Annotated in this window: 70 protein-coding genes and 1 other annotated feature (2 of these 71 cut by a window edge); of the genes, 69 read left to right on the top strand and 1 reads right to left on the bottom strand. The window is 30.9% G+C overall.

What is annotated here, in order from left to right; all coding sequences use genetic code 11:
- Positions 1-574, top strand: the 3' portion of a protein-coding gene (locus tag BN1865_RS02830; protein WP_050635750.1) for a 6-phosphofructokinase. It extends 545 nt beyond the left edge of the window; the window shows 574 of its 1,119 coding nt (coding positions 546-1,119); its start codon lies beyond the left edge, outside the window; the stop codon is at positions 572-574.
- A 70-nt stretch (positions 575-644) separates the two neighbouring features.
- On the opposite strand, the gene ald is transcribed toward BN1865_RS02830, so the two are convergent.
- Entirely contained in the window at positions 645-1,754 is a 1,110-nt protein-coding gene (ald, locus tag BN1865_RS02825) for an alanine dehydrogenase (protein ID WP_050635749.1), read from the bottom strand.
- A gap of 201 nt (positions 1,755-1,955) precedes the next feature.
- Here ald and BN1865_RS02820 point away from each other — a divergent pair, with 201 nt between their 5' ends.
- The 68 genes from BN1865_RS02820 to BN1865_RS02505 all read left to right on the top strand — a co-directional run.
- Complete coding sequence (locus BN1865_RS02820) at positions 1,956-2,936, top strand: hypothetical protein (protein WP_232780301.1); 981 nt, start codon at positions 1,956-1,958, stop codon at positions 2,934-2,936.
- A 64-nt stretch (positions 2,937-3,000) separates the two neighbouring features.
- Positions 3,001-4,281: a trigger factor gene (gene tig / locus BN1865_RS02815; protein WP_050635747.1), complete on the top strand. Its 1,281-nt coding sequence runs from the start codon at positions 3,001-3,003 to the stop codon at positions 4,279-4,281.
- A gap of 119 nt (positions 4,282-4,400) precedes the next feature.
- On the top strand, positions 4,401-6,725 hold the full coding sequence (lon, locus tag BN1865_RS02810; protein ID WP_050635746.1) for an endopeptidase La: 2,325 nt from the start codon (positions 4,401-4,403) through the stop codon (positions 6,723-6,725).
- 160 nt (positions 6,726-6,885) lie between these two features.
- On the top strand, positions 6,886-7,476 hold the full coding sequence (yihA, locus tag BN1865_RS02805) for a ribosome biogenesis GTP-binding protein YihA/YsxC (RefSeq protein WP_050635745.1): 591 nt from the start codon (positions 6,886-6,888) through the stop codon (positions 7,474-7,476).
- Between the two features lie 55 nt (positions 7,477-7,531).
- The gene (locus BN1865_RS02800; protein WP_050635744.1) at positions 7,532-7,837 is read left to right on the top strand and encodes a PTS sugar transporter subunit IIB; all 306 of its coding nucleotides are present in this window, start codon (positions 7,532-7,534) and stop codon (positions 7,835-7,837) included.
- 59 nt (positions 7,838-7,896) lie between these two features.
- Positions 7,897-8,613 carry a LysM peptidoglycan-binding domain-containing protein gene (locus BN1865_RS02795; protein WP_050635743.1) on the top strand — a complete coding sequence of 239 codons (717 nt, stop codon included), beginning with the start codon at positions 7,897-7,899 and terminating at the stop codon, positions 8,611-8,613.
- Positions 8,610-9,518, top strand: coding sequence for a hypothetical protein (locus BN1865_RS02790; RefSeq protein WP_050635742.1), 909 nt, complete (start codon positions 8,610-8,612; stop codon positions 9,516-9,518). Before BN1865_RS02795 ends, BN1865_RS02790 begins: the two co-directional genes overlap by 4 nt.
- Before the next feature lie 156 nt (positions 9,519-9,674).
- Positions 9,675-9,878: a binding site (T-box leader), on the top strand.
- Positions 9,879-9,913: 35 nt separating this feature from the next.
- Complete coding sequence (locus BN1865_RS02785; protein WP_050635741.1) at positions 9,914-10,597, top strand: DMP19 family protein; 684 nt, start codon at positions 9,914-9,916, stop codon at positions 10,595-10,597.
- Positions 10,578-13,196 (top strand): valine--tRNA ligase, encoded by a 2,619-nt coding sequence (locus tag BN1865_RS02780; RefSeq protein ID WP_050635740.1) that lies wholly within the window; start codon positions 10,578-10,580, stop codon positions 13,194-13,196. The genes BN1865_RS02785 and BN1865_RS02780 overlap by 20 nt, the downstream gene beginning before the upstream one ends.
- A 103-nt stretch (positions 13,197-13,299) precedes the next feature.
- Positions 13,300-13,464, top strand: coding sequence for a hypothetical protein (locus BN1865_RS18555; RefSeq protein WP_198527228.1), 165 nt, complete (start codon positions 13,300-13,302; stop codon positions 13,462-13,464).
- Between the two features lie 66 nt (positions 13,465-13,530).
- On the top strand, positions 13,531-13,890 hold the full coding sequence (locus tag BN1865_RS02775; protein ID WP_050635739.1) for an SPOR domain-containing protein: 360 nt from the start codon (positions 13,531-13,533) through the stop codon (positions 13,888-13,890).
- On the top strand, positions 13,883-14,557 hold the full coding sequence (radC, locus tag BN1865_RS02770; protein WP_050635738.1) for a RadC family protein: 675 nt from the start codon (positions 13,883-13,885) through the stop codon (positions 14,555-14,557). Before BN1865_RS02775 ends, radC begins: the two co-directional genes overlap by 8 nt.
- 205 nt (positions 14,558-14,762) lie before the next feature.
- The gene (gene mreC / locus BN1865_RS02765) at positions 14,763-15,620 is read left to right on the top strand and encodes a rod shape-determining protein MreC (protein WP_050635737.1); all 858 of its coding nucleotides are present in this window, start codon (positions 14,763-14,765) and stop codon (positions 15,618-15,620) included.
- Positions 15,617-16,138, top strand: coding sequence for a hypothetical protein (locus BN1865_RS02760; protein WP_050635736.1), 522 nt, complete (start codon positions 15,617-15,619; stop codon positions 16,136-16,138). The genes mreC and BN1865_RS02760 overlap by 4 nt, the downstream gene beginning before the upstream one ends.
- Positions 16,138-16,728, top strand: a complete 591-nt coding sequence (locus BN1865_RS02755; RefSeq protein WP_050635735.1) for a hypothetical protein — start codon at positions 16,138-16,140, stop codon at positions 16,726-16,728. Before BN1865_RS02760 ends, BN1865_RS02755 begins: the two co-directional genes overlap by 1 nt.
- A complete protein-coding gene (gene minD / locus BN1865_RS02750) occupies positions 16,697-17,473 on the top strand; it encodes a septum site-determining protein MinD (RefSeq protein WP_050635734.1) in 777 nt (258 codons plus the stop codon). The genes BN1865_RS02755 and minD overlap by 32 nt, the downstream gene beginning before the upstream one ends.
- A 33-nt stretch (positions 17,474-17,506) precedes the next feature.
- Positions 17,507-18,094 carry a M23 family metallopeptidase gene (locus tag BN1865_RS02745; RefSeq protein WP_050635733.1) on the top strand — a complete coding sequence of 196 codons (588 nt, stop codon included), beginning with the start codon at positions 17,507-17,509 and terminating at the stop codon, positions 18,092-18,094.
- The gene (locus tag BN1865_RS02740; protein ID WP_232780299.1) at positions 18,075-18,818 is read left to right on the top strand and encodes a site-2 protease family protein; all 744 of its coding nucleotides are present in this window, start codon (positions 18,075-18,077) and stop codon (positions 18,816-18,818) included. The genes BN1865_RS02745 and BN1865_RS02740 overlap by 20 nt, the downstream gene beginning before the upstream one ends.
- A gap of 158 nt (positions 18,819-18,976) precedes the next feature.
- On the top strand, positions 18,977-19,843 hold the full coding sequence (gene rpsB, locus BN1865_RS02735; protein WP_050635731.1) for a 30S ribosomal protein S2: 867 nt from the start codon (positions 18,977-18,979) through the stop codon (positions 19,841-19,843).
- A gap of 63 nt (positions 19,844-19,906) precedes the next feature.
- Positions 19,907-20,794 (top strand): translation elongation factor Ts, encoded by an 888-nt coding sequence (gene tsf, locus BN1865_RS02730; RefSeq protein WP_050635730.1) that lies wholly within the window; start codon positions 19,907-19,909, stop codon positions 20,792-20,794.
- Positions 20,795-20,853: 59 nt separating this feature from the next.
- A complete protein-coding gene (gene pyrH, locus BN1865_RS02725; protein WP_050635729.1) occupies positions 20,854-21,573 on the top strand; it encodes a UMP kinase in 720 nt (239 codons plus the stop codon).
- 2 nt (positions 21,574-21,575) lie between these two features.
- A complete protein-coding gene (frr, locus tag BN1865_RS02720) occupies positions 21,576-22,121 on the top strand; it encodes a ribosome recycling factor (protein WP_050635728.1) in 546 nt (181 codons plus the stop codon).
- A gap of 86 nt (positions 22,122-22,207) precedes the next feature.
- The gene (locus BN1865_RS02715; RefSeq protein WP_050635727.1) at positions 22,208-22,957 is read left to right on the top strand and encodes an isoprenyl transferase; all 750 of its coding nucleotides are present in this window, start codon (positions 22,208-22,210) and stop codon (positions 22,955-22,957) included.
- Positions 22,954-23,742 (top strand): phosphatidate cytidylyltransferase, encoded by a 789-nt coding sequence (locus BN1865_RS02710; protein WP_050635726.1) that lies wholly within the window; start codon positions 22,954-22,956, stop codon positions 23,740-23,742. The genes BN1865_RS02715 and BN1865_RS02710 overlap by 4 nt, the downstream gene beginning before the upstream one ends.
- A 1-nt stretch (position 23,743) precedes the next feature.
- The gene (locus BN1865_RS02705) at positions 23,744-24,895 is read left to right on the top strand and encodes a 1-deoxy-D-xylulose-5-phosphate reductoisomerase (RefSeq protein WP_050635725.1); all 1,152 of its coding nucleotides are present in this window, start codon (positions 23,744-23,746) and stop codon (positions 24,893-24,895) included.
- Positions 24,896-25,981: a M50 family metallopeptidase gene (locus tag BN1865_RS02700; RefSeq protein ID WP_050635724.1), complete on the top strand. Its 1,086-nt coding sequence runs from the start codon at positions 24,896-24,898 to the stop codon at positions 25,979-25,981.
- A 40-nt stretch (positions 25,982-26,021) separates the two neighbouring features.
- On the top strand, positions 26,022-30,338 hold the full coding sequence (locus BN1865_RS02695; protein WP_050635723.1) for a PolC-type DNA polymerase III: 4,317 nt from the start codon (positions 26,022-26,024) through the stop codon (positions 30,336-30,338).
- 192 nt (positions 30,339-30,530) lie between these two features.
- Complete coding sequence (locus BN1865_RS02690; protein WP_050635722.1) at positions 30,531-30,812, top strand: hypothetical protein; 282 nt, start codon at positions 30,531-30,533, stop codon at positions 30,810-30,812.
- A gap of 30 nt (positions 30,813-30,842) precedes the next feature.
- Entirely contained in the window at positions 30,843-31,055 is a 213-nt protein-coding gene (locus tag BN1865_RS02685) for a zinc metalloprotease (RefSeq protein WP_050635721.1), read from the top strand.
- Positions 31,056-31,063: 8 nt separating this feature from the next.
- A complete protein-coding gene (locus tag BN1865_RS02680) occupies positions 31,064-31,744 on the top strand; it encodes a hypothetical protein (protein ID WP_050635720.1) in 681 nt (226 codons plus the stop codon).
- A 283-nt stretch (positions 31,745-32,027) separates the two neighbouring features.
- On the top strand, positions 32,028-32,489 hold the full coding sequence (gene rimP, locus BN1865_RS02675) for a ribosome maturation factor RimP (RefSeq protein WP_050635719.1): 462 nt from the start codon (positions 32,028-32,030) through the stop codon (positions 32,487-32,489).
- Between the two features lie 15 nt (positions 32,490-32,504).
- On the top strand, positions 32,505-33,965 hold the full coding sequence (nusA, locus tag BN1865_RS02670; protein ID WP_050635718.1) for a transcription termination factor NusA: 1,461 nt from the start codon (positions 32,505-32,507) through the stop codon (positions 33,963-33,965).
- A gap of 11 nt (positions 33,966-33,976) precedes the next feature.
- Complete coding sequence (rnpM, locus tag BN1865_RS02665) at positions 33,977-34,231, top strand: RNase P modulator RnpM (protein WP_050635717.1); 255 nt, start codon at positions 33,977-33,979, stop codon at positions 34,229-34,231.
- Complete coding sequence (locus BN1865_RS02660) at positions 34,221-34,523, top strand: L7Ae/L30e/S12e/Gadd45 family ribosomal protein (protein ID WP_050635716.1); 303 nt, start codon at positions 34,221-34,223, stop codon at positions 34,521-34,523. The genes rnpM and BN1865_RS02660 overlap by 11 nt, the downstream gene beginning before the upstream one ends.
- A gap of 4 nt (positions 34,524-34,527) precedes the next feature.
- Positions 34,528-36,387, top strand: coding sequence for a translation initiation factor IF-2 (infB, locus tag BN1865_RS02655; RefSeq protein ID WP_050635715.1), 1,860 nt, complete (start codon positions 34,528-34,530; stop codon positions 36,385-36,387).
- Between the two features lie 13 nt (positions 36,388-36,400).
- On the top strand, positions 36,401-36,742 hold the full coding sequence (rbfA, locus tag BN1865_RS02650; protein ID WP_050635714.1) for a 30S ribosome-binding factor RbfA: 342 nt from the start codon (positions 36,401-36,403) through the stop codon (positions 36,740-36,742).
- Between the two features lie 92 nt (positions 36,743-36,834).
- A complete protein-coding gene (locus tag BN1865_RS02645; protein WP_050635713.1) occupies positions 36,835-37,584 on the top strand; it encodes an SDR family NAD(P)-dependent oxidoreductase in 750 nt (249 codons plus the stop codon).
- Positions 37,585-37,674: 90 nt separating this feature from the next.
- Entirely contained in the window at positions 37,675-38,805 is a 1,131-nt protein-coding gene (nagA, locus tag BN1865_RS02640) for an N-acetylglucosamine-6-phosphate deacetylase (protein WP_050635712.1), read from the top strand.
- A gap of 11 nt (positions 38,806-38,816) precedes the next feature.
- Entirely contained in the window at positions 38,817-39,695 is an 879-nt protein-coding gene (locus tag BN1865_RS02635) for an aldose 1-epimerase family protein (RefSeq protein ID WP_050635711.1), read from the top strand.
- A gap of 38 nt (positions 39,696-39,733) precedes the next feature.
- Complete coding sequence (locus BN1865_RS17870) at positions 39,734-39,907, top strand: sporulation protein Cse60 (protein WP_082189881.1); 174 nt, start codon at positions 39,734-39,736, stop codon at positions 39,905-39,907.
- A gap of 33 nt (positions 39,908-39,940) precedes the next feature.
- Positions 39,941-40,096, top strand: a complete 156-nt coding sequence (locus BN1865_RS17865) for a DUF1540 domain-containing protein (protein WP_082189880.1) — start codon at positions 39,941-39,943, stop codon at positions 40,094-40,096.
- Positions 40,097-40,158: 62 nt separating this feature from the next.
- Complete coding sequence (locus BN1865_RS02630; protein WP_050635710.1) at positions 40,159-40,629, top strand: hypothetical protein; 471 nt, start codon at positions 40,159-40,161, stop codon at positions 40,627-40,629.
- Positions 40,626-41,348, top strand: coding sequence for a pseudouridine synthase (locus BN1865_RS02625; protein ID WP_050635709.1), 723 nt, complete (start codon positions 40,626-40,628; stop codon positions 41,346-41,348). Before BN1865_RS02630 ends, BN1865_RS02625 begins: the two co-directional genes overlap by 4 nt.
- Positions 41,349-41,369: 21 nt before the next feature.
- Entirely contained in the window at positions 41,370-42,023 is a 654-nt protein-coding gene (gene trmB, locus BN1865_RS02620; protein WP_050635708.1) for a tRNA (guanosine(46)-N7)-methyltransferase TrmB, read from the top strand.
- A gap of 2 nt (positions 42,024-42,025) precedes the next feature.
- On the top strand, positions 42,026-42,346 hold the full coding sequence (locus tag BN1865_RS02615) for a thioredoxin family protein (protein WP_050635707.1): 321 nt from the start codon (positions 42,026-42,028) through the stop codon (positions 42,344-42,346).
- Positions 42,347-42,356: 10 nt separating this feature from the next.
- Entirely contained in the window at positions 42,357-42,959 is a 603-nt protein-coding gene (gene ytpR / locus BN1865_RS02610) for a YtpR family tRNA-binding protein (protein WP_050635706.1), read from the top strand.
- Between the two features lie 11 nt (positions 42,960-42,970).
- Positions 42,971-43,579: a hypothetical protein gene (locus BN1865_RS02605; RefSeq protein ID WP_050635705.1), complete on the top strand. Its 609-nt coding sequence runs from the start codon at positions 42,971-42,973 to the stop codon at positions 43,577-43,579.
- Positions 43,579-43,908: a holo-ACP synthase gene (acpS, locus tag BN1865_RS02600; protein ID WP_050635704.1), complete on the top strand. Its 330-nt coding sequence runs from the start codon at positions 43,579-43,581 to the stop codon at positions 43,906-43,908. The genes BN1865_RS02605 and acpS overlap by 1 nt, the downstream gene beginning before the upstream one ends.
- A 214-nt stretch (positions 43,909-44,122) precedes the next feature.
- Positions 44,123-44,455, top strand: coding sequence for a single-stranded DNA-binding protein (locus BN1865_RS02595; RefSeq protein ID WP_050635703.1), 333 nt, complete (start codon positions 44,123-44,125; stop codon positions 44,453-44,455).
- 199 nt (positions 44,456-44,654) lie between these two features.
- Entirely contained in the window at positions 44,655-46,463 is a 1,809-nt protein-coding gene (gene lepA / locus BN1865_RS02590) for a translation elongation factor 4 (protein WP_050635702.1), read from the top strand.
- A gap of 163 nt (positions 46,464-46,626) precedes the next feature.
- Positions 46,627-48,672, top strand: a complete 2,046-nt coding sequence (locus BN1865_RS02585) for a peptidoglycan D,D-transpeptidase FtsI family protein (RefSeq protein WP_050635701.1) — start codon at positions 46,627-46,629, stop codon at positions 48,670-48,672.
- A gap of 64 nt (positions 48,673-48,736) precedes the next feature.
- Positions 48,737-48,886, top strand: a complete 150-nt coding sequence (rpmG, locus tag BN1865_RS02580; RefSeq protein ID WP_050635700.1) for a 50S ribosomal protein L33 — start codon at positions 48,737-48,739, stop codon at positions 48,884-48,886.
- Positions 48,887-48,927: 41 nt separating this feature from the next.
- Positions 48,928-49,539 carry an MBL fold metallo-hydrolase gene (locus BN1865_RS02575; RefSeq protein ID WP_050635699.1) on the top strand — a complete coding sequence of 204 codons (612 nt, stop codon included), beginning with the start codon at positions 48,928-48,930 and terminating at the stop codon, positions 49,537-49,539.
- Between the two features lie 173 nt (positions 49,540-49,712).
- Entirely contained in the window at positions 49,713-50,699 is a 987-nt protein-coding gene (locus tag BN1865_RS02570; RefSeq protein ID WP_050635698.1) for an ATPase, T2SS/T4P/T4SS family, read from the top strand.
- Positions 50,692-51,690: a type II secretion system F family protein gene (locus BN1865_RS02565; protein WP_050635697.1), complete on the top strand. Its 999-nt coding sequence runs from the start codon at positions 50,692-50,694 to the stop codon at positions 51,688-51,690. The genes BN1865_RS02570 and BN1865_RS02565 overlap by 8 nt, the downstream gene beginning before the upstream one ends.
- A 16-nt stretch (positions 51,691-51,706) precedes the next feature.
- A complete protein-coding gene (gene comGC / locus BN1865_RS02560; protein WP_050635696.1) occupies positions 51,707-52,012 on the top strand; it encodes a competence type IV pilus major pilin ComGC in 306 nt (101 codons plus the stop codon).
- Positions 51,999-52,394 (top strand): competence type IV pilus minor pilin ComGD, encoded by a 396-nt coding sequence (gene comGD, locus BN1865_RS02555; protein ID WP_050635695.1) that lies wholly within the window; start codon positions 51,999-52,001, stop codon positions 52,392-52,394. Before comGC ends, comGD begins: the two co-directional genes overlap by 14 nt.
- Positions 52,384-52,593, top strand: a complete 210-nt coding sequence (locus BN1865_RS02550) for a hypothetical protein (protein WP_050635694.1) — start codon at positions 52,384-52,386, stop codon at positions 52,591-52,593. The genes comGD and BN1865_RS02550 overlap by 11 nt, the downstream gene beginning before the upstream one ends.
- A complete protein-coding gene (locus BN1865_RS02545; protein WP_198527225.1) occupies positions 52,590-53,003 on the top strand; it encodes a hypothetical protein in 414 nt (137 codons plus the stop codon). Before BN1865_RS02550 ends, BN1865_RS02545 begins: the two co-directional genes overlap by 4 nt.
- Positions 52,981-53,361 (top strand): hypothetical protein, encoded by a 381-nt coding sequence (locus BN1865_RS02540; RefSeq protein WP_050635693.1) that lies wholly within the window; start codon positions 52,981-52,983, stop codon positions 53,359-53,361. Before BN1865_RS02545 ends, BN1865_RS02540 begins: the two co-directional genes overlap by 23 nt.
- Before the next feature lie 2 nt (positions 53,362-53,363).
- On the top strand, positions 53,364-53,516 hold the full coding sequence (locus BN1865_RS18275) for a hypothetical protein (protein WP_157844073.1): 153 nt from the start codon (positions 53,364-53,366) through the stop codon (positions 53,514-53,516).
- A gap of 83 nt (positions 53,517-53,599) precedes the next feature.
- A complete protein-coding gene (gene efp / locus BN1865_RS02535; RefSeq protein ID WP_050635692.1) occupies positions 53,600-54,157 on the top strand; it encodes an elongation factor P in 558 nt (185 codons plus the stop codon).
- Positions 54,158-54,220: 63 nt separating this feature from the next.
- On the top strand, positions 54,221-54,679 hold the full coding sequence (locus BN1865_RS02530) for a SpoIIIAH-like family protein (RefSeq protein ID WP_050635691.1): 459 nt from the start codon (positions 54,221-54,223) through the stop codon (positions 54,677-54,679).
- A gap of 56 nt (positions 54,680-54,735) precedes the next feature.
- Complete coding sequence (locus tag BN1865_RS02525; RefSeq protein ID WP_050635690.1) at positions 54,736-55,083, top strand: Asp23/Gls24 family envelope stress response protein; 348 nt, start codon at positions 54,736-54,738, stop codon at positions 55,081-55,083.
- Between the two features lie 101 nt (positions 55,084-55,184).
- Entirely contained in the window at positions 55,185-55,589 is a 405-nt protein-coding gene (gene nusB / locus BN1865_RS02520) for a transcription antitermination factor NusB (RefSeq protein ID WP_050635689.1), read from the top strand.
- Positions 55,589-56,842 (top strand): exodeoxyribonuclease VII large subunit, encoded by a 1,254-nt coding sequence (gene xseA / locus BN1865_RS02515; protein WP_050635688.1) that lies wholly within the window; start codon positions 55,589-55,591, stop codon positions 56,840-56,842. The genes nusB and xseA overlap by 1 nt, the downstream gene beginning before the upstream one ends.
- An 8-nt stretch (positions 56,843-56,850) precedes the next feature.
- Entirely contained in the window at positions 56,851-57,066 is a 216-nt protein-coding gene (gene xseB / locus BN1865_RS02510) for an exodeoxyribonuclease VII small subunit (protein WP_050635687.1), read from the top strand.
- A gap of 2 nt (positions 57,067-57,068) precedes the next feature.
- Positions 57,069-57,671: the 5' portion of a polyprenyl synthetase family protein gene (locus BN1865_RS02505; protein WP_050635686.1), read on the top strand. It continues 246 nt past the right edge of the window; the window shows 603 of its 849 coding nt (coding positions 1-603); the start codon lies at positions 57,069-57,071; its stop codon lies off the right edge, out of view.

Below are 57,671 nucleotides of genomic sequence, written 5' to 3'. Positions count from 1 at the left end.
TTGTGAATTAATGGGAAGAGATGCAGGTTGGATTTCGTTATATGCTGGTTTAGCTGGAAATGCTGGTGTTTGTTTAATTCCAGAAATTCCATTTACAATTGAAAATATTGCGAGACATGTTGCAAAACGTGATGAAGCTGGTATGCCATATACAGTTATTGCGGTTGCTGAAGGTGCTAAATATGCTGATGGTACGAAAGTCATTGGAAAGATTGTTGAAGATTCACCTGATCCAGTGCGTTATAGTGGATTGGCTGCAAAAGTTGCTGATGATTTAGAAAAAGTGATTCCAAATCATGAAGTTCGTTCTGTTAACCCTGGACATATTATTCGTGGTGGAGATATCAGTGCTTATGATCGTATTTTATCAATCCGCTTTGGTGTAAAAGCGTGTGAACTTATTGATGAAGGAAAATTTGGTAATGTTGTAACACTTCATGGTGAAAATATGGATTATACATCTTTAGAAGAAGTTATTGGTGATGCTAAATTTGGTAAACAAAAACGTGTTGATCCAAATGGTGAATTAGTAAGAGCTGCTAAAGCAATAGGTGTTTGTTTCGGTGATGAATAAAAGAATGATTTGAAAATCATTCTTTTTTTTGTAATTAAAAAATGTCATGCATTACACATGACATTTTTAATTACAATAGTTCTTTTGGGTCGTGATAAGAAGCATGTAGTGCTTGAGCTACAGCTTGACACGTATACATACCTTGATAAGTATTAAGACCAGCTAAGAATCCTTCATCTTGTTTTAAAGCTTCTGTGTTTAAACGTGCTAATTTTAAAATGTATGGAAGCGTCGCATTAGACAAAGCAATTGTTGAAGTTCTTGGAACAGCACCTGGCATATTGGCTACAGAATAATGTAAGACACCATATTTTTCAAATGTTGGCTGATCATGTGTTGTTGTATGATCGCATGTTTCGATACAACCACCTTGATCAATAGCAACATCAACAATAACACTACCTGGTTTCATTGTTTGAACCATATCTTCTGTCACGATTTTTGGCGCACGTGCACCTGGAATCAAGACTGCTCCAATAACCAGGTCAGCGGTTTTTAAAGCATTGCGTAAATTATATTCATTACTATAAATAGTGTGAATTGTTCCATTGCTGATATCATCTATATATGCCATACGTTCAGCGTCAACATCAAAGACATGAACTTGAGCACCTAAACCACTTGCAATACGAGCAGCATTGAAACCAACAGTTCCACCACCAATAATGACGACTTCAGCAGGCATGACACCTGGAACACCACCAAGCAGTAAACCACTGCCACCATGTGTTTTTTGTAATAAGGTTGCACCTACCTGAACTGACATACGTCCAGCCACTTCACTCATTGGTGTCAAAAGTGGTAAAGTTCGTTTTTTTGAAACAACAGTTTCATAAGCAATAGCAGTTGTACGTGATTCAATCAAAGCTTTTGCAAAAGGTTCATTACTAGCAATATGCAGATAAGTGAAAACCATTTGATCTTCACGTAAATATTTATATTCACTCTCAAGATATTCTTTTACTTTAACAATTAAATTGGCTTTTTGAAAAACATCTTCAACCTGGCATATTGTAGCGCCCGCTTGACGATATTCATCATCACTAAAACCACTACCAATTCCAGCGTTTGTTTCTACAAGGACCTGATGACCTTCTTTTGTTAAAGCCATAACACCAGCTGGTGTCATAGATACACGATTTTCATTGTTTTTAATTTCTTTTGGTATACCAATAATCATTTTCTTCACTCCATTTCTTTTGTTATTATATCACGAATATGAGTATGAAGTAAATTTGTTTTCTATGACAAAATATAAATATGTTATTTCTATATAATATAAATGTCATTTGTTTATGAGGTTTGCAAAAATCAATATTTGTATGAATATTTGATTGATGTTCTAAAGATTGCTATTAAGGAAAAATAATTTGACTTTTATTTGATTAAAAGTTATATCTTTGATAGAATGTCTATTGCAAGTCAAGGAGGTGGAAGAATGATTGAAGAATTGATTCAAATGGGTGAATATACTCAGGCACTTTCATTATTAACGGATATGAATGATGAAAATACACGTTATTTGCGTCTTGTTTGTTTAGTTGGATTAGGTGAATACGCTAAGGCTAAAGCAGAAGGTGCATGGGCAAAAGCAAATGCTAAAGAGACATATTATGATGTTGTTTCAATGTATGTCACAACATTAAAGGAATTAAATGAGTTTGATGAAGCTATTAATATTTTAATTGAAGAACTTTCAATGCCATATATTCCTTATCAATATGAAATGTTATTTAATACAGCATATGATGAAATCTTACTTGAAAAACAAGAGATGAATTATGAAGTGGAATCAAAAAATCAAATTTTTTCAGTTGAAGAAATTGATCAGATTCTTAAAAAGAAAGAATGTAATGAAGATCTTTTGTATATGGCAATTGATCAACTTCAGCAGTTAAATGTCCGTATGCTTATTCCAACAATTCGTGAATATCTTGTTAATCCTTATCGTCACTTTTTTGCAAAAACATTATTACTAGAAATAATGATTGATCAGCAGGTTGATGAAGATTTACAAATTGAAAAATTTGGAATGATATATGATATGAATCCAACTTATATGCCTTTGGTTTTAGAACAGCCTCAATATAGTGGGATTCTTAAATATCTAGAAAATGTGATTGAATCAGATAATCCCGTACTCTTAGAACAATGTATTGATTATCTAGAATATATTCTTTACGCATTTTATCCGCGTGAGATTTATGATGATGAATATAATGTTTGGGCAGCAGCTATACATTATTATGTAGCAACATTACAATCGATGGATGTTGACTTGGAAGATTTAGAAATATGGTATTATTGTGATAAAAATGAGATAGAACAGCAAATTTTAGCACTCAAGCAAATAGAGTGTTAAAATGGTTGCATTCTTATGATGTTTCATGTATAATATGCGTGTTGAAATAATGGAGGAAGTATAAATGGAAACAGTTTGTAACAAACTAGAAAAATGTATGATGGAAGTAAAAGTCACTTTTACAACTGAAGAGTGGCAAGATGCACAAAAAAAAGCATTAGACAAATTAGCTAAAAATGTAAAAATTGATGGTTTTAGACAAGGACATGCGCCAGCTAAAATGGTGAAAGCAAGAATTGGTAAAGCAGCTATTTTAGAAGAAGCAACAGATGTTATTTTACAAAAAAGTTATGCAGGAATCTTATTAGATAATGACATTCATCCTGTTGGACAACCAGAAGTAAAAATTGATGAATTAACTGAAGACATCTTAAAAGTAACAGTGACTGCACCAGTTGCTCCTGAAGTGACATTAGGTGAATATAAAGGTTTAGATGTTAAAAAAGGTCAAGTCAAAGTTACAAAGAAAGAAATTGAAGCTGAATTAAAGAATTATCAGAATCAATTTGCAGAACTTGTGATTAAAGATGGTGGTGTTGTTGAAAACGGTGATACAGCAGTTATTGACTATGAAGGATTTAAAGATGGTGTCGCTTTTGATGGTGGACAAGCTGAAAATCATGAATTAGAAATCGGTTCAGGGTCATTTATTCCTGGCTTTGAAGATCAAGTTGTTGGAATGAAAGTTGATGAAGAAAAAGAAATTAACGTGACATTCCCAGAAAATTATCAAGCTGCTGATTTAGCAGGACAAGAAGTTATCTTTAAAGTAAAAGTTCATGAAATCAAATCAAAAGTATTACCTGAAATTGATGATGAATTAGCTAAAGATGTAAATATTGATGGTATTGAAACATTAGCTGATTTAGAAACATATACAAAAGAACAAATTAAAAATAGAAAACAAAGTGAAGTAGAATCTAAGTTCAGTGATGATATTTTTAACGCAGTTATCGAAAATACTCCATTAGAAGTTCCAGAAGCAATGGTTGCAACTGAAACGGATCAAATGTTAAGAGAAGTGGAACAAAATTTATCTCAACAGGGGTTAAATATGGAATTGTTCCAACAATTAACTGGTAAAACAATGGATGATATGAAAGCTGAAATGAGAGAACAAGCTGAAAAACGTGTTAAGTTTAATTTGATTTTAGCTGAAATTGTCAAAGTTGAAAACATTGAAGTCAGTGATGAAGAAATTGATGAAGAAATCAAAGAAATTGCTACTTATTATGGTAGAGAATTTGATGAAGTCAAGAAAATCTTTGAAGGTCAATTAGGACAAATTAAATCAGATTTAGCAACTCGTAAAGCTGTTCAATTAATCAAAGATAACGTGAAATAAGACGCTTGACGCGTCTTGTTTTAGTAAGGCGTTTGGATGGACAAGTGAAACATTATTATATATAATAATGAAGAACTGGATGATAAAGAATTTCATCTTTGTAAAGGAGGTAATGAATTATGGAAGAATTAGATATTGTCGTTGATTTACCTGTCATTTGTACAAGAGGAATGATTGTTTTTCCTACACATGAAATTTCTTTGGATGTTGGAAGAAGTTTTAGCTTAAAAGCAATTGAAAAAAGTATTAATGAATTTGATGAAAATATTGTTTTTATTTCTCAGAAAAATCCAATTGATGAGAATACAGATTATGATCATGTTTTTCATTTTGGAACATTGTGTAAAGTCAAAAGAAGAATTAAGAGAGATAATCATGGAACAATTAAATTAACAGTAGAAGGACAAAAAAGAGTTGAAATCTTAAATCTTGAAGAAAGAGATGGATGCTTATTCTCTAAGGTTAAATATTTAGAAGATATTCAAGGTGAGAAAACAGAAGAAGTTGCATTAGTGCGTAAAGTAACTGAACAAATGCAATCAATGAATAAAAACTTACAAATGTTTCCTCGTGAAGTCTTTTCAAATTTATCTCAAGGTATGAGTGCCAGTGCATTAGCAGATACAATTGGTCAATATATTAATGTAGAATTACAAACAAAGCAAAAAATTCTTGCTGAATGTGATATTAATAAACGTCTATTACTTGTCTTAGCAAGTATGGAAGAAGAAAAAGTTATTAATGAGTTAGAAGAAAAAATTAATCTTAAAGTGAAAGAAAGTATTGATGAGAATCAAAAAGAGTATTATTTAAGAGAAAAGCTACGTGCTATTAAAGAAGAATTAGGGGATACACCTAATAAAGAAGATGATACTGATTATATTAGAGAAGAAATCAATACAAAACCATATCCACAATATATTAAAGATAAAATTGAAGAAGAATTAAGACGTTATGATATGATGCCTGCTGCTTCTTCAGAAGCTAACGTAGTCAGAACATATATTGATTGGGTTTTAAAAACACCATGGTATCAAGAGACAGAAGATGTTCAAGATATTAGTGAAGTTGAACGTGTTTTAGAAGAAGATCATTTTGGATTAGAAAAGCCAAAAGAAAGAATTGTTGAACATTTAGCAGTGAAACAAATGACACAGTCATTAAATGCTCCAATTATTTGTTTGGTTGGTCCACCAGGAGTCGGAAAAACATCTATTTCTAAGTCTATTGCTAGAGCATTAGGAAGAAAATTTGTGAAAGCTTCCTTAGGTGGAGTGAAAGACGAAGCAGAAGTAAGAGGTCATCGTAGAACTTATTTAGGTTCTATGCCAGGAAGAATTATCCAAAGTATGAAAAAGGCTGGTGTTATTAATCCAGTGTTCTTATTGGATGAAATTGATAAAATGTCTAGTGATTATAAGGGTGATCCAACAAGTGCTATGCTTGAAGTGTTGGATCCTGAACAGAATCAATTCTTTTCAGATAATTATTTAGAAGAACCTTATGATTTATCAAAAGTTCTCTTTATTGCGACTGCAAATGATTTAGGTGGAATTCCTGAACCATTACGTGATCGTTTGGAAATTATTGAAATTTCTTCTTATACAGAACAAGAAAAATTAGAAATTGCAAAACGTCATCTTTTAAAGAAAGAACTTGAAAGACATGGGTTAAAAGCTGAACAATTAGTGATTCCTGATGAAACAATGATGTCTGTTATTCGTCATTATACAAGAGAAGCAGGGGTGAGACAATTAGAGAGATTAATTGCTCAAATCTGTCGTAAGGCTGTATTAAAAATTCTAAAAAATGCTGCACTTTCATTAATTGTGGAAGTGAAGGATTTAGAAGAATATTTAGGCAAAGCACCATTTGAACATACTAAGAAATTAGATAAACCACAAGTGGGTGTTGTGACTGGTATGGCTTATACACAATATGGTGGAGATATTTTACCAATTGAAGTAAACCATTTTAATGGTACAGGTAAATTTATTATTACTGGACAATTGGGAGATGTGATGAAAGAATCAGCATCGATTGCGCTTGATTATATGAAAGCAAATCGTGAAAAATATGGATTACAGGATATTGCTTTTGATAAGGAAGATATCCATATTCATGTTCCTGAAGGAGCAGTGAAAAAAGATGGTCCAAGTGCTGGAGTCACTTTAACAACTGCAATTTTATCAGCGTTTAGTAATCGACCTGTACGTGATGATGTTGCAATGACAGGAGAAATTACTTTAAGAGGACAAGTTTTACCAATTGGTGGACTGAAGGAAAAATCTATTTCTGCTCATCGTAGTGGAATTCGTACAATTATTATTCCTAAAGATAATGAAAAAGATATAGATGAAATTCCTCAATCAGTTCAAAAAGATTTAAAAATTGTTTTAGCTGATCATATTGATACTGTTTTAGAAAATGCTTTAGTCAAATAAGAGTCTATGGACTCTTTTTTGCTTTTTATGATCATAAAATGATTTTTTAAGATAGGTTTTAATGGGTTTTTAACAGTTCTTTTTTTACTAGGTATTTTGATGTTTTTATGTTAAGATGTATAAAGAAAAGAAATGTGTATATTGCATAAGGAGGAAGACAATGTTTAAAATAAAAAAAGCTGAATTCGTATTGTGTGCAGCTTGGAAATCACAATGGCCTGAAAATAATTTGCCAGAGATTTGTTTGGCTGGACGTAGTAATGTTGGAAAATCAAGTCTCATTAATACAATTACAAATCATAGTAAACTAGCGAAAGTATCAGGAACGCCTGGAAAAACCAGAACACTTAATTTCTTTAACATTAATGATGAATTACGTCTCGTTGATGTACCAGGCTATGGCTTTGCAAAAGTCCATGATAAAATTAAAGAAAGCTTTGGTGAAATGATTGATACATATTTGAAAGAACGTGATACTTTAAAAGGATTAGTATTAATTGTTGATTATCGACATAAACCAACTCGTGATGATATTGAAATGTATCAATATGCAAAATATTATCAGATTCCTGTTATTGTTGTAGCTACGAAAGAAGATAAACTAAAAAGAAATGATTTAAAGAAAAATGAAAAGTTAATTAAAGAGACATTGTCTTTTGATAAAGATGATATGTTTGTTAGATTTTCTAGTTTATCTAAAACAGGAATTGAAGAAATTTGGGATTGTATTTTAAAACTATGTGATAAATAATTTCTTAACAAATTTTATAAATTGTTGTATAATGTGACAAGTAAGGGGGATGAATATGATCAGAATTATGTTGTGTTGTGCATCGGGGATGTCAACCAGTTTGTTAGTTGAAAAAATGAAGAAAGCAGCAGATGAAGAGAATATTGAAGTGGATATTTGGGCAGTAGGGGCAAATGAAGTCAAAGCAAATGCTCAAAAGACCGATGTTATTTTGTTAGGACCACAAGTTCGTTATGCTCAAAAGAAAATTGAATCTGAAGCACCAAATGTTCCAATTGCTAATATTGGAATGCGTGAATATGGTATGATGAATGGAGCTGCTGTTTTAAAACAGGCGATAGAATTATTTGAAAAGAAGTGATGACTTCTTTTTTTTCATAATTTGTATTTTTCTGCATACAGTTTCTTAGGAGGGAAAGTATGCAAAAAATATATTTTAAAAAATTAGTTGATTTGAATCATCAATTAAAAGAATTGGTGTCTATTTCTGTTGATGAATCTATTAGTTATAAAATGGAAAATCAAGGGATGCGTGCAGTTGGTAGTATTATGATTAATGGTGAGTATAAAGATGATCAGACTAAAAATAGTTTTCATGAAACCATTGATTTAGATATTTTAGCACAGTTTGAGAAAATTACGGATAAACGTGACTTTCATGTGAAGGTTGAAGATTTTGATTATACTCTCAATGATGGTAATTTAACACTTGTTATACAGGCATGTATTTATGGTGTGCAGGATGATGAAGATCGTGTTATTGAAACATCTGCCATACCACAAGTACCAATTGATGATGAAGATATTGCTTCAGAAATTGAAGAACTTTTAAGAGAAGAAGAGGTAGCTGTGCCCGTTAATGAAACAATTGAAGAGATGCCACCAATTACTGAAGAACCAGTTATTTTAGAAAGCCCAAAGCCACAAGAAATGACAATCAAAGAAAAAATTGAAAATCATGATGATGAGGATGATGATGAAGATCTTGGTACTTATTATTTATATATTGTTCAGGATGGAGATAATTATCAGTCAATTGCAAAACATTATCAGGTAGATGAGTACCAACTTAAAGCATACAATCATGATCGTCCATTGACCCAAGGTACGATTGTTATTGTGCCATATTATTCATGAAAGAATTGATTTTAGATTATTATGGTATTCATGCTATTGGATTAATTACTTTAACATCACATGTTTATAAAGTCAAAAGTCAAGAAGGTTACTTTGTTTTAAAAGTTGTAAACGATAAACATCTAGAAACAATATATGAGTATATTGAAACATTACATTTGGAATGTTTTACAAAGATTTTATTAAATAAAAACAATGAGTATCTTACAGTCTATCAAAACCAATATGTTTATTTGATGCCATACATTGATAATAGTCAAGGTATGCTTAAAGAAATGAAAATCAAATTTTATTTTGAAACACTTGCATATCTTCATTATCATAGTTTTTATTATACCAAAGTGAATAAGCAATATTTTGATACATTAAATCAGGATATTCTTCAAATTATCAATGAACGTAGTGCATATTATGAACAAATGATTCAAAATTTTGAAAATATTGCTATGCGTTCACCTAGTCAATGGATGTTAGTCATGAATTATTATCGTATATATGAATCTTTGTGTAGTGCGCGGCAGTATTTATCAAGATATATGGAACATACCGCTCAATATCATCAAATTAGAGTATGTATGAATTATAAACATTTTGACTATGATCATATTTCTTTAAAAGAAAAAAGATTCATATCAATTGATAATGTTTGTATAGATCTACCAATTTATGATTTATTTGATATTTATCAAAGAATACCAGATATTTTGTTTGATTTAGATTGTTTTAGTGAATATTATCTTAAGAAAGTAGAATTGAAAGAAGATGAAAAGTTATTACTTTGTTGTTTAATGAATATTGTTCCATTAATTGATTATACACATGATGAAATAGAAAATATTATTAAATTATCTCGATTGATGTATTATTTGGACTCTGTTCACAATTTTATTACTCAATTATCATAAAAAATGAATTAGGGATGAAGAAAGCTTTTACTTTTTTAATTAATGATTGTTTGGATTATTTATCCAACAACAGGACTTATTTTATCTAAAAATACATTAGATATTTTATCTAAAAATACATTTGTATTTGACTTTAAAGCAGGGCTTTGTTAAAATGATGTTACGTTGATGAGGAGGAGTACATTTTGTATTCTTAAAGAGAGTCTCTGGTTGGTGAAAAGAGATAGAAGAAGAAGTGGAAGGTAGCCTCGGAGTATGTTTTTTGAATGAATAGTAGAAAAACACGTAGAACTGCGTTAAAGTTTTGAGGTATACGAGAGTATATAAATTAAGGTGGTACCACGAACATTCGTCCTTAAGCGAATGTTCTTTTTTATTTAAAGGAGGAAAAAAGGATGAGTTGGCAAATTTTATTAGTATGGGTATTATTTATTGGTTCATTAGTATTTTTAAGTTATTTCTTTATGAAAAGAATTAAGAAAAATAAAGAAATCAGAAAAGAAAGACAAAAAGCTTATGAAGAAAAAAGAGAGAAATATACATATTTAAGACCAGGTGTATTTGATGAATGTCCTAGAGAGGATGTTTCTGCAGCTGTTTTATTTCATTGTATAAGAAAAGAAGATGAAGATTTTGATCATTATTTTGAAAAAATGTCTTATCCTGAAAAAGTCATTTATGGTATTTATCAGGTAAGTTCTTCATTAGAAGGTTCAGGTGCATCATTGCATAGTTTTTTCTTGAGTCCTTCTAATAAGCCTTATGTTCCTATTATTGTGGATATTTTTGAAGAAGTAGGAGCGCATGAGATTGCTGATTTAATGAAAGCAGCGAGACGTTTTGCAGAAATTATTGAAAACGATGAAGAAGATGATGAAAATGATCCAGATATGGGGATTTATACGAGATATAATTTTACAGATTTTACCAATGAATTTGTTGCAATGGTAAGTACAACAAATTTAAATGAAAAATTAACAAAATATATACTTGATCATAAAGAAGATTTTTATGATTATGATATTCCTGAAGAAATAGAAGAGAACGGGGTTGAAGATAATGAAGGAATTAGCGAGTAAATACAATCATCAAAAAGTTGAAGCTGGAAAATACAAGACATGGATTGAAAAAAAATATTTTGAAGCAGGGGATATAACAAAGAAACCCTATAGCATTGTGATTCCACCACCTAATGTAACTGGTAAACTTCATCTTGGTCATGCTTGGGATACAACATTACAAGATATGATTATTAGATATAAGAGAATGCAAGGTTATGATGCATTATGGTTGCCTGGAATGGATCATGCAGGGATTGCAACGCAAGCAAAAGTTGAAGCTCGTTTAAGAGAAGAAGGAATCTCTCGTTATGATTTAGGACGTGAAAAGTTTTTAGAAAAAGCTTGGTCTTGGAAGGAAGAATATGCATCTATTATTCGTAGCCAATGGGAAAAATTAGGTCTTTCTTTAGATTATTCAAAAGAAAGATTTACACTTGATGATGGATTAAGTGAAGCTGTTAAAACAGTTTTTGTTGCACTTTATGAAAAAGGACTGATTTATCAAGGAGAACGTATTATCAATTGGGATCCGGTACAGCGAACAGCATTATCTAATATTGAAGTTATTCATAAAGAAATAGAAGGACATATGTATTATTTTAAATATGAAGTTGTTGAAACTAATGAAACATTAGTCATTGCAACAACACGTCCAGAAACAATGTTTGCTGATCAGGCTATCTTTGTTCATCCTGATGATGAAAGATATACACATCTGGTTGGAAAGCATGCGATTAATCCGGCAAATGGTGATCCACTACCTATTATGGCAGATAGTTACATAGATATGAGTTTTGGAACAGCTGTTATGAAGTGTACACCAGCACATGATCCAAACGATTTTGCTTTAGCTAAAAAATATCATTTGGCAATGCCAATCTGTATGAATGATGATGGAACAATGAATGATTTATGTGGAAAATATGTTGGCATGGATCGTTTTGAATGTCGTGAAGCACTTGTTGCAGATTTTCAAACTGCCGGTGTTGTTGATCATATAGAAACTCATATGCATCAAGTTGGACATTCTGAACGTAGTCATGCAATTGTTGAACCTTATTTATCTAAACAATGGTTTGTAAAAATGAAACCTTTGGCACAGGCAGCACTTGAAAATCAAAATCAGGATTCAAAAGTTCATTTTGTGCCAGGACGTTTTGAAAAAACATTCCAGCAGTGGATGGAAAATATTGAAGATTGGTGTATTTCTCGTCAACTTTGGTGGGGACATCAGGTTCCAGCCTGGTATCATAAAGAAACTGGTGAAGTTTATGTAGGAAAAGAAGCACCGGCTGACTTAGAAAATTGGAAGCAGGATGAAGATGTTTTGGATACATGGTTTTCAAGTGCACTTTGGCCATTTTCAACAATGGGTTGGCCAGATACTGAAAACGAATTGTTGAAACGATATTTTCCAACTAATACATTAGTAACTGGTTATGATATTATTTTCTTTTGGGTTTCACGTATGATTTTTCAATCACTTGAATTTACTGGTGAACGTCCATTTGAAAATGTTTTAATTCATGGTTTGATTCGTGATGAACAAGGAAGAAAAATGTCTAAATCATTAGGTAATGGTGTTGATCCTATGGATGTTATTGATGAATATGGGGCTGATACACTTCGTTTCTTCTTAACAACGAATTCTGCACCAGGTATGGATTTAAGATATGTACCTGAAAAATTAGAAGCTTCATGGAATTTTATTAATAAAATTTGGAACTCAGCTCGTTTTGTATTGATGAATATTGATGAAGATATGCAATATGCTGACTTATCATTTGAACATTTGAATCTATCTGATCAATGGATTTTAAAAAGATTAAATGATGTGATTGTTTCTGTTGATGACAACATGGATAAATTTGAATTTGTTAATGTTGGAAGTGAATTGTATAGTTTTATTTGGGATGATTTTTGTTCATGGTATATTGAATTATCAAAGGTTCATTTAAATAGTGATGATGCAATTGAAAAAACAGCAACTCAAAATACTTTAGTTTATGTTTTAAATGCAATAGTCAGATTATTACATCCATTTATGCCATTTGTAACGGAAGAGATTTATCAATCAATTCCTCATTTAGAAGAATCTATTTGTATTTCAGCTTGGCCAACTGTACGTGAGGAATTTGAAAGTTCTTCAATTAATGATCAATTCCAGTATCTTTTTGATATTATTAAAGGAATTAGAAATATGCGTGCTCAATATGTTATTAAAAACGCAATTGAAATTGCTTATAGTATTCAAACAAATGATGAAGCTTTAGAAACTCTTTTACAAGATTTAGCACCATACATTTATAAATTATGTCATGCCCAATGTATTGGATACAATGTCGAAAGTTCTGCTAATGTGGCAACAGAAATGATCAAAGGTGGAAATGCTCTTATTATTGAATTAGGAGATTATATTGATTTATCTGCTGAAAAACAAAAATTAGAAGATGAACTAAAAAAACTAACAAGTGAGATTAAGCGTTGTGAAGGAATGTTATCTAATCCGAATTTTGTGAATAAGGCACCCGCTGCAAAGGTAGAAGCTGAAAAAACAAAATTGGCAGATTATCAGTCAAAATATAATGCTGTTAAAGAAAAAATCGAAAAAATGTAAAAAGTGAAAATTTATTTCACTTTTTTTCATTAAAAAAAAGAAAAATCGAAAATAAATGTGTATATATATAGTATAGGGGCTACTTATGAAAGGAAGGATAGATATGAAAGAACTTACATTACAAGAACAATATGAGATACAAGGAGGCTCACTCATTGGGACAGCATTAATATATCTTCTATTGGGAGCAGGAATTTATAAGATATGGAAGTCTAAGAAAGGGCGTATCTCTATACCACGTCTCGTTAATATTGAATGGCGTAATTAAAAATGTGAAAGGCATATGCCTTTCATATTTTTTTTACTATAGCATATAATTATTGAGGTGAAAAAAATGAAATTTGAATGGAAAGTTGTTATTTTAGGAATCTTATTTTCTTTGGTATGTATGTTATTGTTTACATATGGAAGTTTATTATCGCAAAAAACATTTTATGCATATCAAGTTGGGATTTATAAAGAAGAAAGCAATAAAGATGAAAAATTAGCAGAATTGAAGAATCAGGGATTTGAGGGATATTGTTATCAAAAAGATAATCAATATTATGTTTTATCAATGATTAGTGAAGATCAAAAAGCAATTGAAAAACATGCTGCAGAAGTAAAAGGAATTATGAAATCATATGTTGTAGGAGCAGATGTTACAATTGATGAATTATTAACAGATTTAGCGAAAGGAGTAACACATGATTAAATCATTGCCAAAAGAAGAAAACCCAAGAGAGAAAGCGATGACTTATGGAATAGAATCGTTGAGTAATGTTGAATTATTAGCACTAATATTAAGAACGGGTAATAAAGAAGAATCAGTTCTACAGTTATCTCAAAGATTATTAAATGAAATTGGTGGATTTTCTCAATTAAATCATGTTTCTTATGCACATCTTATTAAGTTAAAAGGAATTAAAACTGCCAAGGCGATTGAGATCTTAAGTATTATAGAAATCGCAAAACGTTTAAAAGAGAATGCCTTACCTAAACAATCTTTATTGTCACCAATGGATATTTATGAGCGTGTCAAAAATGAATTGATGTTTTTAAAACAGGAACATTTTGTGATTTTATGCTTAGATAATAAAAATCGTGTTTTAAAAGAAAAAACCATTTTTATTGGTTCCATCAACATGAGTGTTGTGACACCGCGTGAAGTGTTTAAAGAAGCAATTAATATAAATAGCGCTAAACTTGTCCTATTACATAATCATCCTAGCGGTGATGCTTCTCCAAGTCCTGAAGATCAGCAACTGACAGAAATGTTTAGACAATTAGGTGAAATGATGTCTATAGAAATAGTTGATCATTTGATTATTGGCTGGAATCAATTCTATAGTTTTGAAGCAGAGCATATTTTTTATATCTAACAGATGGGTTGAAAAACATTATTTTTAAAAAAAGATCATTTATTAACATTAAATAATAAGTGAAAATAAAAAAGGGAATACTATATACTGGTTTGATTATAGAAGACGGAATTGTCGGCAAATGAATTAATTTGATAAAATCCTTTTCTCGAATTGCTTTTTTTGACTCTAGATATTATAATGTATGCAGACTAGGGGTGATATTTTGTATAAGAATAATAATAAAAGAAATAAACAAAATAAAAGGATTATTATTGTGACTATTGTTTTGGTGCTTTTTTCTGTTGTAACATTAGTAACAAGTCGTTCAGCAACAAGCATTGAAACAATGTTTAAAGATACAATCGCCAATATTGAATATTATGTTATTAAAGCACCAATTCAATATGTGAGTGGTTTATTTGAAGAATACAATGATTTAAAGGATGTTTATAAGGAGAATGCTAAACTTAAGCAGGAATTAGATAATTTAGCACGAGAATCAGCTATGAATGATGTGATATCATCAGAATTGAATCAATTAAAAGAAATGACAGAAATTGATTATTTATCGACAGACTATCGTGTAAAATATACAAAAGTCATTTCTCGAGATGCTGAAAATTGGAACAATCAAGTGACAATTGATTTAGGTAATCTTTCTGGTATTAAAGAAGGTATGGCTGTAATTGGTGCTAAAGGAATGATTGGAACAGTTACAAATGTCAGTGAAATTTCTTCGACTGTTACGCTTTTATCAAGTGAAAATGCAAAAAGTCAGTTGCCAATTATGATTATGAGTGGTGATGATGAATACTATGGGCTTTTAAATCGTTATGATTTAAGTACAAAAAGCTATCGTGTAACATTATTAAGCGATGTTGAAAAAATTGAAAAGGGTGCTAAAGTTGTGACAAGTGGCTTAGGTGGTGCTGGTAAGAGTCCTAAAGGAATATTAATTGGAACTGTCGATAATTATACAGTTGGAGATGATGCGACAGAATCTGTTTGTATGGTTAAACCTAGTGCAGATTTTAATTCATTAAATTATGCCGCTGTTGTGCAAAGGGTGAATGACGAATGAGAAAGCGCATGAGAGATAGTTATTTATTAAAATGTTTTCTCATTGTCTTTTTGTGTTTTATTATTGACAGTACATTATCTTTCTTTTTGCCATATAATTATACAAAAACAGGCTTGACAATTGTTCCTTGTATAGGATTAATGATGTTTACATTACTTGTTAAAACAATTGATGGGGCTGAACGCTATTTTTTTGCAGCCCTATGTAGTTTATACTATTCAATTGTTTATTCTAATTCTTTAGCTATATATATACTTATTTATTGTTTAATCGCCTTTATTCGATCATATATTGTAAAATTAGAGTCTTTAAGTCTACCTGAGGCAATGGTTTTTTGTGTTTTGACAATTTTTGCACAAGAAATTGTGTTATATTGGCTTATGTGGATTACCAATATTACAAGATATCCAGTGACATCATTTTTATTGATGAGGATATTACCGACGTTATTAGTCAATGGCGTCTTATCGATAGGAGTTTATTGGATCTACAATAAAGTGAAAATCGAGGTGGAATAATGAATATTGAAGTTAAAGGGATGAATGAAGTTCTCGTTATGAAAGTGAATCAAAATTGTACATTTGATGTTTTTTTAAATGATTTAAATACGCTCTTGGATCAACCTATCTTTCAACAAGATGGTTATTATCCAAGGGCGTTTTTTGATTTTGGTTGTCGACTTTTAGATAATGATGAATTAAAAAGTTTAATCTTGTTGTTAAAAACAAAAAAGAAAGTGATTTTTGATGGTATGTCTTTGCCAAAGAGGGGACATGAATTAGATATTTTAAGAGAACAATTACATAATGGGGAAGAATTATTTATTCATCATGAAACATTGTTTTTAGGAACTGTGAATCCTGGAAGCTATGTTTATTGTTATGACAATGTTTATTTTTTAAATGCTGTAAAAGGGACAATTGTCGCAATGAATGAAGATGTGAAAATTTATGGTCATGATTTTAAAAATGCACAAATCATAATAAATCAACAATCTTTGCACAATTTGACAACTTCTGCACTAACAAGTGTCTATTATAAAGATAACCAGATTAGGACAATGAAGGAGGATGGGTATGAGCAGAACTATTGTGGTTACATCAGGTAAAGGTGGCGTTGGGAAAAGCAGTATGTCAATTAATTTGGGATACGCATTAGCTGCAACTGGCCAAAAAGTCTGTTTAATAGATGCGGATTTTGGACTCAAGAATTTAGATGTAATGATGGGTCTTGAAAATAGAGTGATATATGATTTGAAGGATGTTATAGCAAATAAATGTTCTTTAAATCAAATACTAGTGAAAGATAAAAGAATGGATTCTTTGTATTTGTTACCAGCATGTAAGTCTTTATCATTTGAAAATTTAAATGTTGATTATATGATTAAAATGATTGAACAGCTTAAAGAAAATTTTGATTATATTTTAATTGATAGTCCAGCCGGGATTGAGAAAGGCTTTCAATATGCTAGTGGTTTATGTCAGGAAGCAATTATTGTTGTAACACTAGACGTTGTTTCCCTTAGAGATGCAGATCGCGTTGTTGGATTATTATTAAAACAAGGCATTACTCAATTACATATGCTTGTCAATAAATATAATGATGAAGATATACATAAAGGAAGAAGTCTCAATTTAAAAGATGCATATGATATTTTATCAATTCCTTTATTGGGAATTGTTTATGATGATCATGCAATGATTGAGGCTAATAATAAAGGAATGCCAATATATATGGAGAAGAATTTGTCGACTAGTCGATGTTTTGATAGAATTGTTAAACGTTTAGAAGGAATTGAAGTTCCTTTTCAAAAAAATAAGAAAAAACCATTGTTTGAACGTATTTTTGGATAATAATTTCATAAGTTTAATTGAGGTGACAAACTTGTGAATGATATTGATGAGATTAGAAAAAGAATGGAAAAGCGTAAAGGAATGCATCATCCGCAATTAACAGATCATCATTTTTTAAAATTGTATAATGCAATGATTAAATGCATGGTTGTTTTATTGGTTGGTGTGGCGGTATGTGCTTATGTGAAAGTCAGTCCCAATGGTGAATATATAAAAGATTATGTGTTAAATGATCTGCATTTTACAGAACTAACAAAATGGATCAATCACCAGCTTCTTTCATTTCAAAAGGGCGATCAAAGTGCGACTGTATCAAGTCAGGTGAGTTATACAAATATTAAGGATAATTATTATACCAATCAGTCTAATGAGGTTCTTAATTTTGATAAAGGACGTGTTATTTATGTGGGGAAGCAGGATATATTGGGTCAATATGTAACCGTATTGTTAGAAAACAATATAGAGGTCACTTATGGACAATTAACTGATGTTTTTGTGAGTGCTTATGATCAAGTTGATGCAGCGACGATTTTAGGAACATATAAAGACAAGGTGATGATTGTTTTTACACAGGGTGAAAAAGAAATTGATTATTCGACGTTTGAAGAACTTATATCATAAAATAGAAATTCATCAATTAACACTCCTTTATTTCCTCTTGGCTTGGCTAGGAGGCTATTTAAAATGGTATCTCTCGACTTTGATGATTGTTTGTTTACATGAATTATGCCATCTCATGATGGCATATTATTTTCGTTTTGAAATTGAAAAAATTGTCGTTTTACCATTTGGTGCATATTTATCTTTACATGATTTTTATTTTCATTCAATCTGGCAGGAAATTTGTGTAGTCGCAGCTGGGCCATGTAGCCATTTCTTTATATGGATAATGATTCAAAATTTCACTCAAGGTATTTATCAGGATTATTTGTTAACTATGAATATGTTTGTTTTTGCTTTTAACTTATTGCCAATTTATCCATTAGATGGGAGTCGGGTGATTGGGTTGTTGCTGCAAAGTATTATGGATTTAAAAAAATCTCTTTTCTTGCAGCTTAAAATCTCAGTTTTTGTGTATAGCTTCTTATTTGCTTTTTATATTCAAACAAATACAGTTGTCATACTTAGTTATTTATTGCTTCAGCAATTTTATTTATATAAGTTTATTCCTGATTATTTACGGAGATACTATAGTCAGATTCCAACTTTTTCACAAAAGAGAAAAAGCGTAGTTCATGATCGTTTTGTATATCGAAGAGGTTATCAAAATTATTATTTTATAAATGGATATTTAAGTGATGAAAAAGAAAGAATGTTTGATTTGTTAGAAAACATAAAAAAGTAGGAAAAAATTGAAATTATCTTGTATTTTATGAAGGTATATGTTATCATACAACAGGTATTTCAAATACACACATTGTGAATTCATAAATCGAGTGCTAGGCAACTGGTGGTTTATGTTAGAAACAGTGGAGGAAAAAAACAAAAAAGGAGGAAGTTACAATGGCAGTAATTTCAATGAAAAAATTATTAGAAGTTGGTGTTCATTTTGGACATCAAACAAAAAGATGGAATCCTAAAATGGCTCCATACATTTTCACTTCAAGAAATGGTATTTATATCATCGATTTAAAGAAATCATCTGATAAAATTGATGAAGCTTATGCAGCTATGATGGATATCGTTGCAAAAGGTGGAAAAGTTTTATTTGTAGGAACTAAGAAACAAGCTCAAGAAGCTGTTCAGTTAGAAGCTGAAAGATCTGGAAGTTTCTATGTCAATTCTCGTTGGTTAGGTGGAACTTTAACAAACTTCAAAACTATTCAAAAGAGAATTAGAAGATTAAAAGAATTAGAAAAAATGGAAGAAGACGGAACTTTAGAATTATTCACTAAGAAAGAAGCAGTCTTATTAATGAAAGAAAAAGCTAAGTTAGAAAAGAACTTAGGTGGTATCAAAGAAATGAGAAGATTACCTAATGCTTTATTCGTAGTTGATCCTAAAGTTGAACATAATGCTGTTGCAGAAGCAAAAATCTTAGGAATTCCAGTATTTGGTATTGTTGATACTAACTGTGATCCTGATGAAGTTGATTATGTTATCCCAGCAAATGATGATGCAATTAGAGCAGTTAAATTAATTGTTGCAGCTATGGCTGATGCTGTATGTGAAGCAAAAGGTGAACCTGTAACTGTTGCATATGTAAAAGATGAAGATGACAAAGAAGTCTCAATGAATGATGCTGTTGCTTCTGTAGAAGAAAGTAAACAAAGAGGACCTAGATATAAAAACGCTGGACGTCCTAGAAATAACAAACCTGCTGAAGTAAGCAAACCAGCTGCAGTTAAAGACGCAAAAACTGAAGCATAGTTGAATTAAGGGGAGGCTTATGTCTTTCCCTTTTTTATAAAAAATAACATGGAGGATAGAGAAATGGCTGTTAATGCAAAATTAGTAAAAGAATTACGTGAAAAAACTGGTGCTGGAATGATGGATTGTAAAAAAGCATTAGAAGCATGTGATGGTGATTTAGAAAAATCATTTGACTGGTTAAGAGAAAAAGGAATCGCAAAAGCTGCAAAAAAAGCTGATCGTATTGCTGCAGAAGGATTAACTGCTTTTGTTATTGATGGAGATGCAGCTTCAATTGTTGAAGTTAACTCTGAAACTGACTTTGTTGCAAAAAATGCTGAATTCCAAGAATTAGTTGCTAATGTAGCAAAAATTATTTTAACAAACAAACCAGCTGATTTAGATGCTGCTTTGAAATTAGATGTTGATGGAAAAGATTTAGAAACTGTTATTGCAGAAAAAAGTGGTAAAATTGGAGAAAAATTAAGCTTAAGAAGATTTTCAGTTTTAACAAAAACTGCTGATGAAGTTTTTGGTGCTTATTCTCATATGGGTGGAAAAATGTCTGCATTAGTTAAAGTTGCTGGTATTGATGAAACAAAAGCGAAAGACATTGCTATGCAAGTTGCTGCAATTGCACCTCAATATATTGATAGAACTGCAATCCCTGCTGAAATTTTAGATCGTGAATTAGCAGTTTTAAAAGCACAAGCTATGGAAGAAAATGCCAATAGTGCTAAACCTAAACCAGAAAATATTGTAGAAAAAATGGTTCAGGGTCGTTTAAACAAAAATTTAAAAGAAATGTGCTTAGTAGATCAAGCATTCATTAAAGATTCTGATCAAACAGTAGCTCAATACTTAGGAAATGGAAAAGTTTTAGATATGGTTCGTTTCGAAGTTGGTGAAGGAATGGAAAAAAGAGAAGAAAACTTTGCTGAAGAAGTTGCTGCTCAAATGAAAGGATAATTATATACGGGGGAGGACACTTTTTTGTGCCCTTTTCTTATAAAATGAAGGAGATTTATATGAAGTACAAAAGAGTATTGTTGAAGTTAAGTGGTGAAGCATTAGCAGGTAAACAAGGATTTGGAATTGATCCAATTGTGGTAGCTGATGTTGCAAGACAAATTAAAGATGCAAAAGATTTAGATGTTGAAATTGCAATTGTTTGTGGCGGTGGAAATATCTGGCGTGGTAAAACTGGTAGTGATATGGGAATGGAAAGAGCAGCTGCTGATTATATGGGGATGCTTGCTACTGTAATGAATGGTATGGCATTACAAAATGCCTTAGAAGCTATTGGTTTAGATACAAGATTGTTATCAGCAATTGATATGAAAGAAGTGGCTGAACCTTATATTCGTAGAAGAGCTGTTCGTCATTTAGAAAAAGGACGTATCGTTATTTTCGGTGCTGGAACAGGTAGTCCATTCTTTACAACTGATACAACTGCTGCATTACGTGCTGCTGAAATGAATGCTGATGTTATTTTGATGGCAAAAAATGGTGTAGATGGTGTCTATTCAGCTGATCCAAAAGTTGATCCAACAGCTAAAAAATATGACCATATTACTTATTTAGATGTTTTAAATGAAGATTTACATATTATGGATCAAACAGCCATTACATTATGTAAAGATAATGGAATTGATTTGTGTGTCTTTAATATGCAAGAAGATGGTAACATTGCAAAAGCATGTGATGGGGCATCAATTGGAACAATTATCTCAAAAGGAGGAAAATAAAAATGTTAGAATTGATTTTAGAAGAATTGCGTGAAAAAATGGAAAAATCTATCGTCGCATTAAATCATGAACTTTCTACAGTCAGAACTGGTCGTGCGAATCCAACAATGTTAGATCGTGTAGCAGTTGATTATTGGGGAGAGAAAACACCTTTAAATCAAACAGCAAGTATTTCTGTTGTAGAAGGTCGTCAACTTATGATTAAGCCATATGATAAAAGTATTTTAAAAGATATTGAACATGCGATTTATGAAGCAAATCTTGGCTTAACTCCACAAAATGATGGTGAAGTTATTCGTATTAATGTTCCTGCTTTGACAGAAGAACGTCGTAAAGAATATGTGAAAATGGCAAAGAAATTTGCTGAAGACGCAAAAGTGGCTTTACGTAATATCAGAAGAGCAGCCAATGATGATATTGAAAAATCAGATTTAAGTGAAGATGAAGAAAAGCGTGGAAAAGAAAAAGTTCAAAAGATAACTGATGAATATGTGAAAAAAATTGACCATTTAGCTGATGAAAAAGCAAAAGATATAATGACAGTATAAAAGGCGAAAGCCTTTTTTCTTTTGCTGATTTTGTTTTCATATGTCATTCTTTATGATATAATACTAAAAGATTATGAGGTGAAAGCATGTTATTTAAGAAAAAAGAAGAAAAAGATTATCAGATTGATATGAATAATATTCCTGCCCATATTGCATTTATTATGGATGGTAATGGTCGTTGGGCAAAAAAAAGAAAAATGCCACGAACATATGGTCATCATGAAGGTACGAAAACAATCCGTACACTTGCTTTGGAGGCTAATCGTTTAGGTGTGAAAGCGATGACGGTATATGCTTTTTCAACAGAGAATTTTAAAAGAGAAGCAAGTGAAGTTGATTATATTTTTAAATTACCAAAAGAATTTTTTAATTTATATTTAAAAGAACTGATGGAAAATAATGTTCAGATTCGTTATATTGGTCATTTAGAAATGGCACCTATCGAAACACAGAAAATCATCCAGTCAGCAATTGATCAAACATCGATGAATACAGGTTTGATTTTGACTTTTGCTTTTATTTATGGTGGACGTGATGAAATTGTGCAAGCAACAAAGATAATTTGTGAAAAATATAAAAATGGTGAAATTGAATTAGATGATATTACTGAAGATTATTTTGAAAAACATTTAATGACTGAAGACTTACCAGCAGTTGATTTAATGATTAGAAGTAGTGGAGAATATCGTTTATCTAACTTTTTACCTTGGCAGTTGGCTTATGCTGAGTTTATTTTTGATGAGACTTTATGGCCTGATTTTGATGAAAATCAATTACATCGTGCAATTGCGATTTATCAGGGACGTGAAAGAAGATTTGGAGGCGTGTTGAAATGAAAACAAGAATTATTACTGGAGTTATTTTAATTGCTGTTATTTTACCATGTGTTTTCATTGGTCAAATTCCTTTTCAAATTCTTATAGGGATTATAGCTGGTGCAGCTGTTTTTGAAATGTTATCAATCTGTAATCGCCCAAAAGCTAATATATATTTATATCCACTGGTTGGTATTTTTATTTATTACTCTTTATTTTTTGAAGGTGCTTTATTGATTCCTAGTGAAATCATAATGATTTATCTGATTGTTTTATTGGCTTGCAGTATGTTTGATGATGGAATGAATTATTTAAGACTCTGTTATTATTTTTGTGCAGGTGTTTTAATTGCAATGGGGCTACATATGCTTTATCAAATTCGTTTGGTGTATGGATTTGAATATATACTTATTCTTGCCTTGGCAACTTTTGGAACAGATACAGGTGCTTATTTTACAGGTATGTTTTTTGGTAAACATAAACTTAATCCGCGTTTATCACCTAAGAAAACAATTGAGGGTTCGATTGGTGGAATGTTGCTTGGAACTGGTCTTTCTGTTGCCTATGGTGCATATATTCAAATGAATATACCGATTTATTTATTGATTGGTGTTTGTTTTGTTTTAACAATCACAAGTCAAATAGGAGATTTAACATTTAGTAGTATTAAAAGAACTTTTGAAGTCAAAGATTATTCTCAACTTTTACCAGGACATGGAGGCGTTTTAGATCGCTTTGATTCAATATTGTTTAATTCCATGGTTTTTGGATTGTTACTTCATTTTATTGCAATGGTGGTGATCTAATATGAAAAGAATAACAGTTTTAGGTGTAACAGGATCAATAGGGACACAAACAGTTGATGTTGTCGTGCATCATCGTGATGAATTTGAAATTGTTGCTATGAGTGCTGGACGCAATATTCAATTGTTAGAAGAAATTATGCAGACAGTGAATGTTCATCATATATGTGTTCAAAATAAAGAAGATAAAGATTATTTAGCGAAAAAGTATCCAAATATTCACTTTTATCATGGTCAAGAAGGCTTGATGGAAATAGCAACTTTACCAAATGTAGATATTGTTTTGAATGCTATTGTTGGTTTTGCGGGATTATTACCAACAATGGAAGCGATTAAAGCTCATAAGGATATTGCTTTGGCAAACAAAGAGACACTTGTTGTCGCTGGTCATTTGATTATTCCTTTGGTGAAAGAATATGGTGTTGCTTTATTACCAGTTGATAGTGAACATTCTGCTATTTTTCAGTCAATGAATGGAGAAAATCATCAGGATATTGCGAAAATTATTTTGACTGCTAGTGGTGGAAGTTTTCGTGATAAATCACGTGATGAATTAGCAAATGTGACAGTTGAACAGGCTTTAAAACATCCAAATTGGTCAATGGGTGCAAAAATAACGATTGATAGTGCAACATTATTTAATAAAGGATTGGAAGTTATGGAAGCCAAATGGCTTTTTGATGTTGATTATGATGATATTGAAGTATTGATTCATCCAGAAAGTATCGTTCATTCAATGGTTGAATATCAAGATACATCAGTTATTGCTCAATTAGGAACACCTGATATGCGTTTACCAATCCAATATGCTTTAACATATCCACGTCGTCAGCCTTTGATCAATGGAAAACGTTTATCACTTGCTGATGTAGGAAGCTTACATTTCTATAAACCTGATTTAAAACGTTTTCATGCTTTAGCTTTAGCATATGAGGCAGGGCGTACAGGTGGGTCAATGCCATGTGTGTTAAATGCTGCTAATGAACAGGCAAATTCATTATTTTTAAATCGTAAAATTTGTTTTTTAGATATTGAAAAATTAGTTGAAGAGGCTATGCGTGCACATCAGGTTGTTGATAATCCTTCTTTAGATCAACTTTTAGAAATTGATCAATGGGCACGTAAATTTGTTTTTGAAAGAGTAGGAGAAGATTAGATGCAAACAATTATTAATGTGATTGTCTTTTTACTGATTTTAGGATCAATTATAATTATTCATGAATTAGGACATTTTCTGGCAGCTAAATTTTTTGGTGTTTATTGCAGTCAGTTTTCTATTGGTTTTGGTCCTAAAATTTGGTCAAAAAAAGGAAAAGAAACAGAATATGAATTAAGAGCATTACCTTTTGGTGGTTTTGTGGCAATGGCAGGTGAAGAAGATCAAGCTGAAAATGAAGATATGAAAGACGTGCCTGTTGAAAGAACTCTTAAAGGTATTCAGACATATAAGAAAGTGATTATCTTTTTAGCAGGTGTTTTCATGAATTTTGTTTTAGCTATTGTTGTTACATTAGGAGTGAATCTGGTGTCTGGACAGATTCCTGTTAATGTAGCTCAAATTGGTACAATTGTTGATAATTCTCCAGCCCAACAGGCCGGATTAAAAGAAAATGATATTATTCAACAAGTTGATGTGCAAGAAACAGGTCAAACATTATTGGTTTCTAATTTTGATGATCTTCAATTAACTCAGGATTATTTAAAAACAACTTCACAAACTTTAAATTTAAAGGTAACTGTTTTACGTGGTGAAGCAAAGGAAGTTGTTGATGTCAAAGTCAATTATAATCAAGATGATGGAAAATATAAATTAGGAATAACACAAGCAACACGTCATATGAATATTGCTGAATCATTCCAATATACTTTTGTTTCTTTAGGAACTATGAGTATGGCTATTTTTTCGGCTTTAGGGCAATTGGTTACTAAATTTTCTCAGACAGTGACACAATTATCTGGTCCAGCTGGAATATATCAAATTACTGCTCAGGTGACTGAGACAGGGCAAGTGGCTTATTTATTAAACTTATTAGCATTACTTTCCGTGAATGTTGGTATTTTTAATCTTATGCCTATTCCTGGACTTGATGGATGTCAGGTGCTCTTTGCGTTGGTTGAAAAAATGATTGGACGTGAAATTCCTAGTAAGTTGAGATTAGGATTGCAGATGGTAGGTTTAGGCCTTGTTATGCTTTTAATGGTTTTTGTCACATATCAAGATATATCGAGAATGTTTGGATAAGGGATGATTATATCCCTTTTCAAATTGCGGGAGGAATTGTATGAATAAAATGTTAATTTTGCTTCAGCAACTGCATTTAGAAGATGAAGTTGTTGAATTAAAACAGGCCAATATTGAAAAAGTTATTGTGAATGCAGATAATTCATATGTGTTTTATGTTGTTGCATCACATATTGTTCCTTTAAATGAAATAAGGGTTCTTTTTTCAGCTAAAAAAGAATTTCCATATCCATGTGATTTTATTTTTGACTGGATGTCATCTTATACACCAACAGATGTAAAAGAATATGCATTGTTTATTTTTAATGGTTTAAAAAGTCGTTTTCCTCAACTTGAGTTTATTAAAGAAGAAAGTTTATCTTTTGAAGAGAATACTTTAAATATTGAAGTTCTTAATGAGATACAATTAAGTCAATTACAGCATCTTTATAAAATATTTGATAAATATTTTAATAAGTTTGGTATTCAAATTGGTTTCAATGCTTATATTGATCATAACAATGAGATTTATCAGTCAATTCAAGAGGAAATGAATGCTTTAAACGAGGTTCAAGTTGATAGTCAGACTTTTGATCAGGTAGAGGAAACTGTGGTTGACAAAAAGCCTAAATATCAAAGTTATAAAAAAGATTATTTTTCTTTAACTATTGATGAAATTGATGAAACAGTGAAAGAAGTTATGATCCAAGGATATGTGTTTAAAGAAGATTCTAAAAAAGTAAAGACAGGCAAGACAATTCAATCATTGTATGTGACTGATTATACTAATAGTATTGTGGTTAAACGTTTTGAAAATAAAGGAGCTAATAGCCTTGAAGAATTAAATAAAGTTAAAAAAGGTGGAATGTGGGTTAGAATTAAAGGCAATGTTGAATATGATACCTTTGCTAAAGATACCGTTATTATTGCAAGAGAAGTAGAAATTATTCCTACCCCTAAAGTGAGACAAGACAATGCAGATAAAAAACGTGTTGAACTTCATGTTCACTCTAAAATGTCTGCCATGGATGGTATAGGAACAATTAGCGATTACATATCACGTGCTGCTTTTTGGGGACATTCTGCTATTGCTGTAACAGATCATGGAAATGTTCAGTCGTTTCCTGAGGCCCAGATGGCAAGTATCAAAAATAAGATTAAGATGATTTATGGTGTAGAAATGTATATGATTGATCCATCATTTACAGTTGTTTATAATGAGAAAGATGTTTCTTTAAAGGACATGACATTTGTTTCTTTTGACCTTGAAACAACAGGACTTTCTGTAATGGATGATGATATTACTGAATTTGGTGCAGTACGTATTAAAAATGGTCAAGAGATTGGTCGTATTCAAAGCTTAATTAAACCGAATAAGCGCATCTCACAAAAAATCACGAATTTAACACATATCACAAATGAAGATGTAAAAAATGCACCAACAATAGAAGAATTCATTCCAAAAATCTTAGATTTCTTTGGTGATGATGTTATTGTTGCCCATAATGCAACTTTTGATGTTGGATTTTTAAATGAAATTTTACAGCGACATGGCTATCAAAAATTAAAAAACCCAGCTGTCGATTCCTTGACATTAGCATGGAAACTATTACCACAACTTAAAGGATATCGTTTAGGAAATGTTGCCCGTAATTATCGTATTGCTTATGATGGTGATGAGGCCCATCGTGCTGATTATGATGCCGAAGTTCTTGCAGGTGTTTTTAACATGATGTTACATGATATGATGCAAAACCAAAAATACAATCTTTTAGATATGAATGCAATGGAATGTGAAGACGCATATAAGATTGTTAGACCAAAACATATGTGTGTACTTGCCAAAAATAAAACAGGTTTAAAGAATATGTTTAAGCTCGTTTCTGAAGCCAATACAACATATTATCAAAAAACATCACGTATACCACGTGAACGCTTAGAATTTTATCGTGAAGGTTTATTGTTTGGAAGTGGATGTTACAATTCAGAAATTTTTGAATTGGCTATGACAAGAAGTATTGATGAATTAAAAGCGGCTATGGCATTTTATGATTATATTGAAATCTTACCATTTGATATCTGCCGTTATTTTGTAGAAAGAGGACGTGTTGATACAGAAGATGATTTAAAGCGTATATTACGTCGTATTGTTGATACAGCTAAAGAAATGGGAAAATTGATTGTTGCGACAGGTGATGTTCATTATGTTGATCAAAAAGATAAAATTTTCCGTGATGTATTCACATGTAACCCAAAAATAGGGCTGGGAGGAACATTACATCCTTTGACTGATCGTAATAATCCTATGGCTTGGACGCCAGATGAATACCTTCGAACAACCCAAGAAATGATGGATTCTCTTGACTATTTAAATGATAATGAAAAATATGAATATGTTATAGAAAATACCAATAAGATTGCTGATATGATTGATGGTGATTTTCATGTTGTTCATGATAAATTATTTACGCCACATATTGATAATGCAGATGAAAATTTAAGAAAATTGTGTTTTGAAAATGCTCATAAACAATATGGGGAGGTTTTACCTGATATTGTTGAAAAGCGTCTGTCAAAGGAATTAGATAATATTATCAAACATGGATTTGGCGTTATTTATTATATTGCTCATAAATTGGTTAAAAAATCAAATGATGCTGGTTATCTTGTAGGAAGCCGTGGTTCAGTTGGTTCTTCGTTTGTTGCAACAATGGCTGACATATCTGAAGTGAATCCATTGCCTCCACATTATTATTGTCCGCATTGTCAGTACAATGAGTTTTTACCAGAAGGATATATTGCGAATGGATTTGATTTACCAGATAAAGTTTGTCCTGTCTGTGGAAAACCATTAAAAGGAGATGGACATAATATTCCATTTGAAACTTTCTTGGGATTTAATGCAGATAAGGTTCCTGATATTGACTTAAATTTCTCTGGGGATTATCAGCCAACAGCACATGCTTATACAAAAGAGATTTTTGGAGAAAGCCATGTCTATCGAGCTGGAACAATTTCAACTGTAGCAGAAAAGACAGCGTATGGATATGCCAAGGGATATGCTGAATTAATGGGAAAAGAAAATACTATTCGAGCAGCTGAACTTGAAAGAATTGCTAAAGGATGTACAGGTGTGAAAAGAACGACTGGTCAGCATCCAGGAGGAATTATTGTTATTCCGGAAAATATGGATGTCTATGATTTTACACCTTATCAATATCCAGCTGATGATTTAAGCGCTGAATGGAAAACCACTCATTTTGATTTCCATGCGATTCATGATAATGTCTTGAAATTTGATATATTGGGTCATGTTGATCCAACTGTGATTAGGATGCTTCAGGATTTAACTGGTGTGAATCCAAAAGATATTCCAACTAATGATCCTCGTGTTATGAGTCTTTTTAATTCAACTGAGGCATTAGGTATAGATTTAAGTTATTTGAACTGTAAAACAGGGGCTTTAGGATTACCCGAATTTGGTACAAAGTTTGTCCGCGGAATGCTTGAACAAACACATCCAACATCATTTAGCGATTTGGTTATTCTTTCTGGTTTATCACACGGAACAGATGTTTATTTAGGAAATGCTGAAACCTTAATTAGTTCTGGAACATGTACATTAAAAGAGGTTATTGGATGTCGTGATGATATCATGGTTTATCTAATTGAAAAAGGATTGCCTAATAAAGATGCCTTTGATATTATGGAATGTGTACGTAAAGGGAAGTCACCTGCTGTATTCCCAGAAAAGAAATATGAAGAATTAATGCGTGAGCATGATGTTCCTTCTTGGTATATTGAATCATGTAAGAAAATTAAATACATGTTCCCTAAAGCACATGCGGCTGCTTATGTATTGAGTGCCATTCGTGTGGCATGGTGGAAACTTTATTATCCTCGAGAATATTATGCAGTCTATTTTACAACACGCTGTGATGCATATGATATTGAAATTATGATTCAAGGTAAAGAATCTATTCTGGCAAGATATCAACAGATTTTATCTGATAAACAAAATGGTGTAAAAATTTCTAATAAGGAAGAAGCATTGATTTCTGTTTTTGAAATTGCTTTAGAAATGTATGAAAGAGATATTCATTTTAATAATATTTCTTTAGAGAAATCTGATTCACGTAATTTTATATTAGATCCAGATGATCCTCAAGGTTTATTGCCACCATTTACTTCTATAGATGGTTTGGGTGCTTCAGTAGGTGATAGTGTGATTGAAGCCCGTAAACACAATTCTTTCTTATCTAAAGAAGATGTCACAAAAAGGACAAAACTGACGAATAACCAAATTGACTTCTTAACAAAAATTGGTGTCTTTGAGAATATGTCTGATGAAAATCAGCTGTCTTTATTTGATTTGTAGAAAAATATAAAACGTATAAATCTTGTCATAGATTTATACGTTTTAAAATACAACTTTGAGTATTTATTCAATTGATGATTGTCATATAAAATGATAAAAATATGTAAAATTCTATATGAATTCCATAATTTTTATTAAAATAATGATATAATGAAATTAGAAAGAGATATAAGGGGTTTGGAAAGGAGTTATATGAAATTTAAAAAGTTAAAACTCTTTATAATTATATTTACTTTATGTTTGTTTAATATTTCTATTGTTGCTGCTGATTGGGAATTAGGACAAAAATTACCTGCATTTGCAACTTCTTATCGTTGGGATTCTTCTATGAGTATGGATAATAGTTTACAGACAGCGTGGAATCAAGCAAGAAGCTCATGGACATCTTTGGTGGGTGTTACATATTACTATATGTCTGACAGTAATTATAAACAAGGACTTATGAAAGAAACAAGTTCAACTTTATACGGTTAAATTAATTATCCAGTCAACATATGGGAAACTATGACATCATATTTAGCAAGAGTGAATATTGGTAATAGCAAAGTTTATTCAACAAATGTGGCAAGAAGTACGGCTACTCATGAATTGGGTCATTCATGGGGATTGGACGATTTGACTTCGGGGACTTCAATTATGAATGGTAATAGAAATAGAGGCAGTCTATACACACCACAAAGTATCGATATTAGTCGAGTAAAATCTTTATATAAGTAGGTGAGAGTATGAAAAAATTAAAATATTTTATTCCAATATTATTTGTCTTATGTTTTGCCATATATTTATTATATAAGCCACAAGTTATCGTTAGTAAATTTGATTTACCTATTGCTAATTCATATACTGATTTAATTACTCAAAGTGAGGTTGTTGTTAAAGGTCATTTTACTAAATTTAGCCATGAATGGAATATGGCAAGAGATATTGATGACAACCCAAGTGATATATATGAGACAATAGGACGTGTTTACAATTTTGAAATCACTCATATCTATAAAGGGCTTGCTAAAAATGTATCAAATATTCAGGTTAATCAAAGGTATAGTGAAACAATTTATTATACAGCTCATAATGATATTCCTGACATGGCTGATATTAATAAAAACACACCAAAAGTTATTGCATTGGATCAAACCTATATTGAACCTGATTTAAATAAAGAATATATTTTATTCTTAAATAATGAACCCACTCAACATAATTATTATGGTGCTGTTTATCCTTTCATGGTTTCTATAACAAATAATGAGTTAAAATTAGAGTCTCAGCTTATGAATACGGATGGAACAATTGAAAAAGAATATAAGGTCAATTCTAAAAATATTATCATTAGGTCTGAATATGGTCGCATAAATGATTTTTCAAATGAAATGAATTTTAATCAATTTGAAAACTTATTTCATTAATTAATTGGATATAAGGGTGCTTTCAATTATAGTGAAAGAAGTGCAAAGAGTTATAAAGATTTCATGATTGTTTATTTATAAAAAACTTTTTAATGGATAAAATTTAACAAAAATCGGTGTCTTTGAGAATATGTCTGATGAAAATCAGCTGTCTTTATTTGATTTGTAGGAAAATATTGATGAAAGCATTGTTTTTTGTATTGAACTATGTTATATTATACATGTAATCAGTGATTTACGAGAGGGGCAACCCTCTCGTTTATATTTGTAAACGGAGGATTATATGCTAGAGACAATTAAAAAATTAATTCAACCTATTCTTGATAATCATGATGTCTATCTTGATGATATTGAATATGTGAATGAAAAAAATGAGTGGTATCTAAGAATATTCATTGAAAAAAATAATGATCACTTAGATATGGATACTTGTGTTGCTGTAAGTGAGGAGATTAGCGAAAAGCTTGATGAAGCTGATATCATTACCAATGAATATTATTTGGAAATCTCATCTCCAGGTGCTGAAAAGCCATTAAAAACATTAGAAAAAGTACAACAGTCAGTTGGTGAATATGTCTATATCCAGTTTAAAAAACCAACCCAGGGAATGGATGATGTTTATGGAACTATTTTAAGTGTTGATAATGAAACAATTGAGTTTCAATATTTAGTGAAAAATATTAAGAAGACTTGTACTTTGCAATATCAAGATATTGCTTTTATAAGATTAGCTGTTAAGTTTTAAGGAGGAAAATAAAAAATGGCTAGTAAAAAATTTATCCAGGCTTTAGAGCTATTGGAGAGTGAAAAAGGGATTCAAAAGGAAGTTGTTTTAGAAGCTTTAAAAGAGGCTTTAGAAAAATCGTATAAAAAGAATTATGGTGGTTCTGAATCAATTATTCGTGTTGATATTAATGAGAATACTGGTAAAATTCGTTTATATGAAATCAAACATGTTGTTGATGATGTCAATGATGAAGATTTCGAATTATCTTTAGAAGAAGCACAAGTCATTAATCCTAAATATCAAGTAGGAGATGATGTTGTCACTGAAATTGATCCTGAGGTTTTTGGTCGTTTGGCTGCAATTCAAACAAAACAGTTATTAAAACAAAAGATTCGTGAAGCTGAGAAAGAAACTTTATATAATGAATATATTGATAAAAAAGATGATATTATTACAGGTGTTGTTGATCGTGTAGAAGAACGTTTCGCAATTATAAATATTGGCAGAACAGGTGCATTGTTGCCTTTAAATCAACAGATTCCAGGTGAAAAAATTTATGAAGGTCAGCATATAAAGGTTTATGTCAGTGATGTTGAAAGAAGCACTAAAGGAACACATATTGGTGTGTCAAGAACAGAACCAGGTCTTGTCAAAAGATTGTTTGAAATGGAAGTGCCTGAAATTTATGATGGAACAGTTGAAATTAAATCTGTTTCGCGTGAAGCAGGAGATCGTAGCAAAATTGCTGTGTATACAACAAATGATAATGTCGATCCTATTGGATCTTGTGTTGGTCCTAAAGGAAGTCGTGTACGCAATGTTGTCAATGAACTTAATGGTGAAATGATCGATATTATTGAATGGAATGAAGATCCAGTTATCTTTATTTCTCATGCATTATCACCTTCAGAAGTGGTACATGTTGAGATTTGTGAAGAAGATCATAGTGCACTTGTGATTGTACCAGATAATCAATTATCTCTAGCAATTGGAAAAAAAGGACAAAATGCAAGATTAGCAGTACGTTTAACTGGTTGGAAAATTGATATTAAATCTGTGAGTGAAGCAGCTGCTGAAGGTATTATTTATGGTCAAGATGCTGAATTTGAAAAATCATTTGAAACTGAAATGACAAAAGATGAACCAATTGTAGAAACATTAGTGAAAACTGTTTCATCTGAGCCAATTATTGAAGAAGCAGATGAGGAAGAAACATTTGAAGATATCATTTCTGAACCAGAATTAACTGAAGAGCCAGTTGAAGAATTTGAGGAAATGATTGAAGAAGATGATTCAATGGATGAAGATGAAGTTTCTGAATCAATTGATGAAGAGGAAACTTTTGTCGCAGATGATGAAGAAGAAACATTTGTCACAGACTTAGAAGAAGATGATAGTGAAGAATTTGATGATGATTATGACTATGATTATGATCCTAAGTATGATGAAGATATTGATTATGATGAATTTGATAAATATTATGATGAAAAATAGAGGTGATTCTCATGAAAAAAATACCTTTAAGAAAATGTGTGGCAACAGGAGAACAGCTTCCCAAAAAAGAACTTATTCGTGTTGTTAAGAATAAGGAAGGCGAAGTTTTTGTAGATTCAACGGGTAAAATGAATGGTCGAGGGGCATATTTAAAAAGAAGTCTTGAAGCTATTGAAACAGCCCAAAAAAAAGGCGCATTGAAACGTGCTTTGGAAATTGATATTCCTGATGCAATATATGAGGAACTTAAAACATATGTTAAATAAAGATGTGTTATCTTTGTTGGGTCTAGCATCAAGAGCAAGAAAAATCAGTTGTGGTGATGTATTATTAAAAGATATTCGTTCACAACAGGTTTTTCTGGTCATTATTGCTCAAGATGCAAGTGAAAATACAAAGAAAAAATATACTGATAAATGTTCATACTATGGTAGGGATGTTTTGATTGATGGTACGATTGATGATCTATCAGCAGCAATTGGGAAAAGCAACCGCGTTGCTGTGGGGATTAAAGATAAAGGTTTTGCAGATAAAATCAAATCAAAGTTAGGAGGTTGATGTTATGGCAAAAAAGAATACTTCAACAAAAAAGAAAGGTAATCAGCATAAAAAGAAACTTATTTCAAATATTCCTAATAAGGCAGGAAAGAAAGAAGAAAAAATCATTGGTGATGGTATTGTTGAATATGAAGAAGGAATTACTGTTGGTGAACTTGCTGAGAAAATAGGGCAAACACCTGCCAATGTTATTAAAGTTTTATTTATGTTAGGGACAATGGTCACAATTAATTCATCTTTAGATGATGAACAAGTTGAATTGATTTGTCTTGAATATGGTTATGAACCAAAGAAAAATGTTGTTGTTAATGAAATTAATTTTGAAAATATTGAGATTGTTGATAATGAAGCTGATTTAACAAGTCGTCCCCCAGTTGTTACAATTATGGGACATGTTGATCATGGGAAAACAACATTATTAGACTCAATTAGAAAATCAAAAGTTGTTGATGGTGAATTTGGAGGTATTACACAGCATATTGGCGCTTATCAGGTTGATGTGAATGGAAAAAAAGTTACATTCCTCGATACCCCAGGTCATGAAGCATTTACAGCAATGCGTGCACGTGGAGCACAGGTTACAGATATTGTTATTATTGTGGTTGCAGCTGATGATGGTGTTATGCCACAAACAAAAGAAGCTGTTGATCATGCATTAGCAGCACAAGTTCCAATCGTTGTTGCTGTTAATAAGATTGATAAAGAAGGTGCTGATCCTGATCGTATTAAATCAGAGATGAGTGAATTGGGATTAATGCCTGAAGATTGGGGTGGAGATACAGTTTATTGTAATATCTCTGCAAAAAAGGGAACTGGTATTCCTGAATTATTAGAAACATTAACAGTTGTTGCGGAATTGGCTGATTTAAAAGCAAATCCAAAACGTTATGCATATGGTAGTGTTGTCGAGGGTAGACTAGATAAAGGTCGTGGACCAGTTGCAACATTATTAGTTGAAAACGGAACTTTAAGAGCAGGGGATCCAATTGTCGTTGGAACTGCCTTTGGTCGTGTACGACAAATGTTAGATGATAGTGGGCGTCCTTTAAAAGAAGCTGCACCATCAACACCAGTAGAGATTACTGGTTTAAATGAAGTTCCTGTTGCTGGTGATAAATTTATGGCTTTTGAAACTGAAAAAATGGCTCGCCATGTTGGTGAAGAAAGACAAAAAGCAAAACAGGAAATTGATCGTGGAGTCAATTCGGCTATGAGTTTGGATGATTTATTTAATCAAATCAAAGAAGGACAAATGGTTGATTTAAACATTATTGTTAAAGCTGATGTTAATGGAACGGCAGAAGCTGTGAGAGGATCATTAGAAAAGATTGATATTGATGGTGCACGTGTTCATGTTATCCGTTCTACTGTAGGAGCTATTAGTGAATCTGATGTCTTATTGGCAAGTGCCTCAAAAGCAATCATCTATGGCTTTAATGTGCGTCCTGATGCAAATGTAAGACGTAAAGCGGAAGAAGAAGGCGTTGAAATCAGATTGCATAATATTATCTATAAAATGGTAGAAGAAATTGAAGCTGCTATGAAAGGTATGTTAGCACCTGAATTAGAAGAAGTGATTACTGGACAAGCAGAAATTAGACAAGTTATCAAGGTTTCTAAAGTTGGTAATATTGCTGGATGTTATGTCACTGATGGATATATTCGAAGAGATTGTGGAATTCGTTTAATTCGTGAAGGTGTCGTTATTTATGAAGGGAAATTAGCTTCTTTAAAACGTTTTAAAGATGATGCAAAAGAGGTTGCAACAGGTTATGAATGTGGTATGACAATTGAAAACTATAATGATATCAAAGAAGGCGATATTGTTGAAGGTTATATCATGAAAGAAGTCGAAAGAAAATAGGAGTTGATTGAAAGTGGTATTGAAGAAAGAGAAAATGAATAATATTATTCAAAGAGAACTTTCAGGTATATTGCAGACGGAAGTCCGTGATCCAGATATTGGCTTTTGTACAATTACAGGTGTAGATATTACAAATGATTTATCAATTGCTAAAATTTATGTATCATTTATGAATAAAAACACAAAAAAGAGTATGGAAGCATTAGAAAGATCAAAAGGATTTATTCGTTCTTTATTAGCAAAACGTCTTACAATCCGTAAATGTCCTGAGATTCACTTCATATTAGATACTTCTTTAGAATATGGAAATAAAATTGAGAGTATTATTGACGAATTACATGAAAAAGACAGTTAATGTCTTTTTTATTTGAAATACTTGTGAAATATTTGACAAACAAGGCTAATTAGCATAAAATAAATTTATATTGAAATGAAAGAAGGAAAAAAATGAAATTGTTAGAAGGAAAAGTTGCAATTGTTACAGGTGGAACAAGAGGAATTGGTTTTGCGACTGTCAAAGCTTTTTTAGAACAAGGAGCTAAAGTTGCATTGTTTGGTTCACGTAAGGAGACTGTTGACATTGCATTAGAAAAACTACATGAAGAAAATGAAAATTGTCAAGTGATTGGATTACATCCTAATTTAATGAATGCTCAAGAAGTCAAGGAAGCATTCCAAATGGTTGTCAAACAGTTTGGTCGTTTAGATATTCTTGTTAATAATGCTGGTATATCACAACGTGATAAACTCTTTGATTATAATTTAGAAGATTTTGAAATGATTATGAATCTTAATGTCAATGCTGTTTTTATCTGTTCAAAAGAGGCTGCTATTTTGATGAAAGAACAAGGTGGAGGCGTTATTTTAAATACGAGTTCAATGGTATCATTATATGGACAACCAGCCGGTGCAGGTTATCCTACATCTAAATTTGCAGTTAATGGTATGACAAAGTCATTAGCTCGTGAACTTGGTAAAGATCATATTCGTGTGAATGCTGTTGCGCCAGGTGTTATTAAAACAGATATGGTGGCAGCCTTGCCTGATGAAATTATTCAGCCAATCATTAATTCAATCCCTTTAAGACGTGTAGGTGAGCCGGAAGATATTGCGAATGCTTTTGTGTTTTTAGCAAGTGATATGGCAAGTTATATTACTGGTGTCATTTTATCGGTGGATGGAGCAACAATGTCATAATTATGGGTATACTGATGTATACCTTTTCTTGTGTATTTTATTTGAAGATATATCAAGACGTGGTATAATAAAGCAAGGAGGACAAAGAAAATGAAAAAATGTATTGTGAACGGGAAAATTATTTTACATGATGAAATTGTTGAAAAAAACGTTTTCATTGACGATGATAAAATCGTTGAAATCAGTGATCGTCAACCCACTGATGAAGATATTATTGATGCGAAAGGAATGTATGTAAGTCCAGGATTTATTGATGTGCATACACATGGTCGAGGTGGAAGCGACACAATGTATCCGACTTTTGAAGATTTAAATACCATTTCAAACGCGGCTTTAAAAACAGGTGTAACAACATTGTTGCCAACAACAATGACAATGCCAGTTGATGATATTACAAAAGCAGTAGAAAACATTGCACTCAATAAAGACAAAGTAACTGGGGCACAGATTTTAGGTACTCATTTAGAAGGACCATTTTTTAATAAACAGTATAAAGGGGCACAACCAGAAGAATGTATGATTTTACCAACAGTTGAAAATTATTTATCATTTGTGAAAGATCATCAGGATGTTATTAGAAAAATTTCAATTGCTCCAGAATTAGAACATTCAATTGATTTAATTACTTACTTAAAAGATAAAAACACTGTTGTTTCTTTAGGACATACTAATGCAACTTATGAGGAAGCACAAGTAGCTATTGATGCCGGTGCAACTTCTGGAACACATACGTATAATGCAATGACTCCATTGACACATCGTGCACCAGGTGTTGTTGGGGCGATTATGATCAATGATACAGTTTATGCTGAATTGATTTTAGATGGTATTCATGTTAATTTTGCTGCTGCAAAGGCTTTGCTTCGTGCTAAAGGCAAAGATAAGCTGATTTTGATTACTGATTCTATTGAAGCTGCTGGATTACCTGATGGAACATATAAACTTGGAACACAACCTGTCTATGTGAAAGATGGGTCAGCACGTTTAGCCAATGGAGCATTAGCTGGAAGTATTGCCAATATGAATGAATGTGTTAATAATGCATATAAACATCTTGGATTAACTTTAAATGAGGCTGTCAATTTAGCAAGTTATAATCCGGCACAAAGTTTAGGTGAGGATAGTATTGGAGAAATTAAAGAAGGTAAATATGCTGATATTATTTTCTTTGATGAAGATATTAATATTCAAAAAACAATGATTAAAGGTCAAATAAAATAGGAGATTATAAAATGGCGATTTTAAAAAATGATATTTTGGAAGTTGAATTAAATCCAAAGGGTGCTGAAATTATTAAAATTGTTGGGTTAAAAGATGGTTTGAATTATATGTGGCGTAGAGACCCATCATTATGGGCAAGTAGTGCACCTATATTATTTCCAATTGTTGGTGCTTTACAAAATAATGAATGTCGTATTGATGGAAAAACATATACAATGACACAACATGGTTTTTCAAGACATAATGAATATTTAACACATCAATTATCAGATACATGTGTTGAATTTGAATTAACACCAAATGAAGAGATATTAAAACAATATCCATATTTATTTGATTTAAAAGTGATTTATACATTAAAAGAAAATCAATTAGAATGTCGTTGTGTTGTAACAAATACTGATGAGCGTGTTATTTATTTTCAAATTGGTGGACATCCTGCATTTGCATGTCCATTTATGGAAAATGAATCAAGCAATGATTATTATATCGAATTTGAAAAAAATGAATCTTTATATCAGAAAATTATTGATGTTGAACATCGTGGCATGTCAGATAAAACAGAGTTGTTATTTGATAATGAAAGACGCTTTTTTGTAAGACAGGCCCTATTTAATAATGATGCTATTGTTGTTAAGAATTTTCATTCACACTATGTGACTTTAAAATCTTTAAATCATGATAAATCTATTCGTTTTTATATGGATAACTTTAATCATTTAGGAATTTGGACAAGTAAACATGTTGGTGGTTTATTAGCAATTGAACCATGGGTAGGACATAGTGATTATGTTGGATTCACAGGTGAATTTAAAGAAAAAGAAGGCGTTGTTGCATTAGCGAAGCAAGAAGAATTTATGTGTCAGTTTACAATTGAGATTAACCAATAATGACAAAATTTTTAAGTGATGTGTGTTAATATGAATGCATGAAAATAAAAATTATTGAAAAAACACATGAACTTGATTTAGAAGATGCTTTAAATGATTTTATTTGTAAAGAAAATCCTGATATTCAAAATATTCATTATCAGGTTGCTATGACATCTCATAATGGTGAACTAGAGTACAGTTTTAGTTGTTTGATTGTATATTTATCTTAGGTTTCTGCCATAATAAAATATGGAGGTGAAACCATGGCTAAAGATGTAAAATGTAGCGTGGATACTTGTAAATACTATTGTGATGGATGTTGTGAAGCAAATTGCATTCATGTGAATAACTGTCGCTGTAAAGAAGCAAAAGATGTTGCTGAAACAGCTTGTGATACATTTGAATGTAAATGTCAGTAGAAAGGCTAGAAATAGCCTTTTTTCATTTGGTGAAAAATGCTATAATAAAAGATGGTGATAATATGAAAAAAACAATTCTGTTCATAAGTGTTCTGTTATTGTGTGTGGCATGTAATCAAACACAGCAAAATTCACAGTTTACAATGTATGAAGAGATTAAGAATGATTTGAAGAATCAGCAGAATTTTGATAAAGATTTTCCTTTTCGTATTCAATTGATTTTCAATCAATTAGATCAAAAATATCGGTATGATATTATCATTGATCAGCCACAAATAAATATGTATAATATTATGGCTTTAGCATATGCTCAGGAAACAGATGAACAAACCTGCCCAGTGATTGGACTCTTTGATCAGGAACCTTATCATTTACATAAAAATTATGTTAATAAAGCAGAACATTTTTATAAAGGAATACAATTATCTGGTGAATGCGAAATGAAAAGAACAGTTAAGGTTTATATCAGTTATTATATTGATGAAGAAAAGACAGAAAAGAAGGTTAAATATATAGAGGTGAGTCCATCATGAGAATAGATAAACTTTTAGCCCATAGTGGTTTTGGAACAAGAAAAGAAGTGAAGGAATTAATTAGAAAAGGATATGTCACTGTTAATGGTGAAATTATAAAAAAAGATAAAGCACATGTTGATCCAATGCGTGATGAGATACGTGTTGATGATGAAAAAATTATTTACGAGGAATATGTTTATTATATGCTTAATAAGCCAAGCGGCTATGTTAGTGCAACAGAAGATAATGTCTATCCAACGGTAGTAGAATTAATTGATGATTATTATCGAGATGATTTATTCCCAGTAGGTAGACTTGATGTTGATACCGAAGGATTATTAATTTTAACAAATGATGGTGTTTTAGCTCATCAGCTTTTATCACCTAAAAGACATTGTCCAAAAGTCTATTATGCAAAAATTAAAGGAATTGTAACAGAGGATGATGTTCAAAAGTTTTTAAAAGGCATCGTTATTAATGATGATTATCAATGTCAAAGTGCTCATTTAACCATTTTATCAATCAATCATGGGGAAAGTGAGATTGAAGTAGAAATTTATGAAGGAAAATTTCATCAAGTGAAAAAAATGTTTTTAGCGCTGGGAAAAGAAGTGACATATTTAAAGCGAATTCGAATGAAAGAACTTTATTTAGACACTTCTTTACAGCTAGGTGAATATCGCAGATTAACTGATGAAGAATTAGATAGATTAAAGGATGAATCTGTGCTACAATAATAAAAAATATTGGAGGAAAATATGCGTTTAAGAAATAACCCAAAAGCAAACGAGATTTTAGAAAATCACAAAGAGTTTGTTGTGCTAAATACAAAGGATTATAAAGGGAAATGGCATCAGTTATTTGCAAATGACCATCCTATTTTTATTGAAATAGGAATGGGGAAAGGTGATTTTATTATTGAAAACGCCAAACGATATCCAGATATCAATTTTATTGGGATTGAGAAATTTCCAAGTGTTTTAGTTGGTGCTATCAAAAAACTTGATGAAGAACCACAAGTTCTTCCTAATTTGAAACTTATGAAAGAAGATGCTCTTGTTTTAAATGATGTCTTCAAAGAAAATGAAGTAAGTCGAATTTATCTTAATTTCAGTGATCCATGGCCAAAGAAGAAACATGCGAAACGTCGTTTGACATCTGAGGTATTTTTGCCTATTTATCAAAATATCTTGAATGAAGATGGTGAACTGATTTTAAAAACAGATAATCGTATTTTATTTGAATATTCATTGATTTCATTTCAGCATTATGGAATGGATTTTGTAGATGTTTGTTTAGATTTACACCATAGTGAGGGATACGAAGATAATATTCAAACAGAATATGAACGTAAGTTCTCACCGTTTGGACCTATTTATCGTATTGTTACAGCGTTTAAAGGAGAAAAATAAAGATGAATAATTTAGTAAGTATTAATAGTGTAGAAGATTATCAAAAGGCTATTTTAGGACAATCTATGATGGTTTTTTCAACGACATGGTGTCCTGATTGTCACTTTTTAAAAACATTTATTGATGAGTTAGTAACAGAAAATCCAGATTGGAAGTTTTATTATATTGATCGTGATCAAATGGTTGATTTATGTATTGATTTAGAAATAATGGGTATTCCTTCGTTTATTGCATACAAAGAAGGAAAAGAAGTTGCAAGACTGGTTAATAAATTACGTAAAACAAAAAATGAAATTCAAGCATTTATTGATGCAATAGAATAGGTGGGATAAGATGAATTTACATGCTTTTTATAATTTAGATCATATTGGTGATGTGTTATTAGTAAGATTAACTGATTCAGCTAAAGTAGATAAATATGAAAGAAATGATGATTTATATGTTTTATATCAGGATAATCAAGTTATTGGGTATAATTTATTTCATGCTTCTCAATATATAAGTCAGTTGACTCAAGGAAAAGTAAAAATAACAGTGGATTTTGTAAATGAAATGAATCAAGTATTGGAAAAATATCAACAGTCACATGTAGAAAGTGATTATGATGATGGTTTTCATGTTGGCAAAATTATTGATATTCAAGAACATCCAGATTCAGACCATATGCATATATGCCAGGTTGATGTAGGAAGTGAAACTTTGCAAATTGTCTGTGGAGCTCCAAATGTTGCTTTGAATCAATTGGTTGTTGTGGCAAAACCGGGTGCAGTGATGCCTTCGGGATTAGTCATTAAACCATCACAATTACGAGGAATTCCATCGTCTGGTATGTTGTGTTCTGCACGAGAACTGGCTTTAGCGAATGCACCACAAGTCCGTGGTATCCTTGTTTTGGATGAAAAAGATTATCAAGTTGGAGATTCGTTTTTTCAATAGGAGGAAGAGATATGTTTAAAAAATGGTTTACTAAAGAAGAAGATGAAGAAGAAGTTTTTGAAACAGTTGATCCTGTTTTGGAACAAAGACGTAAAGAAAAATTTAGTACACCTCTCATTTATAATGATGATGAGGAAGAAAAAAAAGAGGAGAAAAAACCAGAAATTAAGAAACCTGAGCCTAAAAAAGTTCCTTTAGAAACAAATTATCGTATGAGTGAAATCATTTCACCAATAACTGGAATCAAAGAAGAAAGAAAAAAAGAAGTAAAAGTTGCAAGACCTAAAACAAAGAAAATCAAAAAAGAAACAGATGAACTTATTCCAATTATTAGTCCTTTTTATGGACCTGCTGATAATCTTAAGGATGAAAAAAAGCAACCTGAAGAAAGTCAACCTATTGAAAAGGAAACAAAGGAACCAAGTGTAGAAGAAAATTTACGTAATATTGCACATATTGTTGAAGAAGAACAAGATCAATTAAAGATTATTGAAGAGAGAACTGGAGAGTTTAAACTTGATTTTCAAAATAAAGAAGAGGACTCTTTTATTGATGAGATAGATGATTCAATGAGTTTAGATGAATTGATGAGTCTTTATGAAAAGAAGTTTAAAGATTAATGAAAGGAATTGGAGTCGATATCGTTGATCTTGAACGCTTGGATATTAATAATCTGCATTTCGTTAAAAGAATTTTAAGTGATCGAGAATTTCAACTTTATCATCAAATGAAGTCTGATCAGCGCCGATTAGAATTTTTAGGTGGAAGATTTGCAGGTAAAGAAGCATATTTGAAAGCTTATCATAAAGGAATAGGTGGAATTAATTTTCAAGATATTGAAATTCTTAATGATGAGAGTGGATGTCCTTTTCTTAATGATGAAAATGCCCAAATTTCTATTTCTCATGAAAAAAAATATGCTGTGGCTTTTGTAATTGTAGAAAAATAGCTGAAAAACATCATTTTATTGATGTTTTTTTTATTTGTTAAATCGAAATTCATCAATTTCGACAAGATATGTTCTTAAATCCTATCCTAAATGCCAGTTTTTAAGAATAACCTTCTTGAAATATGTTAAAATTCATTAAAATTGCCTCTATTTCTTCAAATTAGGTTATTTCTCTATTCTCGTATATACTTAAAGAAAAAGGAGGAAAATAAAAATGTTTAATGAAATAATTGTTATTGGGAAGTTAGCAAATGAACCAGTTTTAAAAGAAACAAGCAACGGTGTAAAACTTGCAACAATGGTTTTGGATGTTGAAAGACCTTATCGAAATAATCTGGGAATTAAAGATCATGATTATATCAGTTGTGTATTATGGAAAGGAATTAGCCAAACAGTGATGGATTGTTGTGAGATTGGAAGCTATATAGGAATAAAAGGACGGTTACAATCAAAAACTTTTGAATCATCAGATCATCAGACAACCACTGTGATGGAAGTGAAAGTCGAACACGTTGAGTTCGTAGATAAATATCTAATGAATAGATAAAACATAAAAAAGCATCTTAGATATTTTTCTAAGATGCTCATTATTTATATGGATTATAATATAAAGAAATTTAATGTTTATATACTAAAACCTTATTTCTTTTAAAAAAGTTGAAAAACTGTCCTTTATATTACTTTTTTATTTCTTTTTAGGTCATAATTGTGTAAAATAGATTAGGTAAAAAGAAAGGAGTTTGATTATGAATATAGATCAATCACATATAAGAAATTTTTCTATCATTGCACATATTGATCATGGAAAGTCAACTTTAGCAGATAGAATTCTACAACTTACTGGTGCGGTGAGTGACAGAGAAATGAAAGAGCAACTCCTTGATAGTATGGATTTGGAAAGAGAACGTGGTATCACTATAAAATTAAATGCAGTTCAATTAACATATACAGCTAAAAATGGTGAAACATATTTATTGCATCTTATTGATACACCGGGACATGTCGACTTTACATATGAAGTTTCACGTTCATTAGCGGCTTGTGAAGGGGCTGTTTTGGTTGTTGATGCTGCCCAGGGAGTGGAAGCTCAAACGCTTGCTAATGTCTTTTTGGCATTGGATAATGATCTTGAAATATTGCCAGTCATTAATAAAATTGATTTACCAAGTGCTGATCCACAGAGAGTTATTCATGAAATAGAAGAAGTTATTGGATTGCCAGCCGATGAGGCTCCACTTATTTCTGCTAAAACAGGTTTGAATGTTGTTGATGTTTTAGAGGATATTGTCAAAAATGTTCCTGCACCAAAGGGGGATATTCATCATCCTACTCAGGCCCTTATTTTTGATTCATTATATGATAGTTATCGTGGTGTTATTGTTTTTGTTTGTATCAAAGAAGGTTGTATTCGTGTTGGTGATGAAATCAAGTTTATGGCAACTGGTGCAACTTATGAAGTCGTTGAGGTAGGTGTCAGAACACCAAAAGAAGTCAAAAAAGACAAACTTGTGACAGGTGAGGTTGGTTGGATAGCTGCCTCAATTAAATCTATTCAAGATGTACATGTTGGAGATACGATTACAACTTTATCACAAGAATCAACACAACAGTTACCTGGATATCGTCGATTAAATCCAATGGTTTATTGTGGTTTGTATCCAGTAGATAATGCAAGATACAAAGATTTAAGAGAAGCACTTGAGAAGATGAAATTAAGTGATTCTGCATTGATTTTTGAACCTGAAACATCACAAGCATTAGGTTTTGGATTTAGATGTGGTTTTTTAGGCTTATTACATATGGATGTTATTGAGGAAAGATTAGAACGTGAATTTGATTTAGAGTTAATTGCTACGGCGCCTTCGGTTGTTTATCATTGTCATCTCACTGATGGAAGCATGATTGAGATTGACAATCCTGCTATGTTGCCTGATCCACAGAAAATAGATTGTATTGAAGAACCTTATGTTAAAGCTTCTATTATGACACCTAATGAATATGTTGGGCCTATCATGGAGTTGTGTCAGGCAAAGCGTGGTGAATATCAGGATATAGAATATATTGATGATTTAAGACGTAATGTCATCTATATGGTTCCATTAAGTGAAATTGTTTATGATTTCTTTGATAAATTAAAATCTTGTACAAAAGGTTATGCTTCTTTTGATTATGAACTCAATGGTTATAAAGAAAGTCGTCTGACACGTATGGATATTTTGTTAAATGGAGAAGTTGTTGATGCTTTATCAACAATTGTTCATAAAGATTTTGCATATAATCGTGGTCGTATTATCTGTGAAAAATTAAAAGATATTATTCCAAAACAAATGTTTGAAGTGCCGATTCAAGCTGCCATTCAGGGTAAAGTTATTGCCCGTACAAATATTAAGGCAATGCGTAAAAACGTTTTAGCAAAATGCTATGGTGGTGATATTTCTCGTAAGAAAAAACTTCTAGAAAAGCAAAAAGAAGGAAAGAAACGAATGAAAGCTGTTGGAAGTGTAGAAATTCCTCAAGAAGCTTTTATGGCTATTTTATCAGTTGATGATGACTAATAAAGCCAAAAATATGGATATAATTTATTTGTATTGTGCGTAAAATTTAGAAATATGAAATATTTTTAAAAATGATGAAGAGAATTTGTGAAATTCTCTTTTTCTTTTGGGTTGATTTACTTTCAATATCGTTTATAATATAATAAGTCATGGAGGTGCAGATATGGGTCTTTTTAAAAAAAGTCAAATCAAGTTTGATGGCAAAAAAGAACTTGAATCAAAGATAAAAAATCAAACTGATAATGTTATCTCTAGAAGATTTAAAATATTGATGATAAGTGTTGCGATTATGGGTGTTATTTTATTAATTCGTTTGTTTATGACACAGATTAATCAAAAAGATTATTACACAACGAAATTAGCACAATATAACACAAGTATTTTTACAGCTGATACTTTTAGAGGCAATATCTATGATCGTGATTATAATCGTTTAGTATATAATAAAAATATTAATTGTGCGACTTATTATGCCGTTAAGAATATCAGTGAAGAAGAAATCAAAGTCATAGTTAACTTTTTAATTAACAACGTCAGTGTGGATACTGGCACTGTTACACAACGTGATAAAAAAGATTATTTAATAATGAAAGATAGTACATATGTTAAAAGTCTTTTATCTGAGGCAGAGTTAAAGCAGGATGATGATGTTGTTTATAAATTACAGTTGGATCGTATTACTGATGATATACTTAATGAGAAATTAAGTCATAATGATATTAAATATTATATGTTATATGCAAAAATTCAAAATTGTACAAATGGTTCAGTTGTATTGCTTGAAAATCTTTCAATTAAAGAAGCAAGTCTGATTGGGGAAAATTCAAACATATTAAGAGGAATAAAAGTGACAAATGATTGGTCACGCGAATACACATATGATAATACTTTTAAATCTGTATTAGGAAGAGTAACAACGAAAAAACAAGGGTTGCCAGCAAGTACAAAAGATATTCTTTTGGCTCAAGATTATAACAATGATTCACGTGTTGGTGTGAGTGGAATTGAAGCACAATATGAAAATATTTTAGCAGGGTCTGCTGCAAAATATTCAATGACCTATGATAGTGATGGGAATCCTATTATAAAGTCAGTTTCAAGTGGCTCTAAAGGAGACAATATACGTCTTACAATTGATTGGGAAATGCAAGAGTATTTAAACAATTTAATTGAGAGCTTTTTAAAAAGTCGCCAAGGTGGGACATACAATAATCATATTTTTGTGACAATGATGGATCCAAATAATGGTGAGATTATTGCAATGGCTGGGAAACAAAGAGATACAAAAACTGGTGAAATTTCAGATTATGCATCTGGAAATTATCTTTCTGCATATGCTATTGGTTCAACTTTTAAGGGTGGAACTGTTTATATGGCTTTTAAGGAAGGACTTGTTAGCAAAGGTGAGTCTTTTATGGATGACGCAGCTGGTATTAAGATTGCGGGAACAAATGCTAAAAAATCATATAAACCTTTAGGGCGTGTTAATGAAGTTCAAGCATTAGCTAAGTCTTCAAACGTTTATATGTTCCATGTAGCCATCCGTTTAGGTGGTGGAAAATATGTAAGAGATCAACCTTTAAGTGTTAATTCTGAAGCATTTGATATTCTTAGAAAAGATGTCGGTGAACTAGGACTAGGTGTTAAAACAGGAATAGATGTTCCAAGTGAGAGTTTAGGTTATCGTGGACCGGTTACAAGTCGCCAAGGTGGTAATTTACTCGATTTTGCAATTGGACAATATGATACTTACACACCAATTCAAATGGCACAATATGTTTCTACAATTGCAAATGGTGGAAAAAGAATTCAGCCACATCTTTTCTTAGAATCGTTTGATGAAAATGATGAAGGTCAAAAAATTTCTTTATTACAACATAAAGTTAAGGTTCTTGATGATGTATCTAGTTATACATTAGCATTCGATCGTGTTCAAACAGGTTTTAGAGAAGGTTGTGTCACTGGTTTGGCAAAGGCTATGAATGGCTATTATCAGGCGGCTGGAAAAACAGGTACTGCTCAGGTCTTTATTAATAATGTGGAGTATCAAAACCGTGCATTTGTTGGTTATGCTCCTTATAATGATCCACAGATTTCAATTGCCTGTATATCTGAAACACAAACTTCAAGTTCATCTAGTGCCTGCAATAGTATCTCAAAACAGGCTTTAACAAAATATTTTGATAAATATGGTGTAAAAAATAAATAAAGTGTAGCATTTTTAGAAACTTTATGCTATTATAGTATGGCGAAGTCACAATGGAGGTGTAATAATGAGAGAAAACATCATTTTAAAATGTACTGAATGTGGTGAAGAAAACTACATTAATACTAAAAATAAAAGAAATCATCCAGAGAGAATGGAAGTTCAAAAATACTGTCCAAGATGTAATAAAAAAACTGCTCATAAAGAAAAGAAATAAGCCATATGGCTTTTTTTCTTTAATAGAAAGGATTTGTTGATATGATAAAAAAATTGATCTTAGGTTCAATGCAAACCAATTGTTATATTGTATATAATGATAAAAATGAATGTATCATTATTGATCCAGGAGCAAATGGTCAAAAAGTCTTAAAGTATTTATCAGAAAATGAATTAAAGTTATGTGCTATATTGATAACTCATGGACATTTTGATCATATTGGTGCTGTTGACTATCTCTATGAGCATTATCATTGTCCTATATATGCTCATCAAGAATCTATAGAGATTATGAATAATCCTCAATACAATTTGTCCTGTTTTGAAAAACCATTTGTTATTAAGGCACCAATTCAAATAGCAAAGCCTATAATGCGTATTGCTGATTTTGATTTAAAATGGTATTTGTTAGAAGGACACTGTCAAGGAAGTTGTATGATATATATTCAAAGTGAGAATGCAATGTTTAGTGGTGATGTTTTATTTGCTGGTTCAATTGGCAGATTTGATTTTCCTACATCTTCTCATTTACAAACAAAGCAGTCTTTAAATACAATTAAAGCAATGGATTTTGATGCAAGATTATTGCCGGGCCATGGTGAAGAAAGTACGTTGCTTTTTGAACAAAATAATAACCCATATTTAAAATCATAAAAAAGATTTCATCCGTTTTATTTATAAAGGATGGAATCTTTTTTTGCTTAATATGGTTAATTTTTATTGAATTATAGAAGTATTTGAATAAATTAAAAAAATATTTCATTTTTTTGAAAATAAAAAAAGAAAAATGAACTTTTTTTGCGTATATATATAGTAGGAGGGTAATTATGGATGAACTATTTGATAAGGTGATGTATCGGGCTTTGAAAATGAAAGCTACAGATATACATATGGTTTTAAAAGATTGTCTTTATATTCGTTTTCGGTTGTTTGGGAAATTAAAAAATTATGATTGTTTAGAAAATGATTTAGGAAGTAAATTGATGAATTATATTAAATATAGAGCGCTCATCAATACAAATTATCGACTTCTTCCTCAAACTGGTGATTTTTCAACAACTATACATCAAAAAGAGTATTTCTTGAGAATTTCTTATCTGCCATCACAAAATTTTGAAAGTATTGTCATTAGGATTCTTAACAATCATGAGATTGGTACAATTGAACAACTTTCTTACCAAGATGATATTATTCATTATTTAATGTGGTTAACAAAACAGGAAAGTGGCTTATTTTTAATTAGTGGAGCAACGGGATCAGGGAAATCCACGACCTTATATACTGTTCTTAAAGAAATTATTCGTCATGATAATAAGAATGTTATTACAATTGAAGATCCTATTGAAATGCAATTAGAGAACTGTTTACAAATTGAACTAAATGAAAAGTTAGGAATTACTTATCAGGATACTTTAAAGCAGATATTAAGGCATGATCCAGATATTATTATGATTGGTGAAATACGTGATGTGACAACAGCTAAAATTGCGATTACATGTGCTTTGACAGGGCATTTAGTTTTAACAACTATTCATGCAAGCAATGCATTATTATCATTAAAACGTTTAATGAATCTAGAAGTAAATGAAATAGATATCTGTGATGTTGTTATAGGTGCAATGTCGCAAAGGATGAAATATGATTCAAAGAATCAAAGAGTTATTGTTTTATCAGAGTATATGAATAAAGAAGAGATTTTCTCTTACTTTCAAAATCACGAAACAAATTATTCAACGTTTGCAAAGCAAGCTCAAAAATTAATAAATCAAGGTTTTGATAGAGAGTTATTTACAGGAGAATATCAATATGAATAAAGATTATCTGCTTTTAAAAAATCTATATACTTTATTGGAGGCAGGTTATAGTATTGAAGAAACATTACATATTTGTCAGCATATCATGCATCATCCTATAATAACAAAAATGATTGATCAGTTACATTATGGTGAATCTTTAGAAACGGTTATTATAAGTGGGGATTTTCCAAAATTATTTTTAGAATACTTTTATTTTTTTAAAAATAAGAATTGTTTATCTGAAGCTATTCAAAAGAGTTTAGATATTTGTATGATGAAAGAAGAGTATCAAAATCAATTAAAATCAAAATTAACTTATCCTCTTATTTTAATGACTTTTTTGCTTCTTTTTTCTATTTTTGTTGTATTTATTTTATTACCAAATGTCAATCAGCTATTTGATTCTTTTCAAATTCAAAAGAGTCTTATGATTCAAATTATGTTTTTCTTTTTCTATTTTATGCCAATTTTAATTATTTCTATTGGGAGTCTTATTGTGTTTTTACTTATTCGACTATTTTTTGCACTACGTCATAAATCTTATTTAATTATTGAGTGGTATTTGAAATTACCAGTCTTTAAAATTTGTTTGCAAAAATATTTTTCTCTTAAATTTGCTGTTTATTATCATGAACTTCTTAATGAAGAAATTGATAGTACAAGTATTATTGCACTTTTGAATGAACAAATGACAGAAAGTGATTTAAAAATTGTGCTTTATGAAATGAATAACAGATTACATGAAGGTGAAGCACTAGAAGATATTTTAGAAGATTTTGAGTATTTTGATCGTTTGTTTTTAAGCTTTTTTCAAATGTATATGAAAAATCCAGTTCAAAAGCAATCTTTAGCACATTATATTGATTTGACTTATGAACAGATTGATCTTTGGATATCCCAATTTTTAAAATATCTTGTTCCATCAATTTATGGGTTTGTAGCAGTTTTTGTTATTACGATTTATGTTTCGATTATTATTCCAATGATGAATGTAATCTCAGATATTTAGAAAGGAAGGAATAAAAATGAACAAAAAAGGATTTACTTTAATTGAAATGATTTTCTGTATTAGTGTGATATTAGTTATTTTGCTTCTTGTTATACCTAATGTTACTTCTAAAAATACTGTTGTTAAAAACAAAGGTTGTGAAGCACAAGTTGAAGTTGTGAATTCTCAGATTTTGTTATATGAAATTGAAAATGGAGAGTTACCAACAAGTATTTCTGATTTAACAAGTGGTAGTCATCCCTATTTAACAGAAAAGCAAGGAATATGTCCAAATGGAAAATCAATATCTATAAGCGATGGTCAAGCTTATGCTGATGAATAAAGGATTTACTTTAGTTGAAACATTATTTGTATTATTTGTTATATGCATTTTATCAACTCTCTCTTTAACATTACATATGCCACAAAAGAGTGAGAGTATGCTTGTTCAAGAAATCATTGGTTTTTTAAATGAAGCAAAATTAACAGCAATGACGTATAAACAGACAGTAACATTAACATTTTCAAATTCTGAAATTGTTTACCACAGTGTTGATTTTAATAAAGAATATCAATTATATGATCAAAGTTTTTTTGAACCACACGAAATGACCTTTAATCTTTCAGGGAATATTAAAGGTGCTAAGACGGTTGTTTTACATACTTCTAAAAAACAATATCAGTTTGTTTTTCAAGTGGGCAGTGGGTGCTTTTATGTTAGGTAAAAGAGGCTCGACACTGATTGAAAGTTTGTTTGCTTTTGAAATCTTTATATCTGTATTGGTAATCTATATGGGTTTAATGACGAATCTTTTTTCCAATGAAACGAAAATCAGTCAGTATTATCAAGATGTTTTAAAGAAAGAGGGTGAAATATCATTTTCAGAAGATTTTACAGAATTAATTCAAATGGCTTTACATTGATTGAAGTCTTATTTTCATTTGGAATTTCATTGATTATTGTAACAAGTTTGTTTGGGATGTATCGCACGATTTCACATGCTCAAAACATTTCACAATATGATGAAGATATTTTTATAGCTGCAAAACAAATCAGTCAGGAGGTGTTGGGAACAAATTATGAAGACGTTGGTGAGCAATACAGTTTTTATAATTATGACGGTGAAATCATGACATTTGATATAGATAATCATCGTCTTGTTAAAACGCCTGGATTTGAGATTATGATAACCAATATCGATGATCTTTCTTTTGAAATGAAGCATGATATGATTTATATGAATGTCGTTCGCAATGAAAAAGAATATCAGTTCTTGCTTACTTTTGCAAAAGAAAAACAGGAGATAGACGATGAAATCATTACAGAACAATAAAGGATCCGTATTACAAATTGTACTTGTGACTTTTTTAGTATTCACATTTTCTCTAACTGTAGGATTATTTCTAATTCGACAAAATGCCAAAAACTATACATCTATTCAACTTCTCATGAAGCAAAAAAATCTAGAGATTTTACTGACTCAATATTATGTTGATCAAATGCAAAATGATATTTTATTAAGTGATGATTATATGGATGATGAATATTCAATTCAAAGTCTCATTGAGGATTTAGGAGATTATTATGAAATTACAACGCATATATCATCTGAAAAGATCAACTATTCATTTATATTAAATATACGAACAGATACGTTTGAAGTTACAAAATTTAGCTATGTGGAGGGATAAATATGCTATATATTTTATTTGCTATTTTAATGATATGTTTTTTACTTAGTGTGTATCGTGAAAAAATTTGTGATACAGATAAACGAAAAAAACAAATCAGTATTGTTATTGGGATACTCTTATGTGTTGATATCATTTTTGTCATTTTATTTTGAGTCTAAAAAGTAATAGATTTATTTTACATATATGAAAAAATTTGTTATAATGCGTAGGGAAACTTACAAAGGAGAGATTGAATATGATTAATGTTGGTGATTTAAGACCAGGTATGACTTTTCAATATGATGGCAATTTATATGTTGTTTTAGAATATTCACATAATAAAACAGCACGTGCTGCTGCTAATATTAGAGTGAAAATGAAAAACATGAGAACTGGTTCTACAACTGAAGTAACTTTTGGAAATAGTGAAAAAGTTGCCAAAGCACATATTGAAAAAAGAAAAATGCAATACTTATATGATTCAGGGGATATGTTAGTTTTTATGGATAATGAAACATATGATCAAATTGAAATTCCTGCTGATCATTTAAAATGGGAAATGAACTTTTTAAAACCATCTGATGAGGTAGAAGTCACAAGTTTTGAAAATGAGGTTTTAGGTGTTCAATTACCTGTCAATGTGGCTTTTACAGTTACTGAAACTGAACCTGCTGTTAAAGGTGATACTGCAACAGGTGCAACTAAAAATGCAACTATTGAAACAGGTTACCAAATCAAAGTTCCTTTATTTATTAATGAAGGAGAAAAAGTTATTGTGAATACAGAAGATGGAAAATATCAAGGAAGAGCGTAAGCTCTTTTTTTCATATTTAAGCTTGTTGTAACATATAGTATATAAGAAAAAGGAGAATGGAATATGAATAAACAAGCTTTTACTTTTTTAACACTTTTCAGTTTAATACTTGTCTTATCAATCTATTATATTATGTTGCCACCAAGTTCAAATGAAGAAGTCGTTACCAGTACGCAAACAACAATTCAGCAATTACAAGAGCAATTAAATAAGAAAAGAGAAGATATTATCTCTAAAAACAATGAGATTATAGCAAAAGAATCAAGTACATCAGATTCTATTAATGAAGCACTTGAAACGATTAGTGAAACAAAAAATATAGGTGAAAAAGAGAAGAGTATTGTTTCAAAAATCAAAGAACTTGGATATAAGGATGCGTATGTTGAAATTGAGAATCAAACAATTAAAGTGACTGTTATGAAAAAAGATGCAACACAGACAGACGCATCTAAAATTATAAAAGAAATTTTAAATCTTGTTGGTGATAACTATCAGGTTGAAGTGAAATTTATTAGTGAATAAACTTGTAATTTTATGATATTTTATATACAATAGAGATATAGAAAAGAGGTAATGTTATGGCACATAATGAATATTATACATTTGATCAAGGCTCTGTAAATGGTAAAATATTGATGAATGTTCAAGTCTTTGATGAAATTACAAAAAGAACTGTTAATGAAATGAAAAATGTTTCTTTGGATACATCTAAGGGAATTCAAATTCCTGGTACAAAGGCAGTTGTGTCTTGCTCTATTAAAGAAAATGAAGTCTATATATGTATTCATGTTCGTATTAAATATGGAGTAAATGTATCTCAAATCACACAGGAGATTCAAGATAAAATAGCAACTTCAATTAAACAGATGACAGATGTAAAAGTGAAACATATTGATATTGAAGTTGATAATATTGATTTTGAATAGTTTAAGTAAGAATGTCGATTCTTACTTTTCTTTTGTTTATTTTTTGGAGTATTTGTGGTAAAATAGGAGTAATTTAGAGAATGTGGAGGCATTTGTATTTTATGGAAAAAAGTCGTAGACAAATTGCAAGAGAAAAAGCAACTATTGGAGTTTATCAAAACCTATTAGTTGGAAGTTCAATAGATGAAATAGTTATATTTTTAAATGAAGATAAAACATTAAGTAAAAATCCTGAAACAATGAAATTTAGTCAATGGTTAGTAGAAAATGCAATTAATCATAAAGATTCATATCAGGATTTAATTGCAAAACATTTGAAAAAAAGCTGGACATTTGATAGATTAAGTGTGATGGAAAGAGCAATACTATTAATTGCTACATGTGAATTGCTTGAATCTGATTTGCCAAAAACAATAGTTATTAATGAAGCTGTTCTTAATGCTAAAAAATTCTGTGATGATGATTCGTATAAGTTTATTAATGGTGTCTTGAGTCAGGTTATTTGATGGAGGAAAGAAAATATATTACTGTTTTTGCTTTAAATAAGTATATTAAAGCAAAAATGAATCAGGATGTAGCATTACAGAATATCTATATCAAAGGTGAAATATCAAATTATAGACCACATCCTAGTGGTCATCTTTATTTCACTCTTAAAGATGAAAATTCACGAGTGAGTGCTGTCATGTTTGCTTCACAAGCCAGACGTTTGAATTTTGAAATAGAAAATGGCATGCAGGTTTTTATTCGGGCTAGTGTATCAGTTTATGAAGTGAGTGGTCAATATCAATTATATGTACAATCTATTCAACAAGATGGAATCGGACAACTCTATCTAAAATTTGAAGCACTTAAGAAAAAACTGAATGCGGAAGGATTATTTGATGAAAAATTCAAGAAAATGATCCCTCAATTTCCACGTAAAATTGCCGTTTTGTCTGCTAAACAAGGAGCAGCAGTTCAAGATATTGTAAGAACAATTCATTTGCGTTTTCCATTTACTCAGGTTGTTGTTTTTCCTATTCCTGTGCAGGGAAAAAATGCTTATAGACAAATTATTGAAACATTGAATCAAGTTGATGGATTAGGTTTTGATACACTTATTTTGGCTCGTGGTGGTGGTTCAATTGAAGATTTATGGAATTTTAATGAAGAGGCTTTGGCGAGATGTTTGTTTAACTGTCAAACGCCTATTGTTACAGGGATAGGGCATGAAACAGATTTTACAATCTGTGATTTTGTAAGTGACTGTCGATGTGCAACGCCAACGGCTGCAGCTATGAAAGCAACACCTGATCAAAATGAATTACGTAAATATAATTATGATCTCAAACAGCAATTGATATATAAAATGAAACATTATTTAGATATCCATCGTCAATATTTGACAAGATTGCAGAAATCATATTATTTAACAACACCAGAAGCAATATATTCTAATGAAATATTGAGATTAACAAAATTACAAGATCAACTGTCATATCAATTTAAAATATTTGATATGAAAATATTTCAACAACTTAAAAATTATCAATTAACGTTAAAACAGTCAACTGATAATCTCATTCAATTAAAAGAATATCAACTGCAAAAAACAATTGCAAGTTTAGATGCATTAAGTCCCTTAAAAGTGATGCAAAGAGGATATACTTTAGTGAGAAGAGAAGAAAAAATGATAAAATCAGTTAAAAGTGTACAAAAGGGAGATATTGTTGAAATACAATTTTATGATGGCTTTCAAAAGGCAGAAATTAAGTAGGTGAGAAGATGGAAAAAATGACATATGAAAAAGCAATTGCACGTTTAGAGGAAATTGTTGCAAAATTAGAGAGTAATGAAATTCCTTTGGAAGATAGTATTGCTTTATTTCAAGAAGGAATTGAATTATCAAAATATTGTGATGAAAAATTGAAAAATATTCAAGCAAAGGTTGCACAAATCTATGAAGATGGTCAATTAAAAGAATTTCAAAGTGAGGAATAATTATGGATACACTAAAAGAAGAATTAAATCAACGTTTAGACGAACTTCTTAAGCCATTAAAAGATGGTTTGGTTAAGGAAGCAATGCATTATTCTTTGCTTGCCCCTGGAAAAAGATTACGCCCATTGATTTTTTTGAATGTATTACGTTCTTATGGCTTAGATTATCATTTGTATCTTGATGTTGCTTGTGCAATTGAAATGATTCATACATATTCTTTGATTCATGATGATTTACCAGGCATGGATAATGATGATTTGCGCCGTGGTCGTTTAACATGTCATAAGCAATTTGATGAAGCAACTGCTATTTTAGCAGGTGATGCTTTATTAAATTTGGGTGTTAATACAATTTTAAATATTCCTATTGATGATCATCTTAAAGTTCAGATTCTTAATAGACTTTATGAAGCAAGTGGTGTAAATGGAATGATATATGGTCAACAACAAGATATTGCTTTTGAAAATAAACAAGCATCTTTGATTGAATTAGAAGACATTCATCATCATAAAACAGGTGAGTTAATTGCTGTGAGTATGCAACTAGCCAGTTTAATTGCTCAACCTCAAGATTATGAATATTGGAGTCAAATTGGATTCGATTTA

The organism is Candidatus Stoquefichus sp. SB1, from assembly GCF_001244545.1.
Taxonomy (GTDB): domain Bacteria; phylum Bacillota_I; class Bacilli_A; order Erysipelotrichales; family Coprobacillaceae; genus Stoquefichus.
The sequence above is the reverse complement of the archived record's forward strand: the minus strand, read 5'-3'. Positions and strand labels throughout refer to the sequence as shown.

What these genes read in the sequence shown, in the direction of transcription:
- ald (WP_050635749.1), bottom strand. Translation starts at nt 1,754, where the DNA reads ATGATTATTGGTATACCAAAAGAAATTAAAAACAATGAAAATCGTGTA.
- tig (WP_050635747.1), top strand. Translation starts at nt 3,001, where the DNA reads ATGGAAACAGTTTGTAACAAACTAGAAAAATGTATGATGGAAGTAAAA.
- lon (WP_050635746.1), top strand. Translation starts at nt 4,401, where the DNA reads ATGGAAGAATTAGATATTGTCGTTGATTTACCTGTCATTTGTACAAGA.
- yihA (WP_050635745.1), top strand. Translation starts at nt 6,886, where the DNA reads ATGTTTAAAATAAAAAAAGCTGAATTCGTATTGTGTGCAGCTTGGAAA.
- BN1865_RS02800 (WP_050635744.1), top strand. Translation starts at nt 7,532, where the DNA reads ATGATCAGAATTATGTTGTGTTGTGCATCGGGGATGTCAACCAGTTTG.
- BN1865_RS02795 (WP_050635743.1), top strand. Translation starts at nt 7,897, where the DNA reads ATGCAAAAAATATATTTTAAAAAATTAGTTGATTTGAATCATCAATTA.
- BN1865_RS02790 (WP_050635742.1), top strand. Translation starts at nt 8,610, where the DNA reads ATGAAAGAATTGATTTTAGATTATTATGGTATTCATGCTATTGGATTA.
- BN1865_RS02785 (WP_050635741.1), top strand. Translation starts at nt 9,914, where the DNA reads ATGAGTTGGCAAATTTTATTAGTATGGGTATTATTTATTGGTTCATTA.
- BN1865_RS02780 (WP_050635740.1), top strand. Translation starts at nt 10,578, where the DNA reads ATGAAGGAATTAGCGAGTAAATACAATCATCAAAAAGTTGAAGCTGGA.
- BN1865_RS18555 (WP_198527228.1), top strand. Translation starts at nt 13,300, where the DNA reads ATGAAAGAACTTACATTACAAGAACAATATGAGATACAAGGAGGCTCA.
- BN1865_RS02775 (WP_050635739.1), top strand. Translation starts at nt 13,531, where the DNA reads ATGAAATTTGAATGGAAAGTTGTTATTTTAGGAATCTTATTTTCTTTG.
- radC (WP_050635738.1), top strand. Translation starts at nt 13,883, where the DNA reads ATGATTAAATCATTGCCAAAAGAAGAAAACCCAAGAGAGAAAGCGATG.
- BN1865_RS02760 (WP_050635736.1), top strand. Translation starts at nt 15,617, where the DNA reads ATGAGAAAGCGCATGAGAGATAGTTATTTATTAAAATGTTTTCTCATT.
- BN1865_RS02755 (WP_050635735.1), top strand. Translation starts at nt 16,138, where the DNA reads ATGAATATTGAAGTTAAAGGGATGAATGAAGTTCTCGTTATGAAAGTG.
- minD (WP_050635734.1), top strand. Translation starts at nt 16,697, where the DNA reads ATGAGCAGAACTATTGTGGTTACATCAGGTAAAGGTGGCGTTGGGAAA.
- rpsB (WP_050635731.1), top strand. Translation starts at nt 18,977, where the DNA reads ATGGCAGTAATTTCAATGAAAAAATTATTAGAAGTTGGTGTTCATTTT.
- tsf (WP_050635730.1), top strand. Translation starts at nt 19,907, where the DNA reads ATGGCTGTTAATGCAAAATTAGTAAAAGAATTACGTGAAAAAACTGGT.
- pyrH (WP_050635729.1), top strand. Translation starts at nt 20,854, where the DNA reads ATGAAGTACAAAAGAGTATTGTTGAAGTTAAGTGGTGAAGCATTAGCA.
- frr (WP_050635728.1), top strand. Translation starts at nt 21,576, where the DNA reads ATGTTAGAATTGATTTTAGAAGAATTGCGTGAAAAAATGGAAAAATCT.
- BN1865_RS02715 (WP_050635727.1), top strand. Translation starts at nt 22,208, where the DNA reads ATGTTATTTAAGAAAAAAGAAGAAAAAGATTATCAGATTGATATGAAT.
- BN1865_RS02710 (WP_050635726.1), top strand. Translation starts at nt 22,954, where the DNA reads ATGAAAACAAGAATTATTACTGGAGTTATTTTAATTGCTGTTATTTTA.
- BN1865_RS02705 (WP_050635725.1), top strand. Translation starts at nt 23,744, where the DNA reads ATGAAAAGAATAACAGTTTTAGGTGTAACAGGATCAATAGGGACACAA.
- BN1865_RS02700 (WP_050635724.1), top strand. Translation starts at nt 24,896, where the DNA reads ATGCAAACAATTATTAATGTGATTGTCTTTTTACTGATTTTAGGATCA.
- BN1865_RS02695 (WP_050635723.1), top strand. Translation starts at nt 26,022, where the DNA reads ATGAATAAAATGTTAATTTTGCTTCAGCAACTGCATTTAGAAGATGAA.
- BN1865_RS02690 (WP_050635722.1), top strand. Translation starts at nt 30,531, where the DNA reads ATGAAATTTAAAAAGTTAAAACTCTTTATAATTATATTTACTTTATGT.
- BN1865_RS02685 (WP_050635721.1), top strand. Translation starts at nt 30,843, where the DNA reads ATGACATCATATTTAGCAAGAGTGAATATTGGTAATAGCAAAGTTTAT.
- BN1865_RS02680 (WP_050635720.1), top strand. Translation starts at nt 31,064, where the DNA reads ATGAAAAAATTAAAATATTTTATTCCAATATTATTTGTCTTATGTTTT.
- rimP (WP_050635719.1), top strand. Translation starts at nt 32,028, where the DNA reads ATGCTAGAGACAATTAAAAAATTAATTCAACCTATTCTTGATAATCAT.
- nusA (WP_050635718.1), top strand. Translation starts at nt 32,505, where the DNA reads ATGGCTAGTAAAAAATTTATCCAGGCTTTAGAGCTATTGGAGAGTGAA.
- rnpM (WP_050635717.1), top strand. Translation starts at nt 33,977, where the DNA reads ATGAAAAAAATACCTTTAAGAAAATGTGTGGCAACAGGAGAACAGCTT.
- BN1865_RS02660 (WP_050635716.1), top strand. Translation starts at nt 34,221, where the DNA reads ATGTTAAATAAAGATGTGTTATCTTTGTTGGGTCTAGCATCAAGAGCA.
- infB (WP_050635715.1), top strand. Translation starts at nt 34,528, where the DNA reads ATGGCAAAAAAGAATACTTCAACAAAAAAGAAAGGTAATCAGCATAAA.
- BN1865_RS02645 (WP_050635713.1), top strand. Translation starts at nt 36,835, where the DNA reads ATGAAATTGTTAGAAGGAAAAGTTGCAATTGTTACAGGTGGAACAAGA.
- nagA (WP_050635712.1), top strand. Translation starts at nt 37,675, where the DNA reads ATGAAAAAATGTATTGTGAACGGGAAAATTATTTTACATGATGAAATT.
- BN1865_RS02635 (WP_050635711.1), top strand. Translation starts at nt 38,817, where the DNA reads ATGGCGATTTTAAAAAATGATATTTTGGAAGTTGAATTAAATCCAAAG.
- BN1865_RS17870 (WP_082189881.1), top strand. Translation starts at nt 39,734, where the DNA reads ATGAAAATAAAAATTATTGAAAAAACACATGAACTTGATTTAGAAGAT.
- BN1865_RS17865 (WP_082189880.1), top strand. Translation starts at nt 39,941, where the DNA reads ATGGCTAAAGATGTAAAATGTAGCGTGGATACTTGTAAATACTATTGT.
- BN1865_RS02630 (WP_050635710.1), top strand. Translation starts at nt 40,159, where the DNA reads ATGAAAAAAACAATTCTGTTCATAAGTGTTCTGTTATTGTGTGTGGCA.
- BN1865_RS02625 (WP_050635709.1), top strand. Translation starts at nt 40,626, where the DNA reads ATGAGAATAGATAAACTTTTAGCCCATAGTGGTTTTGGAACAAGAAAA.
- trmB (WP_050635708.1), top strand. Translation starts at nt 41,370, where the DNA reads ATGCGTTTAAGAAATAACCCAAAAGCAAACGAGATTTTAGAAAATCAC.
- BN1865_RS02615 (WP_050635707.1), top strand. Translation starts at nt 42,026, where the DNA reads ATGAATAATTTAGTAAGTATTAATAGTGTAGAAGATTATCAAAAGGCT.
- ytpR (WP_050635706.1), top strand. Translation starts at nt 42,357, where the DNA reads ATGAATTTACATGCTTTTTATAATTTAGATCATATTGGTGATGTGTTA.
- BN1865_RS02605 (WP_050635705.1), top strand. Translation starts at nt 42,971, where the DNA reads ATGTTTAAAAAATGGTTTACTAAAGAAGAAGATGAAGAAGAAGTTTTT.
- acpS (WP_050635704.1), top strand. Translation starts at nt 43,579, where the DNA reads ATGAAAGGAATTGGAGTCGATATCGTTGATCTTGAACGCTTGGATATT.
- BN1865_RS02595 (WP_050635703.1), top strand. Translation starts at nt 44,123, where the DNA reads ATGTTTAATGAAATAATTGTTATTGGGAAGTTAGCAAATGAACCAGTT.
- lepA (WP_050635702.1), top strand. Translation starts at nt 44,655, where the DNA reads ATGAATATAGATCAATCACATATAAGAAATTTTTCTATCATTGCACAT.
- BN1865_RS02585 (WP_050635701.1), top strand. Translation starts at nt 46,627, where the DNA reads ATGGGTCTTTTTAAAAAAAGTCAAATCAAGTTTGATGGCAAAAAAGAA.
- rpmG (WP_050635700.1), top strand. Translation starts at nt 48,737, where the DNA reads ATGAGAGAAAACATCATTTTAAAATGTACTGAATGTGGTGAAGAAAAC.
- BN1865_RS02575 (WP_050635699.1), top strand. Translation starts at nt 48,928, where the DNA reads ATGATAAAAAAATTGATCTTAGGTTCAATGCAAACCAATTGTTATATT.
- BN1865_RS02570 (WP_050635698.1), top strand. Translation starts at nt 49,713, where the DNA reads ATGGATGAACTATTTGATAAGGTGATGTATCGGGCTTTGAAAATGAAA.
- BN1865_RS02565 (WP_050635697.1), top strand. Translation starts at nt 50,692, where the DNA reads ATGAATAAAGATTATCTGCTTTTAAAAAATCTATATACTTTATTGGAG.
- comGC (WP_050635696.1), top strand. Translation starts at nt 51,707, where the DNA reads ATGAACAAAAAAGGATTTACTTTAATTGAAATGATTTTCTGTATTAGT.
- comGD (WP_050635695.1), top strand. Translation starts at nt 51,999, where the DNA reads ATGCTGATGAATAAAGGATTTACTTTAGTTGAAACATTATTTGTATTA.
- BN1865_RS02550 (WP_050635694.1), top strand. Translation starts at nt 52,384, where the DNA reads ATGTTAGGTAAAAGAGGCTCGACACTGATTGAAAGTTTGTTTGCTTTT.
- BN1865_RS02540 (WP_050635693.1), top strand. Translation starts at nt 52,981, where the DNA reads ATGAAATCATTACAGAACAATAAAGGATCCGTATTACAAATTGTACTT.
- BN1865_RS18275 (WP_157844073.1), top strand. Translation starts at nt 53,364, where the DNA reads ATGCTATATATTTTATTTGCTATTTTAATGATATGTTTTTTACTTAGT.
- efp (WP_050635692.1), top strand. Translation starts at nt 53,600, where the DNA reads ATGATTAATGTTGGTGATTTAAGACCAGGTATGACTTTTCAATATGAT.
- BN1865_RS02530 (WP_050635691.1), top strand. Translation starts at nt 54,221, where the DNA reads ATGAATAAACAAGCTTTTACTTTTTTAACACTTTTCAGTTTAATACTT.
- BN1865_RS02525 (WP_050635690.1), top strand. Translation starts at nt 54,736, where the DNA reads ATGGCACATAATGAATATTATACATTTGATCAAGGCTCTGTAAATGGT.
- nusB (WP_050635689.1), top strand. Translation starts at nt 55,185, where the DNA reads ATGGAAAAAAGTCGTAGACAAATTGCAAGAGAAAAAGCAACTATTGGA.
- xseA (WP_050635688.1), top strand. Translation starts at nt 55,589, where the DNA reads ATGGAGGAAAGAAAATATATTACTGTTTTTGCTTTAAATAAGTATATT.
- xseB (WP_050635687.1), top strand. Translation starts at nt 56,851, where the DNA reads ATGGAAAAAATGACATATGAAAAAGCAATTGCACGTTTAGAGGAAATT.